Origin of the sequence: Halorientalis sp. LT38 (assembly GCF_037031225.1) — an archaeon.
Taxonomy (GTDB): domain Archaea; phylum Halobacteriota; class Halobacteria; order Halobacteriales; family Haloarculaceae; genus Halorientalis; species Halorientalis halophila.
The window spans coordinates 1671332-1726780 of record NZ_JAYEZN010000001.1 but is presented as its reverse complement, the minus strand read 5'-3'; the positions used below and the strand labels follow the sequence as shown (position 1 = coordinate 1726780).

Below are 55449 nucleotides of genomic sequence, written 5' to 3'. Positions count from 1 at the left end.
GGTTACCACCAGCCGTCGTCTTCGTCTTCCTCCTCGTCCGCCGCGTCCGCGTCGTCGTCGAACCGGTCGACGATCTGCGGGACGCAGCCGCGGTCCGGCCGGAAGTAATCGCAGTGGTTGACGACCGCGTCGCTGACGTCCACGTCGGCGTAGGTCTCGGGCGGCGAGCCGTCCGAGAACCAGCCGCCACAGTCCGATCCGCTACAGCCGACGGCTTCGGTCATCTCGAGCAGTTTGTATGCCGAACACACGATGTCGTCGTTTTCCGAGTGGAAGTTGTAGACGGCGTCGGCCGAGTCGGCGATGCCGTCGCCCCACTCGCCGTCCTCGCAGACGGTGTCGGGGTCGTTCGCGGCCCCGATCGCCGAGACCGACGCGATCGATCCGTCGAGGCCTTCGAGCATCGCGTAGGACGCCCGCCCGCCCAGCGAGTGGCCGACGACCCTGATAGTCGTGTCCGGGTTGTCGCTCGCGTAGTCGTCGAGGAAGTCCGCCAGGTCCCGGCCGGCGGCCTCGGCGGCGTCCTTTCCACCCCACCAGTTCAGGGTGTTCGACTCCCAGAGCACCGAGACGACCGGCGCGTCGTAGCCGTTGGCCTCCAGGGCGTTCGCCAGCGCCTGGCCCTGGTTCTCGCCGCCGCCGGAGGCGTCCTCCAGCCAGCCGTGGACGTAGAACAGCACCTCGTCCTCGCCCGACGGGATCTCGCCGCTGGTCGCCGGGTCGTCGCCCGTCAGATCGACGATCGGTGCGTCGTCGGGCGCCTGCGGGAGATCGCCGAGGCAGTTCCCCAGGAACTCCTCCTCGGCCTCCTCCGCCGTCGCCGTCCCCGTCGCCGCTGCGATCCCCGTCGCCCCGACCGCCGCGGCCGAGGTCGCTTTCAGTACGGTTCGTCGGTTCAGTCCCGCTATTCGCTCCTCGTCGTGGGTGGTCTCGTCTGTCATCGCTTCCCCCTCCGTGGCACTGTATAACACGTCACCAACTGTGAGCGTTCTCGTCCGCATCTGGACGTGTTTAAGTGACCGGATAGTTGCGGCTCCCTTTCAGGGGAGTGCCGAGGCGAAACGCTTACACTCGGGGGACGGTCACGAGGGAGTATGAGCAGTAACGACGGTGGGGGGCTGATGTCGAGTGCGGGCCTGGTCCGCTACTTCGACGCCGAGGACAGCAACGCGATCCGGATCGACCCGAAGACGGTCGTCGCCTTCGGCGCCTTCTTCGGCGTGTTCGTGCAGATCCTGAACCTGATTCTTTAGGACCCCGGCCCGCCAACGGCCGGCCATGCACTTCGATCAGCGCACACAGCGCGCGCTCCGCGAGGCCGGCCTCTCGACCGACGAGATCGACGCCGTCTCGTCGGCCGTCGTCGACGCCACCGCCGACGCCGCCGACGCCCTCGAGGACTTCTTCGACGGACTGGACGTCGTCTACTCCGACATGGACCTGGCCCACAGCACCGGCGACGTCGCCGAGCACGACGTCGAGTACCTGGATCTGTACACCCACGCCGACGACCTGCGGGGCTACCTCCGCTTTTCCGAGTGGGGCGTCTACGTCGAGGACGGCCGCGTCCTCTCCGAGACGACCGTGGAACTGACCCTCGGGCCGACCGTCCACGACCGCGTGCGGTTCGCCACCGACACCGACGCGCTATGAACGTCCGCGTCCGCGGGATCTACAGCACCGCCCTGACCGCCGCCTTCGCCGCCCGCGAGGACCTGTCGGTCGTCCAGGCCTCCGGCGCCATCGCCGACCGCTTCGACGCCGACTTCCCCAGCCGACACGCGGACGGGCGCGTCGAGACCACCGAGGACCGGCAGGGCGTCGGCCTCGTCGGGACCCCCGATCTCGTCGACGCAGTCGAACCGATCCTGGCCGACGCGGGCCGGGACGCGCTGGTCTGGACCGATCCCGCGCCGCGCGACGCGGTGTTCGACGGTCGCGTGACCGAGACGCTCGGCGGCGGCGCGGTGGTGGACCTGGGCCCCGCCGAGGGGTATCTCCCGTACGACAACGTCGACGACCGCGTCGAAGAGGGTGACCGGTTGCGGGTGCAGGTCCGGGAACCCGCCGCGCCGTGGCTCTCCGACCGGGCGGTGCTGGACACCGAACTGCGCGTTCCCGGCGCCCTGGCCGAACTCGTCCGCGGCGGGGCCTCGACCCGCGGCGGCGGTGCGGCGGACGTGGTGGACCTCATCGCCAGCGACCCCCGCGACGGCTGGGGGGTCCGCTGGGGCTACGCCGCCGACGACGCCCCCTTCGACGCGCTGGACGATGCGCTGGCCGCCCGCAACGACCGGGCCGCGGCGCTGGACGACGCGCTCGCCGACGCTCCCGATCCCGGTGAGGGCGCGCCGGAGAAACGCTGGGCCGGGACGCCGACCCGGTGGGTCTGGTTCGGCCGCGAGTCACGGTTCGCCCTGGACGAGCGTCGTCGCGAGGTCGTCCCGACGATGGCCGGCCACCACCGGATCAAGGCCGGCGACGACCGCGCGAGCGCCGCGGTCGACTTCGCTGAGGCCGTCTGTGGCCCCGGGAGCGCCACCGAGGGGGCCGGCGAACGCAGCGATGCCGACTTCCCATTCGAGGTCGTCACCCGCCAGTTCGGCCCCCGGAAGGGCGACCGCGTCGAGATCGGCCACGGCAAGCCCGACGGCCGGTACATCAGTTTAGGACGGGGCGAGGTGGCCGAGTACGACCCCGACGGGACGGTCACGGTCTCCCGGGAGCTCTCGCCCGGCGGCACCCTCGACGCCCTCGGCGAGCCGATCGAGGCCGGCGACGTGGCGGTCACGAAGTTCAAGGAGGGCCGCTGGTGGTACGCGACGGTCTACCGCGACGTCGAGGACCGGCGGAAGGGGACCTACGTCAACGTCTGCACGCCCGTCGAGGTGTTCCCCGACACCGTGCGGTACGTCGACCTCCACGTCGACGTCGTCAAACACGGCGACGGCCGCGTCGAACGGGTCGACGACGACGAACTCGACGCCGCCGAGGCGGAGGGGGACGTCCCCGCGGAACTGGCCGAGAAAGCCCGCAGCGTCGCCGGCGCGGTCGAGAACGCGCTCTAGATCTCAGCGATCCCGGTTCGCGGCTCGCCACGCACCCAGTCCCAGCCCCGCGAGCCCCGCGAACACGCCGAAGCCGGTCCCCGTCTCGCCGGTCGTCGTCCCGGCCGTTCGTCCGGGAGTCGCGTCCGTCTCATCGCTCGCGGTATCGCCCCCATCAGTCGACGTGTCGCCGGGCTCCGTCCTCGGCTGGGCCGCCGAATCGTCTGGGATCGGGAACGTGTAGAGGCGGTCGGTGACGTCCAGACTGGGGGGATGGCTCACACTGGAGGCGACGAAACAGTCCGCCGCCGTGCGCGCGGTCCAGAAACAGGCCTCGTCGGTGTCGCGCCAGGCGGCGATCTCTTCCGGATTCTCGGGATCGGCCACGTCGAAGACCTTCACGCCGCCCTGGTACCAGGAGGTGTACAGCCGGTCGTCGTCGAACTCGAAGTTGTGGGCGGTCGTCCAGACGCCGTTCGTGTAGCTCGCGTTCTCACCCTGGGGGATCGGCGGCGGGTCGATCCGGGCCAGGGGTTTCGGACTCTCGAGGTCGCTGACGTCCCAGAGTTCGATCCCGCCGGGCCCCGGCTGGCCCCAGGCTTCGATCCCGATCCCCAGGAGGTCGCCACTCTCGTCGACGGCGGCGTAGTGGTCGTTGCCCGGTCGACGGCGGCCCTGGCGCCGCGCGGCGGCGTCACCGAACTCCAGGAGGTCCGGAAGCGGTGGACCGGTGACCCGGGCGACCAGGGACGGATCGGCCGGATCGGCCACGTCGACGACCCAGGTGCCGGCGTCCCAGTGGGCGAGGTAGGCCAGGCCGTCCTGGACGTACACGTCGTGGAGGTTCGACAGCGCGAACTGGACGTCGCCCCAGCGCTCGTCGACGTCGGTGAGCGACCAGCCGCCCAGTCGCTCGGGGTTTGCCCCGGCAGTGACCGTCGCGAGCCCGATCCGCTCCCCGTGGTTCTCGGTCAGGTACGCGACCCCGTCCGCGAGGTCGCAGTTGTGGATCGGGTAGCCGGTCTCGTGGACGCCCAGGCGCTGGGGGTCGGCGGGGTCGGCCACGTCGTAGAAGACGACGGCCTCGAGGGCGTTCCGCCGGCCGTTGGCCGGGCCCACCACGGCGAGCAGGTCGCCGTCGACCTTGACGTCCCAGATCTCGACGAGCGGGCCGTTCTCCACGTTCGGGAGGAGGCTGCGGCGCTCGGCCAGCACGGTCGGGTCGGCCGGATCGGAGACGTCGACGGACGCGAAGCCGTCGGTGACGGCCGCGTACGCGGTGGTCCCGTCGTCGCCGACGACGGCCTCGGCGATTCCGGAAACCGGGACCCGGCCGCGGGGCTCGAACGACGACGCTTGCGACGCGCGGGAGCGGCGGGCGAGGGCCGGGATCGCCGCGGTCCCGACCGACGCGGCGAGGAACTGGCGGCGGCGCATACCCGACCGTCGACCTTCCGGCACCTATGGATTGTGGTACCCCGCCAGCTTGAAGCACAGTGGCGTGGTATCACGGAACATGGATTCCGACCGATCGGGGAGCGCCGCCGAACTGGGCGAGGACGAACGGGCGGCGTTGCACCAGGTCGAACTCGGACTGGAGTGGCTCCACCGCGCCCACGGCCACCTGGTCCAGTTCCACCACAACACGGGGCACGCGGTGGACCACCTCGCCGAGGCCGAACCGCTGCTCCGCGAGTGTGGCTACGACGATCTGGCCGACGCGCTGCGGGACACGTACCTCCCCCGCGGCGTGATCGACGAGGACCGGTGGTCCTACGACGTGCTGGAGTCGTTCCAGGAGGGGTTCCTGGACGGGATCGAGGGATTCGAGGCCGAGGCCCGGGAGGCGGTCGCGGGCGGCCAGCGTCACGTGGCCGAGCGGGCCCAGGAGCGGGCCTGGAAGGAACGGTCCCGGCGGGACTAGTCGGCGAGCAGGCGGGCCTCGACGTACGCGTCCAGTTCCGCACGGACGGCGTCGAGGTCAGGCTCCGTCGACGTCGACGACTGGAACATCGCGCCCTGGATGATCGTGAGGATGGTCGCCGCGACCTGTTCGGTGTCGACCTCGCGGAAGACGCCCGCTTCGATCCCCTCCTGGATGATGTCCTCGACGCGGGAGCGGAAGTAGCGGTCGTTCCTGGCGAACTGCTCGCGGAACGCCTCGTCGTGGGCGGAATGGGCCCGGAGCTCGGTCATGGTGCGGTTGAAGTCCTCGCGGCCCTCGCCTATCAGGTCCGAGAACACGTGGTCGAAACCGAGGGCCAGTCGGTCGTCCGCGGCGTCGGCCTCCTCGAGCGGGATCTCGCCCTCCATCCGCTCGAGCATGAACGCCAGGAAGTCGACCAGCAGCGCGTCTTTGCTGTCGTAGTGGTGATACAGCAGGGACTTGCTCTTGTCGAACTCGTCGCCGATACGCTGGATCGTCAGGTCCGCGTACCCGTGTCTCGAGAGCGCGTCGTAGGTGGCCTTCATGATGGCGGCACGCGTGTCGTCGGGATCCGACTCGAACAGGTCCGTCCCCTTCGGCATTGTTGATTGAATATTCAATCACCGACCAATAGGCTTTCGGCTCACCAGTCGCAAGCGACCGTAGCGATGACGAATGGAAAGATACTTGTGCTGAATGAACGTTCAATCGACCAACGTAGCTGACTGAACGTTCAATCAAATATGAGAGGGTCACAACTCGCGGTTCTCGGCTTCGTCGCACTGTGTCTGGTCCCGGCGTCGGTCCTCGGCGGCTTCGTCGTGTCCGGCAATCCCGAGCTGTCGGCATCGCTCGCGGACAACCGGGTCACGCCGGGCGAGAACACCCAGCTCTCGCTGCAGGTCAACAACCGCGGCGAGATCGATCAGGGCTCGTCCTCGGGACTCGAGTCCCAGGTCACCAAGGCCCGCGGCCTCGAGGTCGACCTGCAGTCCGGCGACGCGCCCGTGACGGTGGAGACCGACGGGCGGACCGTCGGGCAACTGCCCGGCGAGCAGTCGACCGAACTGCCCTTCGAGATCACCGTCGCCGACGACGCCGATCCGGGCACCTACACGATGGAGGCCGACGTCGAGTACACCTACTACTCGCAGATCACTCAGACCGACTCCGGCCGGCGGGTGTACAACGAACGCGACGCGAGCAAGACCTTCGACGTGACCCTCCGCGTCGAGGAGGACGCCCGCTTCGAGATCGTCGCCACCGAGTCCGACGTGCAGGTCGGCGACAGCGGGACCGTCGCGGTGACCATGGAGAACACGGGGACGGCGACCGCCCACGACACGAGCGTCACCACGAAGTCCTCGAACGGCGACATCGGATTCGGCCAGTCCCAGTCCGCGACGCGGTACGTCGGCGACTGGGCGCCCGGCGAGCGCCAGACCGTCGAGTACACCGTCACCGCCGGCGCCGACGCCGAACAGCAGCGCTACGCCTTCAGCGCGACGGCGAGCTACGAGGACGACGACGGCGTGCCCGCGGAGTCAGACTCCCTCTCCTTCGGCGTCGTTCCGGAGCCCGAGACGGCGTTTTCGACCAGCGACGTCACCTCGTCGCTGCGCGTCGGCGAGGAGGGGACGTTGCGGGGCACGATCACCAACGACGGCGAGCAGACCGCCCGCGACGTGGTCGTGGCCCTCACCAGCGAGCACGGGAACCTCGACGCGACCGACCGCGAGTACTCCGTCGGCACGCTCGAACCCGGCGCCTCGGACGAGTTCGCGTTCACCCTCGACGTGAGCGACAGCGCCGAGAGCGGCCCCAAGCAGTTCGTCCTCGCCGCCGAGTACCGGGATTCCGACGGCGACTCGCGCACGAGCGACGACCTGCCCGTCCGCCAGGACGTGGCCCCCGGCTCGGACGCCTTCCGCGTCACCGTGGCGAACGGCACCGTTACCAACGGCGGGTCGACGAACCTCGAGGTCCAGGTGACGAACACGGCCAACGAGACGCTGTCGGCCATCTCGGCCAAGATGTTCGCCGACAGCCCGATCGGCGTCTCCGACTCAGAGGCCTACGTCGACGAACTCGAACCGGGCGAGACGGCGACGATGACCTTCAGCGTCGGGGCCAGCGGCGCGCTGCCCAAGCAGTACCCGCTGTCGCTCGACTTCGAGTACGACGACGCGGACGGCGACACGCTGCTGTCCGATCGCTACCGCCTCGCCGTCGACGTCTCGGAGCGCGAGAGCGGCGGGGGCGGCTTCCCGCTGACGCTCGTCGGCGTCGGCGTCGTGGTCGTCGTCGCGGTCGGCGGCTACATGCGCTTCCGCTAACATGGACTACCAGCGCGTCATCGACCGCATCGACGAGACCATCGTCGAACGACCGGGCCGGATCATCCTCCTGTTCCTGCTCGTCACGGCCCTGTTCGGGCTGGGACTGGGGAACATCGGGACCTCGGCCGGGACCTCGCAGTTCACCACCGGCCTGCCCGCCGAGGAGGCGTTCACCCAGGTCAACGAGAAGTTCTCGCCCACCTTCGCGACCGACACGGGCAGCACGTCGCTCATCCAGCGCGAGCGCAACGTCCTCTCGAAGGACTCGCTGCTGGGGATGTTGCGCGCCCAGGAGCGCATCGAAGGCAGGGAGTCGATGCGGGTAAGCTCGACCGGCGGGGCCGCACAAATCGTCGCGAGACAGCTCGATCCGCAGGCGTCGACGCTCGACGCGCAGATCGACGCCGTCGAGGGCGCGACCGAGCGCGAGATCGACCGCGCCGTCCGGCGGGCCGCCGACCGGCCCGGGTTCGTCGGCCTCCTGAGCAACGACTTCAACCGGGGGTCGGCGACCGCGACGGCCACCATCGGCTCGGTGAGCCACGAGGTGCCCGCCGGCCTCTCCTCTGGATCGGGCCAGGGCGGCACGAGCCCGCTGACGCCCATCCAGGAGCAGGCCGCATTCACGGTCGACACCGTCGACGCGAACATCCAGGTGTTCGGCGCGGGGATCCTCGCCGGCGAGTTCGCGAACGTCATCACCGACTCGCTGTTGATCGTCGTGCCGGCGGCGGTGATCTTCATCACCTTCTTCCTGATCATCGCCTACCGCGACCTGATCGACCTCATGCTGGGCGTCGTCGCCCTGCTGATGGCCGTCGTCTGGACGTTCGGGTTCATGGGCCTCGCCGGGATCCCGTTCAGCCAGATGCTGATCGCCGTGCCGCCCCTGTTGCTGGCGGTCGGGATCGACTTCGGCATCCACGCGGTCAACCGCTACCGCGAGGAGCGGGTGCAGGGCTACTCCATCGGGAAGTCGATGCGGATCACGACCGACCAGTTGATCGTCGCCTTCTTCATCGTCACCGGGACGACGGTGATCGGCTTCGGCGCGAACCTGATCAGCGACCTGCCGCCGATCCGTGACTTCGGGCTGGTCGCCGGCATCGGGATCACCTTCACCTTCCTCATCTTCGGGATCTTCCTCCCCGCGGCGAAGGTGTGGATCGACCGCCGGCGCGACCGCTTGCCGATCCCGACCTTCAGCCAGACGCCGCTGGGCTCCGAGGGCTCGGCGCTCAGTGGCGTCCTCCGCGGCGGCGTCGTCGTCGCCGACCGGGCCCCCGCGCTCTTCCTGATCGCGGTCCTCCTCCTGACGGCCGGCGCGGGGTACTACGCCACCGGCGTCAACACCTCCTTCGCCCAGGAGGACTTCCTCCCGCCGGAGGAGAACCCCGACTGGGTGATGGAACTGCCCGAGCCGTTCCGTCCCAACGAGTACACCGTCACGGGGACGACGAACTTCCTCGAGGAGAAGTTCGACTCCACGCAGTCCGACTCGGTGACGATGTACGTCGAGGGGCCGATGGAGAAGCCGACGGCGCTGGACAGTATCCACCGCGCCGGACGGGACCCGCCGGACACCGTCCTCACCGACGGTGACCGCCAGGCGGACTCGACGAGCATCGTGACGGTGATCCAGGACCAGGCCGCACGCGACGAGGAGTTCGGTGCGCTGGTCGCCCGGAACGACCCGGACGGCGACCGCATCCCCGAGCAGAACCTCGGCGAGGTCTACGACGCCTTGCTGTCCTCGCCGGCGCGCGACCAGGCGCTCAACTACATGACCGAGAACCGCCGGAGCGCCCGCGTGGTCTACGCGGTCGAGTCCGGCGCGGAGCAGCGCGCGATCACCGCGGACGCCCGCGAGATGGCCGACGACTACCGGTTCCACGCCGTCGCGACCGGCCAGACGGTCGTCTTCCAGGCGGTCTCGGACGTCATCTTCGAGTCGGCCCTTGAGAGCCTGGTCGTGGCCCTGCTCGGGGCGACCGCCTTCCTGCTCGTGATCTACCACGTCATCGAGGGCCGGGCGTCGCTGGGGATCGCCAACGTCATGCCGATCCTGGTGACCGTCACGCTGGTCGCCGGGTCGATGCGGTTGCTCGGCATCCCGTTCAACGCCATCACGGCGACGATCCTGGCGATCACCATCGGTCTGGGCATCGACTACTCCGTCCACGTCACCCACCGCTTCGCCGACGAGCGCCGGGAACACGACCTCGTGACCGCGCTCGACCGGACGGTCCGGGGGACCGGCGGCGCGCTGCTGGGCAGCATGCTCACCACCGTCTTCGGCATCGGCGTGCTCGCGCTCGCACTCTTCCCAGCCATCGGCCAGTTCGGGACGCTCACCGCCCTGAGCATCGTCTACGCCTTCCTCACGTCGGTGTTCGTCCTGCCGTCGGCGCTGGTGCTCTGGGACCGCTTCGTCGGCTACGGCCCCGGTGCACCGGCGTCCGCGGGCGGCGACGGCCCCGCCCCGGACCTCGGCCCGGGACCGGCGACCGGCACCCCCAACCCGGACACCGCGTCGGCGACCGAGAGCGCGTCGCTGGCCGAACCGCTCCCCGGGGCCGGCGGCGCTACGGCGCCGACGGACGTCGGGGGCGACGCGAGAACCGACGCGCCGCCGGACGGCGATCCGGGCCCGGACCCGTCGGCCGACGCGGACTCGGCGGCCGACGCTGATCCATCGGCCGGTCCGGACGAGTCGGGTCCGTCGGACCCCGACGCGGAGTCGCGTCCCGAGGACTGACCGGTCGGGTCGATTAAGCGCCCGGCGACCGAAGTCGGGGTATGCTCGCACCCGACCTCTCGGGACGGACGGCTCTCGTCACCGGCAGCGCGAAGGGCGTCGGCCGGGAACTGTTGCTGGCCATCGCGACCTGCGGTGCCGACGTGGCGGTCCACTATCGCACCAGCGACGACGCCGCGGCGGCCGTCGCCGAGACCGCCCGCGAGGCGGGCGTCGACGCGACGACGGTCCAGGGCGACGTGACCGATCCCGACGAGGTGGACGCGCTCTTCTCGGCCGCCGAGTCGGAACTGGGCCACGTCGACGTGCTGGTCAACAACGTCGGCGCGTTCGCCCCCGTCCACTGGGAAGAGATGGACTTCGACACCTGGAACACAGTTCTGGAGACGAACCTGAACGGGACCTACCTGTGCTCGAAGCGGGCGCTGCCCGCGATGCGCGAGGCGGGAGCCGGACGGATCGTCAATATCGGCTACGCCAGCGCCGACCGGGCGCTGGTCGCCACGAAGAACTTCCCGTACTTCGTCGCCAAGACGGGCGTGTTGATGTTCACGCGGATGCTCGCGGCCGACACCACCGACGACGGGATCACCGTCAACGCCGTCTCGCCCTACGTCGTCGAGAACTCCGACGAGTTCCCCGACGAGCTCCCGCGGGACCGGCCGGCCGCCTTCGAGGACCTGATCCAGCCCACGCTCTTTTTTCTCGATCCGGACAGTGACTACGTCAGCGGCGCGAACGTCGAGGTCTCGGGCGGCTGGCTCCCCGAACGGGTCTGACCGAAATCGTCGGAACCCTTTTTTCGGCCTGCCGAGACGTGGGCCACTATGACACGTGACGGGACGCCCGCGGCGGACGACGAGACGGTCGGTGAGACGGCCCCTGGAGTCGGGGGTGACGCCCGCGCCGGCGGGACGATGTCGGCCGGGGCGCGTGCGGTGCTGGCGACCTTCCCCTGGTTCGGGGCGTTCGTCGCCGGGGTCGGCGCCTTCGTGGTCGGATACGCCGGCCTCCTGGCCCTGCTCCTGGCGACGCCCCTGGCGTTGCCCGGTCCGCTGTCGGAACTCCCCGTCAGGACCGGCTTCCTCTTCTACAACGCCCACAACGTCGTGGTGACCGGGACGGCGCTCGAACCGAACATCATCACGGGCAACGAGGACTACCTCCGGGTGGCGAGCCAGCCGTTCCTCTACCGGGCGTATCCCGCCGTCGTGATCGCCGCCGCGGGCGGGCTGTTCACCTACTGGTGGGGCCCCGAGCGACGGAGCGCGCTGGCGGCGGTGACGACCGCCGTGGCGATGGCCACGGGTTACGTCCTGATCGCACTGGCCGGGACCGTCGTGGTCTCGCTCGAAGACAAGAGCGTCCTCTACAGCCCCGACATCGCGCAGACGCTCCTGTACTTCCTGGCCTACGGCGGGGTGTTCGGATTCTGCGGCAGCCTCGCGGGACAGGCCGCGGTGGTCGACGGCGAGCCGGCCGAGTCGGACTGATCCTCTGGCTGCGTTCGAGTCCTTCTGGCGTTCGAGCCCTGCTACCGTTCGAGCCCGTTAGCGGCCGATGGCGTCGACGAACCGGCCGAGGCGGCCGCCGTCGCCGCCCTCCTCGTCGGCCGAACTGTCCGTCTCCTGGCCGTCGCCGGATCGCGTCTCCGGTGCGCTCCCGTCCGTTTCGCTCGCTGAGCCGCCGTCGGTGGAAGCGGTGGGCGGACTTTCCGCTTCGCCGGTGGCGCCGTCGGGTTCGGGGTTCGGCTCGAGGGTGTCGGTGATTCGTGGGGTCTGGCCGGGTTCGATGTCGAGGACGGCGGCGGGGTCGGTCGCGACCTCCTGGCCGAGCAGGAGGCGGACGACGAGCGTGCGGTAGGGGGGTAGCGGGTCGACGCCGGGGGCGTCGAGGTCGGGGACCGTGGCGAGGCGGTCGACGCCGACGAGGTCGACGATCTCGTCGTCCGTCATGCCGCGGCAGGTGCGCGAGACGACGAGGCCGGCGACCGACCCGTCGAGTCCGCGGACGAACTCGGCGGTCTTCTTCGCGTCGAGGACCGCCGCACGGTCCGGCGTCGTCATCACGACGGTCTCGTCGGCGGCCTCGATCGGGACGGCGCTCTCCCTGGAGACGCCGCTTGCGGTGTCGAGGACGACGACGTCGTACTCTCCGGTGAGGCGGTCGACGACCTCGGTGATCCCGGACGGGTCGGCCGTCGCGAAGGCGTCGAGGTCGCTGGTGCCGGGGAGCAGGTCGAGCCGTCCGGGGGCGTCCAGTTCCGAGGCCGACTCCGGAACGATCGCGTCCTCGAGGGCCGCGTCGCCCCCGAGCACGTCGTGTACCGTCGGCTCGTGATCGATGCCGGTCACCCCCTGCAGGTTCGACATCGCCAGGTCCGCGTCCACGAGCACGACCTCCCGACCGGTCGCCCGCAGCGTCGCGGCGAGGTTCGCCGCGGTCGTCGTCTTGCCGACACCGCCCTTGCCGCCGGCAACGGCATACACTGTCGCTGGCATTATCACTGAGAACAAACTGGGGCCCAATAAATTGAGACTACCGTTCGAGCCCGACTGCGCGCGAGAAACCTGTGATATCGACCGCCTGTCGAATCTCACCGATGATACTGTCGGCCTGTGCCCCTCTCGTGGCGGTCTTCGGGGCGGGCGAGCGTGCGGGCGGGTGCGCAGGGGCGGCGGGGCGCTCGACGGGTCCGAGTTTTCGGGGGGACTGCTCGCATCTCCAGACCGACAGCGTTTCACTGAACCAGTCCCTGACCGCGTACAATGACGAAAGACCACATCGAGGTCCGCGGGGCCGAGGAACACAACCTCAAGGACGTCGACGTGACCGTCCCTCGCGAGGAGCTGACGGTCGTTACGGGGCTGTCGGGGTCGGGGAAGTCCTCGCTCGCCTTCGAGACCATCTACGCCGAGGGCCAGCGGCGCTACATCGAGTCCCTCTCCGCCTACGCGCGCAACTTCCTGGGCCAGATGGACAAGCCCCAGGTCGAGACCGTCGAGGGCCTCTCGCCCGCCATCTCCATCGACCAGAAAAACGCCGCCAACAACCCCCGCTCGACGGTCGGAACAGTGACGGAACTCCACGACTACCTCCGGCTCCTCTACGCCCGCGTCGGCACCCCGCACTGTCCGGACTGCGGCCGGGAAGTCGGCGAGCAGAGCGCCCAGAACATGGTCTCCCGGATCCTCGACCTCCCCGAGGGCACCCGGGCGAAGATCGCCGCCCCCGTCGTCCGCGACCAGAAGGGCGCCTTCGAGGACCTCTTCGACGAACTCGTGAGCGACGGGTACGCCCGCGTCGAGGTCGACGGCGAGACCTTCGACCTCACGATGAACAGGCCAGAACTGGACGAGAACTACGACCACACCATCGACGTGGTCGTCGACCGGGTGAAGATCAGCGACGACGCCCGCTCGCGGATCACCGACTCCGTCGAGACCGCCCTCGAGGAGGGCGAGGGGATCATCAAGGTGATCCTCCCCGACCCGCCCGAGGACGTCGAGATCGGCGGCGCGACGGCCAGGTCGACGGGCGACCTCGCCGACGCCGACGGCGAGGACGACGCGTCCGCCGCCGACCGTCTCGTCGTCGAGTTCTCCGAGGATCTGGCCTGCACCCACTGCGGCATCGACATCTCCGAGATCGAGACTCGCTCCTTCTCCTTCAACTCCCCCCACGGGGCCTGCCCCGAGTGTGAGGGAATCGGCTCGACAAAGGAGGTCAGCGAGGACCTGGTGGTCCAGGACCCCTCGAAACCACTCAAAGACGTCTTCGAGCCCTGGAGCTACAACCGGACGTACTACTCGCGTCAGCTGGACAACGTCGCCGAGCACTTCGGCGTCTCGCTGACGACCCCCTTCGAGGACCTCGATCCCGAGATCCGGCGGCAGTTCCTCTACGGCACCGACGACGTCGTCCACTTCCAGTGGACCACCAAGAACGGGACTCGCGAGAAAACCGAGCGGTTCGAGGGCGTGATCGAGAACCTCGAACGGCGCTACGTCGAGACCGACAGCGACCGGGCCCGGGATCACATCGAGGACTACATGGCCGTCACGACCTGCCCGGCCTGCGAGGGGACGCGGCTCAAGGCCGAGTCACGGGCCGTCCTCGTCGACGGCGTCTCCATCACCGCGGTCAACCGGATGTCCATCGGCGACGCCCTCGCGCACTTCGAGGGGATGGAAGACCACCTGGACGACCGGGACACCAAGATCGCCGAGGAGATCCTCAAGGAGATCCGCGCCCGCCTCGGCTTCATGTGCGAGGTCGGCCTGGAGTACCTCACCCTCGACCGGGAGGCCTCCACGCTCTCGGGCGGAGAGAGCCAGCGCATCCGGCTGGCCACCCAGATCGGCTCCGGCCTCGTGGGCGTGCTCTACGTCCTCGACGAGCCCTCGATCGGCCTGCACCAGCGGGACAACGACCGCCTGCTGAACACCCTCGAGGAACTGCGGGACCTGGGCAACACCCTGCTGGTCGTCGAACACGACACCGAGACGATGCGCCGGGCCGACCGGGTCATCGACATGGGGCCCGGCCCGGGCAAGCAGGGCGGCGAGGTCGTCGTCAACGGCACCGTCGAGGAGCTCAAGAACACCCCGGAGTCCATCACCGGTGACTACCTCGCGGGCGACCGCTACATCGAGGTCCCCGAGGAGCGCCGCGACCCCGACGGCCACGTCACGATCGAGGGGGCGCGCCAGCACAACCTCTCGGACGTGGACGTCGACCTGCCGCTGGGCGCATTCACGGCCATCACCGGCGTCTCCGGGTCCGGGAAGTCCACCCTGATGCACGACGTGCTCTACAAGGGCCTCGCCCGGCAGATGAACGACAACACGTCCGTGGACCCCGGTGAGCACGACGCCATCGAGGGTCTCGATCAGATCGAGACCGTCCGGCTGATCGATCAGTCGCCCATCGGCCGCACGCCCCGGTCCAACCCGGCGACCTACACCAACGTCTTCGACCACATCCGCGAGCTGTTCGCGGAGACCAACCTCGCTAACCAGCGGGGCTACGAGGTGGGCCGGTTCTCGTTCAACGTCAAGGGCGGCCGCTGCGAGGCCTGCGGCGGGCAGGGGACGGTCAAGATCGACATGAACTTCCTCAGCGACGTGACGGTCCCCTGTGAGGAGTGTGGCGGGGCCCGCTACAACGACGAGACGCTGGACGTCACGTACAAGGACAAGACCATCGCGGACGTGCTGGAGATGAGCGTCGCCGAGGCCTACGACTTCTTCGAGAGCCACCCGCAGATCCGCCGCCGGCTGGAACTGCTGAAAGACGTCGGGCTGGGCTACATGCGGCTGGGCCAGCCCTCGACGACCCTGTCGGGCGGGGAGGCCCAGCGCGTCAAACTGGCCGAGGAACTGGGGAAGAAAGACAGCGGCGAGACGCTCTACCTGCTCGACGAGCCCACCACCGGGCTCCACCCCGAGGACGAACGGAAGCTGATCGACGTGCTCCACCGGCTCACCGACGACGGCAACACCGTCGTCGTGATCGAGCACGAACTCGACCTCGTGAAGAACGCCGACCACGTCGTCGACCTCGGCCCGGAGGGCGGCGAGAACGGCGGCGACGTCGTCGCCACCGGCACCCCCGAACAGGTCGCCCGGACCGACGAGTCACACACGGGGCGGTACCTTCGCGACCTGCTCCCCGCGGTCGATCTGGAGGGGCCGCGCAGCGACCGCGAACTGGCGGCTTCGGAGGTCGAGGCCGACGCCGAGGCGACCGGTACGGGTGATGACTGAACGCCGGTTGACGCGATACCGCTATCCGGTTTGATAACTGGGATGGAACGCTGAAGTGAGTGGCCGGGAACGAGGGAGTATCGAATGGCCAGTTCCCTCTCGCTGGTGCAACTCGTCTACTACGTCGTCCCGGTGGCCACGGCGATCACCACCGTCGTACTCGCCGCCTGGGTGTACCGGTCGGTGTGGTCGAAGACGGGTGCCGACTGGTTCGTGGCGACGCTCCTGTGTGGTGGGGCCTGGAACGCGCTCTTGTTCGTGACGACGGCCGCGGGGTCGCCCGTCGTCCAGCGGCTGAGTCTCTACGGGCGGGCGGTCGCCTCCACGTGGTGTATCGCGGCCTTCGTGGTGTTTTGCTCGGTCTATACGGGGCGGAACTTCCACCGCCGGCTCCCGTTCGCGGCCGCGCTCGGCGCCGTCTCCGTCGCCGTGCCGGTGCTCGCGGTGACCGCGCCGTGGCACGGCCTGCTGTACTACGGGTTCGTGATCCGGACGGACCCGTTCACGTACATGCTCGGGGGACCGGGGGTCGGCTACGTCGCCGTGCTGATCGTCCTGCTCCCGTTGAGCCTCTACGGCACGTACGCGCTGGTGCATCACCTGCTGTCGACCGCGGGGCGAGCGAGCGGGCAGCTCGTGCTCTTGCTGGTCGGCGTGCTGTCGATCGCGGCCTTCGAGGCGGCCGGCGGGATCGGCGTCTTCCCGGCCACGGGCCTCTCACACAGCGGGTACGCCGTCGGGATCTTCCTCCTGTGTACCTTCCTGGCGCTCTTCCGGTTCGACCTCCTGGAGGTCCAGCCCGTCGCCCGCAACGCCGTCGTCGAGAACCTCCGGGATCCCGTCCTCGTCGTCGACGATCACGGGCGCGTGGTCGACTTCAACCCGGCCGCGACGCACGTCTGGCCCGACCTCGGCGTCCACGTGCCTGCCACGCTGGAGACCGCCTGTCCGGCGCTGGCCGAGGCCGTCAGCGTTCCGCCGGCCACAACGGATGTGACCGAACAGCTCTCCCTGACGTACGACGGCCAGGATCGTCACTACTCGGTCACCGTCTCGGCCGTCTCGCAGGGCAGCGACGGCCCGGACGGCTGGCACTCGATCCTGTTGCGGGACATCACCGAACTCGAACAGTCACGCTGGCAACTCGAGAGACAGAACGACCGCCTCGACCAGGTCGCCGCCACCATCTCTCACGACCTGCGCAACCCGATCAACGTGATCGATGGCAACGTCGAACTCGCCGACGCCAGGCTCGAACGCCCGGACGTCGACGCGGACCTCCGCGAGACCGTCGGCGAGTACCTGGGGAACGTCGACGGCGCCTCGGGGCGGATGCAGGACATCATCGACGACATCCTCACCATCGCCCGCGAGGGCAAGACCGTCGAGGAGACCGAGCCGGTGTCCCTCGAGGCGGTCGCAGCGGACGCCTGGGAGACCGTCGACACCGCCGACGCGACGCTGACCGTCACCGGCGACCGGACGTTTCGGGCCGACCGGAGCAAACTGCTGACCATCTTCGAGAACCTGTTCCGCAACGCGCTCGACCACGGGCCGGCCGACGTCGCCGTGACGGTGCGTCCGACCGACGGCGGCTTCGCCGTCGCCGACGACGGCCCGGGGATTCCAGCGGACCACCGGGATCACGTCTTCGAGTACGGCTACACGACCGCCGACGGCGGCACCGGGCTGGGGCTCTCGATCGTCCGCACGATGGCCGAGTCCCACGGCTGGACCGTCGACCTCGACGCCGATCACGACGACGGCGCGCGGTTCGTCTTCGCGGGTGTGGACGCCGAGGGGCTCGGCTCTCGCGACGTGACGGGCACACTCACCCAGTGAACACGGCCGTACTCGCCGGTTTCACGCTCGATAACCGGACCGATCCTTGAAATAGCTTCACGCCCGACGTATAGACGATGGCGCAGACCTGGGTCGGGCTGTGGGGCCTCTACGTCGGAGTCCTCGTAGTGACGGTCGCGATCCAGGCCGTGATCGGCTACTGGGTGTACACCCACCAGCGGGACCGCGACGGGGCACGGTGGTTCCTCGCGATGCTCGGGACGGGGATGCTGTTCGGCCTGTCGATACTCCTGTTTCTCCTGCCCATCGGGACGCCGCTGCGACGGGCCGCCTACGCACTCAGCGGGTACGGGGCGCTCCTGACCGTCTGGGCGTTCGTGGTATTCGTCTCGACGTACACCGGCAACCGGCTCCACCGGAACCGGGCCGTGAACGGGATGTTCGCGCTCTTCGCGCTGGCCTATCCGGTCCTCGCGGTGACGAACGGGAGCCACGCGCTCCTCTTCACCTCGTTCACGCCGGTCGCGGAGCCGTTCCCGCACCTCTCGGTCGAGCGCGGGCCGGCGTTCGCGGCGATGATCGTCCTGATCCAGCTGCCGGCCGCCTACGGCATCTACCTGATGGCGACCCACCTGCTGGCGACCCGGCGGCGGTCCGGCGGGCAACTCGCCCTGTTCATCGTCGGCGCGGTCTCGATCATGGGCCTCGACGCGATCAGCCAGTACACGGGGCTGCTGCCGCTCGAGTTCAGCCACGCGTCGTTCGGGTTGCTCCCGTTCTACCTGTTGACGGCCGTCTCACTGTTCCGCTTCGGGCTCCTCGACGTGAAACCGGTGGCGCGAAACACCGTCATCGAGAATCTGCGGGATCCCGTGCTCGTCGTCGACGACCGCGGGCGCGTCGTCGACTTCAACGCGGCCGCCACGCACGTCTGGCCCGCCCTCGGCGAGCGAGTCCCCGCCGACTTCGAGGCCGCCTGTCCCGCCCTGGCCGCGGCCGTCACGGTCCCGCCGACGGGGGACGATCCGACGGAACACCTCTCGCTGACCTACGACGGGCAGGCCCGGCACTACTCGATCACGGTCTCGGCCGTCTCGAAGGGGAGCCACGATCAGACCGGCTGGTACTCGATCCTCCTGCGGGACATCACCGAACTCGAGCGGTCGCGGTGGCAGCTCGAGACACAGAACGAGCGCCTCGATCAGGTGGCCTCGACGATATCCCACGACCTGCGCAACCCGATCAACGTCGCGACGGGTCACCTCGAACTGCTCGAGGCGCGACTCGCGGATCTCGAGGTCGACGACGAGACCCGGGAGCAACTCCTCGAGAGCGTCGAGAGCGTCGAGGACAGCACCGACCGGATGCAGGAAATCATCGACGACATCCTCACCATCGCCCGCGAAGGCAAGACCGTGGAGGCGACCGAAGCCGTCTCGCTGGCCGACACCGCGCGGGCGGCCTGGGAGAACGTCGACACCGGCGCGGCGACCCTCGAGGTGGCGGACGATCGGACGTTCCAGGCCGACCGGACCAAACTGCTCACCGTCTTCGAGAACTGTTTTCGGAACGGTCTCGATCACGGCCCTGCGGACGTGACCGTCACCGTCGAACCGCTCGACGGTGGCTTCGCCGTCACCGACGACGGGCCGGGAATCCCCGACGAACACGCGGCCGACGTCTTCGAGTACGGCTACACGACGAGCGAGGCGGGGACCGGGCTGGGGCTCTCCATCGTCGAGACGATGGCCGAGTCCCACGGCTGGACGGTCTCGCTCGATGACGAGTACGACCAGGGGGCCAGATTCGTCTTCGAGGGCGTGGACGGCGAGCGGTGGCCGCGCGATCCGCCCGCGGCCGAATCGTCCCACTGACCGGTCCCGAACTGGCTGGGGCGCCGTAACGTGTGACCGGTTCCCAACCCCCCGGTTTCGGGTGGACACGACGCACGTCAGCCGTGCGTCAGACGCAGGTCAGACGCCGCCGTCACGTACCTCGGTTGCGGGTGGAGATTCCGCCTCGTCAGAACGTGGGTTCACGCGGACTGGCGAACAGGCGGTGCCGGCGAGGGGAGCGTGACGCACTGCACCGCGCTACTGCGAGATGCGTCACGGCCGCGGTCAGGTCACGCGCCGGGGTGGTCCCGCGATCCGTCTTGAACCCTCGGACGCGACCGAGAAGGTATATGGGCGTCGACGGGGACGAAACTGGTATGCACGACTTCGTGGTGGTGGGGGCCGGCCCGGCCGGATCGCGGTTCGCGCGCCGGGCCGCCGAAGACGGCGCCGACGTCCTCGTCTTCGAGCAAGGGCAGGTGGGGGAACCGCTCGCCTGCTCCGGCCACGTCAGCACGGACGTCTGGGAGTACACCCCCGACGGCGCTCGCGCGGACCTCCTCCAGAACGAGGTCAACGGCGCGCGGTTTCACCTGGGCGGCCCCGACAGCGAGGCTCACCCCTTCTACAAGGACGAGGTCGTCTCGAACGTGATCGACCGGGTGGGGCTCGACCGGACGCTCGCCGACGCGGCGCGGGCGGCCGGCGCGGACCTCCGGGAGGAACACACGGTCGTCGACGTGACCGAGGGCCGCGACGGGGTGGCGGTGACCGCCCGCGGTCCGGACGGGACCGACACCTACGAGGCCCGGATGGTCGCCGGCGCGGACGGCCCGCAGTCCCGCGTGCGGTCGGCACTGGGCCTCCCGGACCCGGACGAACTGCTCCACGGCGTCCTCGGGTTCACGGACGATCCGGACCACGACGACTTCGTCGACGTCCACCTCACCGTCCCCGGCTTCTTCGCCTGGCGCATCCCCCGCGGCGAGGCCGGCGTCGAGTACGGCCTGGCGGTTCCACCGGGCGACGACGTCCGCGCGCGCTTCGAGGCGTTTACCGACGCCTACGGCGTCGAGACCGACCGGCGGTGCTCCGGGCTCATCCCCATCGGGCCACCCAGCCGCGTCACCGGTCGCCGGAGTTTCCTGCTGGGGGACGCGGCCGCCCAGACGAAACCGTTCACCGGGGGCGGTATCCTCTACGGCATGACGGCCGCCGATCACGCCGCGCGGACGATCGATCCCCGGGAGCCGGGGACGCTCGGCGACTACGAGCGCGCCTGGCGCGACGAGTTGCGGACGGAGATCCGCATGGGCAAACTCGTCCGGGCGGGCTACGCCGTGCCCGAACCCATCCAGCGCGCGGGGATGGCGGCGCTCTCGGGTGAGATCGGCGTCCACATGGACCGGCCGACGACGCTGTTCTCGAGCGAGCAGTTGCGCGCGCTGCTCTCCCGGTGATCAGTCGGCGGGGCGTCCGGGTTCGAGCCGTCGGACCACGCCGACCGTCCCGCGGAAGCCGTTGGCCAGTGGCAACAGCGAGAGGACGAGCGTCGCGGTCAGCCACTCGTCGTCGGCGGTCTCGGCCGCGACGGTCACCTCCCGGGTCCGACCCCCGGTTTCCAACAGGTCGCGGATGGCTCGCTGACAGCGGTCGACGTCGCAGTCGGGGAGCAGGAGGGAGACGTGCTCGCCGACGAGCGACGAGCGGTTGTACCCCGACTCCGCACAGAGCGCGGCGTTGACGTAGGTGAGGTTCCCGTCCGCGTCCAGCGTGTATATCGGGACGCCGGCCACGTCGATCACGTCCCGGAAGTCGTCGACGACGGCGCCGTCCTCGGTGCGACCAGCCATTGAGTGACATTGGCACCCAATCGCAAAGAAGGTTCGGCAGCGGCCGGCATCGCGGAAACGGGACCGGTCGTCGATGGAAGGCTCTTCAGTCGTCGTCGGCCGGGTAGGCCGGCAGCCGCGCGGACTGGTCGGACCCCTCGACGAAGGGGAGGTCGGCGACCGTCGCGGCGCGTTCCTCGCCGTCGACCCTGACCGTCAGGTCGCCGGCGACGTCGTAGTCGACCAGCGCGAGCGCGAGCGGTTCCTCGCGCGTCGGGCTCTCGATGCCGCGCGTGACTGCACCGACCGAACTGTCGCCGTCGAAGACCGCCGCGCCGGGGTCGGGGACGGTTTCGACTGTGAGGCCGACCAGGCGACGGCTGGGCTGGCCGCGGTTCTCGACGCGGGAGACGACCTCCTGGCCGACGTAACAGCCCTTCTCGAAGTCGAGCGCGTTGCGGATCCCCAGGACGTTGGGGATCTCGCCCTCGAGTTCCGTGTCGAAAAGCGGGGTGCCGGCCTCCAGAGTCAGTGACTCCCAGGTCCGGTAGCCGAAGGGGGCGGCGTTCATCCCGCGGTTCTCGAGGGTATCGAAGACGTCGCGGGCGGCGTCGGCGGTGCAGACGACGGTGTAGCCCTCCTCGCCGGCGAGGCCGTCGTCCCTGATCACCGTGACGCCGGCGTCGCCCATCGACCCGCGGACGAACGAGAGGCGTTCGTCGGGCGAGGCCGCCTTCGTCAGCACGCTGGCGATCTTCTCGGTCGCCTTGGGGCCGTGGACGCCGAAGGTGGCGAACTCGTCGGTCGCGACGTCGATCTCGACGTCCTGGATGAAGGTCTTCCCGGCCCAGTCCTCGGCGATCGGATCGGCTCGCTGGGGCGGGGTGAAGACGAGCAGGCGCTCGCCGGCGTTGTAGACGTACATGTCGGTCGTTATCTTCCCCTGCGGGTCGAGCAACAGGGCGTAGACGCCCTGTCCGTCCTCGGTCGGGACGCGGTTGGAGACGGCGTTGTCGACGAAGTCGATCCGGTCGTCGCCGGTGACGGTGAGGACGCCGTAGCCGAACTCGCAGACGCCGACGACCCGGCGGACGGCGGCGTGGGTCCGTTCGGGGCGGCCGTAGTGGTCGACGACGCGGCGACCGCCCACCTCGCGGAAGGTCGCGCTGTGGGCCTCGTGGACGGCTTCCAGAACAGTCATTACCGGATCGTGGGCGTTCGGCGGCGTTAAACCCCCGGTTCGTCAGCGGCCGAGCCACTCGCGCAGGCGCTCGAGCAGCGATCCCTCCTCGTCGGGGTCGTACTGGCCGATGGCGTGGGACTCCGGGAGGATGACGGTGCGGTCTTCCTCCTCGGTCGCCTCGATCAGGCCGTCGGCCTTGAGCTCCGCCAGGGCCGATTCGAGTTCGTCGATGTCGGCGTCGACTCGCGACCTGAGCTCGAAGACGGTCATGCCGTCGTGGTGGCGGTCGGCGAGAGCGTCGAGCACCGCGACCTGGGTCTCGTCGCGGTCGCGGTACTCCCGCTTTGCCCTCATAGATGCCCGTTCGGCCGGGTGGGTCTTAAGGCTTCGAGACGCGACGGGTCGGTTTCTGTCCCCGGCGACACGGGTGCGACCGCACCCCGACCCGGCCGCTGGATTCACGGGCAGTGACAGGTGTCAGACACCCAAGCAGTAGGCTTAAGATTGGCCGGTGACCAGTATCGTGTCAATGGCTATCAAGTGTTCGTTGCTCGGGCACAAGTTCGACGGGACGCAGGTGGAGGAGGAACGCGAAGAAGAGGGCAGCGAGGTGGTCATCACCATCAAGGAGGTCGAGATCTGCGACAGGTGCGGGAAGCGACGGGTCGTCTCCGAGAACAAGGAGGTCACGTCGCTGGCGGCGTCGAGCGGCGCCGACGCCGACGCTGCGCCGGAACCCGACGACGCCGCGGGCGAGGAAGTGGCCGACGCGGGCGTCGACGCCGAGACGGCTCCTTCTCCGGGGCCCGACATGACCGCGGCCGAGGACGACGCCGAACTGCTCGAGACCAGCGACGACGCCGACGACGCGCCCGCCGGCGGGGCGGCCGACCCGGACGGGAGTTCCGCGTCCGACCCCGATCCGGACCCGGACATCCCCACCGCGGGCGAGCCGGCGGTCGACGACGACGGCCCGTCCGCGGAGGACGACGACGCCGTCATCCTCGACGACGACGAACCGGAGCGCGACCCCGGCGAGTGGCCCGAGGACGAGGCGGCACCGGACGAGGAGGCCGAGCCGTCGGCCGACGAGGACTCCGAGGACGCCGCGGCCGAGGAGACCGAAGTGCTCACCGGGGACGCCGAGTCCGGGACCGAGGAGTGGCCCGACGAGTACGGCTACGAGGAGGAGTCGGCGAAAGCGCCCGAGGTCGACTGGCCCGAGGAGGACGAGAGCGACGACGAGTGGGAGCCTTCGGAGAATTTGACCCAGCGCATCGACGCCGACGTCGAGCCGGCGGGGGCCGCGACCGTCACCGTCCCGGACGGGGAGTTCCACTGCACCGAGTGCGACTTCACGACGCTCGTCGAGGAGTCCTCGCTGCGTGCGGGCGACTTCTGCCCGTCCTGTCGCCGGGGGACGCTCGAACACCGCGCGGAAGACGCGACGCGAAAAGAGTAAACCGGACCCTGTCCAAACGTCTGCCCATGCGGGAGTACAAGATGCGTCGGGGCGAGCACCTGGAAGAGCGAGTACCGGATATGAAGGCCAAGATCGAGGACTTCTTCGGCGACGTCGACGACACCGAGGAGTACAAGGGCAGCGACCTGTTCGTCGTCACCGATCCGGACAACCCCGTCTTCGAACGCATCGTCGGCGGGACCGTCGAGTACGAGGGCAAGAAGGACAAACTCGCCGTCGACTTCGAGGAGCGCCCCGCCGAGGACGTCATCGCCGAGGGCAACGCCGACGCCGCGGCCGACGCCGTCGACGCCAAGAACGACTTCCTCGAGGAGTGCACCGGGCGCGACGCCAAGAGCCGCCGCGACTCGATGAAACGCTCGGTCGAAGACGACGCCGAGAAGCCCGACAGCGTCTAGATCTCTTTTCGCTCCGCCGAGACGATTCCGTACTGCCACAGCCCGTCGGTGAGCGTCTCGTGCTGGTAGCGCGCCGCTCGGCGGTTCGCCCGCTGGACCTCGCTGCGGACGCCCATCCACCCGGCGAGCCGACCGACCGGCCCGAGCAGCCGGCTCGTCCAGTAGAGCCGCCGGGACGAGGGTAACACCCGTTCGGTCGCGTCCCTGTGTTCGACCTCGGCGAAGCCGGCGTCGGCCAGCGCGTCGCGAAAACTGGCCGGGCTGGCGAGGTTCGGCACCGCCCAGCCGTCCAGCCAGCGGTCCATCGCGGCGCGCTCGGCCGACGTCATCGACGCCGCCGTGCGGAAGCCGTCGGCGACGACCAGCCGCCCGCCCGGCCGCAACACGCGGGCGGCCTCCCGGAGGAACGCGGCCTCGTCCGCGGCGTGACAGACGGCCTCGATCCCCCAGACCACGTCCACCGACTCGTCGGCGACCGGCAGGTCGGTGAAGTCCCCGCGGGCGACGGCGACGCGGTCGGACACGTCGCGCTCGCCGGCCAGTGCGCGGGCCTCGCGCAACTGGAGCGGGACGAGGTCGACGCCCGTCACCGTCGCCCCCCGGTTCTCGGCGAGCCAGACGCTGCTCCCGCCGACGCCGCAGCCGCAGTCGAGGACGTGGTCGTCATCGTCGACGCCGACCAGGTCGGCCAGCACCCGGTTCATGTGCTCGACCGCCTCGGCGTGGGACCGCCCCTCGCCGTCGTGGTACCCGGCGTGTAACCCGTGGCTCTCGTCCAGCGCCCAGAACAACCGATAGTCGAAGTGACTCTCCCTGTAGTACTCCGCGATCCGCGACACCCCCCTGGCACTCGTCCCCATGGCGTTCCTGTCACTCGCGGCCGGACGTAATTAATTTTCGACCGGGAAAATAGGAAATTATTCTGCGCTCGATCGCCCGGTGGCCGTCCGAACCGGTTCGGCCCTGGTCCTACGGCCCCGTGGGGCCAACTGCCGACACTCGCCGACCGCGGTCCGGTCGCCCCAGCATGACGAGTGATTCCGTACGCACGATCCGAACGCCGGCGGTGCGTCGAGCGGTCGTCCTCCTCGTCCACAGTAACCTCTTCGTCGCGGTGGGGGCGACGAGCGTCGCCGTGACGGCCAGCGTGCTCTGTGGGTATCCGCTCGACCCCGTCCCGCTCGCCATCGTCTTCGCGGCGACGCTGTTCGTCTACAGTTCCAACCGGCTGACGGACCTCGCCGAGGACGAGCGCAACGTCCCCGAGCGCGCCGCGTTCACTCGCCGGTACGGACGGCCGCTCGCGGCGGTCGCCCTTTCCTGCTACCTCGCGGTCATCGGGTTCGCCGTCGCCCGCGACCTCCCGAAGGCGCAGTTTCTCCTCTTGCCCGCGGTCGTCGTCGGCCTCTACTCGCTTGGCAGACTGAAACGGCTCCTGCTGGTGAAGAACCTGCTCGTCGGCGTCTCCTGGGGGATCGTCCCCCTCGGCGTCGGCGTCTACTTCGGCGACCTCCGCCCCTCGCTCCTGGCCGTCGCGGGCTACGTGACCGTCATGCTCACGACCGCCGCGGCGGTCTTCGACGTCAAGGACCTCCGGGGCGACCGCGCCGAGGGCATCCGGACGCTTCCCGTTTGCTTCGGTCCGGGAACGACCCGGACCGTCGCGCAGGTCGTCAACCTGACGGCTGGGGTGGCGGTGATCGGGCTCGTCGCCTCGGGCGTCCTCGCCCGGTCGTTTCTCGTCCTGCTCGCGTTCAACGCCTACGTCGGCGCGTACGTGCCGCTGGCGACGCCCGATCGGGGGCCGCTGTTCTACGGGTTCGTGATCGACGGCGAACACGCCGTCCTCGCGGCGCTCGTGCTGGCGCTGGACGCGCTGGGGTGGCTCGGCGGCGGCTGAAAAAACGCGTCGTCCGCGGCGGACCGAACCTCGGTCCGCTCGCCGGCCGGTCAGTCGCTCGACTCGTCGACGACTTCGTACTCCACGTCGCGATCCGTCTGGAAGGCGTCCGACGCGGTGAGGAGGGCGGCGGACTCGACCGTGACGCCCGCCTCGTGGAGCGACGCGACCGCGACCGTCTCCGGCCCGTCGCCCTCGGCCGTGGCGTCCAGCTGGACTTCGCCGGACGGCCCGACGCCGGCGACCGTGAGCGAAATCTCGGCGCCCTCGCCGAAGCGGTCCCGCAGTGCCTCGCTGGCCGCGTCGTCCGCGGCCACCCGATCGCGGACCGTCTCGAACTCGGCCGCCGTCAGCTCGCCGCGCTCGTCGACGAGTTCGAGATCGTCACCGACTTCGGCGGTTCGCGGGATCGTGCGGTTCGCGGGCAGATCGATCCGGAACTCCCCGCCGTCCCCGCCCACTGCTTCCGCGGGGACGTCGATCCGGACGCTGTCCTCGGCGCTCACGAACGTGTAGTTCCCGGCCGGGTCCGAGAGTCGGACCTCCAGGGTCTCGCCCGCGGGGTCGGTCGCGTTCGTGCGCACGTCGTACGTCTCGGATTCGTTCGCCGTCAGTCGGTCGTCGTCCTGGACTGGATCGGTCGAGACGCCGACGACCTCGACGGTCTCGGCACCGAGGTCGACGGTCACTTCGAGCACCGGCCGCGGATCGCCGTGGTCGGCGCGCTCGGCCGGGTGAATCCGGGCGTGGGCGCGGTCGTCTGCGCGTTGCAGGTCGCCGTACACGTCCATCTCGATCCGGCCCTGCTCGTCGAAGAGATCGCGGAACCGATCACCGGCGTCGGCGTCGGCCAGCACGAGCTCGGCGACCGTCGCGCGGTCGTCCGCTCGTTCGCCCGCGAACCAGTCGTCCCGGTCCGCGATCTCGATCTCGTAGCCGTCGACCTGGACGGTCGACGGCGCGTTCGTGTGTTCGTCGGTCGCTTCGTCGGGGCCTGTGCTCGCAACGTTCGCGGCGACGACGCCGGCCGTTCCGACGGCCAGCATCGCCGTTACTGCGAGCGCGAATAGCTTTCGTCGCATTCGTGGTCTCGTCTGGAGGGCGTCGGGGCCAGCCGTTCCCGGGAGCGACCGTCGCTCGTCGGGTCGGCGCCCCGCGGCACCCGATACCGGGTTGTGTGAAAACCCACATAGCCACCCGTTGAAAACGCGTTGTGGAACGCTCTCGAACGGGTTCCGCGCCCGTTCAGCACAGCAGGACGACGTTGCCCATCCCGCGGCGCTTGCGCTCGACCAGGTTCTTCGTCTCCAGGCTGTCGAGTTCGCGGCTGACGGTCGCCTTCGAGAGGTCGGTCCGGTCGACGACGTCGCTCTGCGGGAGGACGCCGTCGGCGTCCAGCAGCGTCTCGTAGATCTCGCGCTCGTTGTTCGCCAGCCGGTCGGCGGTCTCCTCCCACTCCCGCCGTCTGGCTTCGAGGAGTTCGCCGCTCGGTTCGAGGTCGGAACTGCCGTCGGGGACGGGCGTCCGGTCCGGAGGGGTGGTATCGACGTCGTCGAGTCGCGCGTCGGCCGCCGCGTCCGTCGATCGGTCGCCGAGCAGGAGGAAGGTGCCGCTGGCGCCGAGGGCACAGGCCGCGACGGCGACGACGGCCACCTCGGGGTAGCGGAAGTAGCCCCCGAGTTCGGCGACTTCGGTCCCGTTCTCGCCCACCGTCACCACGACCGGCGACGGGTTGATCAGCTGCACGGCGAGGACCACCGTCGAGCCGAGGAAGACGACGGCCGCGAACAGCCGCGTGGCGTGGAGGGCCCGCGAGTCCATATCCGTCCGTCCGGCGACAGTCCCAAAGTACCGTCGATTCGATTCCACGAATCGGCCGCGAAACGGGGCTGAAACGCCGATGAAACGCGTTTCGAACGCGTTTCAACGAAAGGCTGATCCGGTCTTTCACCCAACACGACACCCGTGAACAACAGCATCGGGACGCGGGCGGCCGCACTGGTCGCGCTGGCCGCGATCGGCCTCGGCACAGCCTGGGCCGGGACCGCGCTGGGGCTGGGAGCCCCGCTCGCGACGGGCGACGCGGGCGCCGAGTTCAGCGTGTCGGGGGCGGCGGTCACGCTTTCGACCGGCGACCGATCGACCACGCTGGTCGAGAACACGGCGGCGCTCGAACGGATCGAGATCGCAGAGCGCGACGGTCGGCTCAGCGTCGAGACCGAGGCCCGCGCCGGCGACCCACTGACCGATCGCCAGCGCGACCGCGCTCTCGAAATCGCCCGGGCCAACGAGACGATCCAGGCGCACCTCGCCGAGCTGGACGGCGCTGAATTCGCCGTCGAGCCCATCGTCGGGATCCCGGCCGAGGGGATGGGTCACGTCTCGCTGAACGCGTCCGACGATGCCATGGAGGCGACCGACCGGAGCGATGGAACGACTCGGATCGACTTCGACGAGGACGTGACCATCGAGCGCCACGGGGACGCGGTCACGATCCGTCCCGGCGACCAGCAGGTCGTCGAGGACACCGTCTACGTCGAGATCAGGACCGGCGACGGCGAAGTGGCCTACAGGGCGCAGGTGAACCTGCCGGAAGAACGGGTCCTGCTCGTCGCGGACGAGCGCGCCGAGGACTGAATCCGGTCCGGCAGCCGACCGGAACTCGAATCTACTCGTCTTCGTCGTCCACGACTTCGATCCCGCGGTTGTTGACCGCGGCCGGGTCCAGCCCGACCTCTTCGAGGAACTGGCGGTACTCCCGTTCGCACTGCTCGCCGTCTTTCTGCTTGTCGGAGGCGTGCGAACAGAGGTCCCCGAGGTCGGCGGGCACCTCGTCGGTGTAGACGATCCAGTGGTTCACGAGGTCCGAGAGCCGGCGGATCGGGCTGGTGAAGTGGCCGTAGATCTCGAAGTTCAGGGCGTGGTGGCCGCCGAAGGGGTCGCTCATGTACTTCGCGCGCGGCATCACCTTCATCACGGCGCGCTGGATCTGGTTGAGCTGGCGGTCGGGCGCCTCCTCGAGGGTCTCGTTGACGGCCTTGCGGGGGTCCTCGTAGCTGGCGGAGACGGAGACGCCGTCCAGATCCTGGATCTCCTGCAGGGCCTCGTTCCACTGGTCGGGCGTGGGCTGGGGGTGGACTCTGTACATCGCTTCGAGGCCCCGGTCCCACTGGAGGGTGTGGGTGACGGCCTTGTTGGCCTTGAGCATGCACTCCTCGATGATGGTGTGGGCCCGGTCCCGGCGGGGGTTGAGGACGAGGGAGCCGTCCTCCTTGCGCTGTTCGTGGAGGCGGTCGGCCAGTTCCCACACCTGTTCACACTTGGCGGCCAGATCCACGTCGGGGTCCTCGAGCAGGTCGTCGGCGCTCTCGGGGTCGTCCAGCAGGCGCTCGGCCTGGGCGTAGGTCAGCCGGGCGTCGCTGCGGATGACGGACTTGTAGATCTCGATGGTCTCGTAGGAGAGCGTCTCCGGGTCGAGGTGCATCTCGACGGTGTGGGCGAGGCGGTCCTCGTGGGGGACCAGCGAGCAGACGGTCTCGGCCAGCACGGGCGGGAGCATGTGGACGGTGTAGGCGGGCAGGTAGACGGTGTTGGCCCGCTTGAGCGCCTCCGACCACATCTCGGTCTCGGGGTTGACGTAGTGGGTGACGTCGGCGATGTGGACCCAGAGGACGACCTCGTCGTCGCGCTGTTCGATCGAGATGGCGTCGTCGAAGTCCTGGGCGTCGACGGGGTCGGTGGTCCAGGTCGGCATCTCCCGGAGGTCGCGGCGCTCGTCGAGCACGTCGTCGACTTCGCTCTGGACGTCGTCGGTCAGTTCGGCGGCTTCCTGGCGAACTTCGGGCGGGAAGTCGTCGCGGATGTCGAACTTCTCGAACAGGTCGTCGCGCTTGTTGGCGAGGTGGCGGGACAGTTCCTCGTCGATCTCGACGGGGCCCTGGCCTTCCGCGGTCCCGGCCTCTGCCTGGTCGCTCATGCAGGCCGGTAGGTGGACCCCGTAGTTAGGCGTGTCGACGGGCTACGACTCCGGGGAGTCCTCGCGCTCGGCCAGTCGGTCACAGAGCGCCGCGACGAAGGCGTCGCGGTCGCGGTGCCCGGCCCGGCTCTCGACGAGCAGCGCTTCGAGGCCCGCGCGAGGCTGATGACAGAGGTCGCGATAACAGCGTTTACAGAGGAACTCGAATTCCTTGTCCTCCCGGTTCCACCGGTCGCCGTGTTTGTCGTACTCCCTGGCGTCACTCCGGGCGACAGAGTCGCCACAGGCGATGCAGGTGACCTGCGCGCCGTCCCGGTTTCGCCGGGAACCCCACATGGACGGGCCTTCGGCTGGCGAATACTTAGCTGTTGTCGCACGCGGGACCGACCCGCAACCGGTCGGTCACCGCAGCTCGGCGAGCGACACCGCGTGGTTCCGGTCGACGGTGAGCCAGGCCGTGTAGAGGCTGTCCTCCTCGGCGGTCGAGAAGACGGTCACCTCCGTCGGCTCGTCCCAGTCGTCGTACATGCACTCCAGTTCGAACTCGGGGAGCTGATCGAACTGGCCCGATTCTGCCTCCGCCGGTCTGTCGACGACGCTCATATCTGACTCACCTCGGCGACGCGCCGTCTATCGGCCGGCCCGAAGCGCCACTGGCCGCCTCTCCGCCCCTCCGGAACCCACGATAGCGGACACGTCATCCAGTTTCAGATAGTTCGATTACAAATAAAAGGCTTTGTGACCAGCTATCACACCTGATAACCGACGGGGGAGAGCGGGCGATTTATGCAGCGAGCCGGCGAGCATCAGGGTATGCAGGTGAAATCACGGCACCATCTCCGCGCCGACGCCGTCGACGACCTGGAGTCGACGCTTTCGGCGCAACTGGGCGTCTCGCTCGACGCCGACACCTACGAGAAGGTCGAACTCGACGGGACCAGCTACGACCTCGTGCTGGTCGACGACGACCCGGCGGTCGTCTACGTCGAGACCGACGACGGCGGCCAGGAGCCGTTCCTCACCGTCCGGGGGGCGAACGACTACCCGCCCGAACGCAACGTCGTCACCGTCGACAGCGGCGCCATCTCCTTCGTCAGCGACGGCGCGGACGTGATGCGGCCGGGCATCGTCGAGGCCGATTCCAGCATCGAGCCGGGCGACCTGGTCGTCATCGCCGAGGAGACCCACGGGAAGATCCTGGCCATCGGCCGCGCGCGCACCGACGGCGACGACATGGTCGGCGCGGAGGGCAAGGTCGTCGACAGCGTCCACCACGTGGGGGACGACCTGTACGAATTTTCCGTCTGACGTGCGTCGGCCTTGGGCGCCCGAATCCCGGCGTCTGACGCCCCAGCCCCCGGAAATGCAAACTCGCGTAGGTATGTCTGACGAAAAACCTATACTTTCAGCGGACCTTCGCGGGGGTATGGGCTTCATGAACAAACTCCTGGGCGAGTCCGGCTCGACGCGACGTACCGACGACTACGTCGAACTCGACGGCGTCCAGGCCCCGGAGGCACAGGCCGACACGCAGATGCACATCGCGAAGATCAGCGAGAAACAGGACGTCATCGACATCAAGGACGCCGTCTACGCCGGTGACATCGTCGTCGCGGACATCACGCGCCACACCACGCAGGACCGCACGATGGAGCAGATCAGCGACGAACTCCAGCAGGTCGCCCGCGGCGTCGGCGGCGACATCGTCCAGAAGGACGAAGACCAGATCATCATCACGCCACGGGGCGTCAAGATCAGTCGCGAGAAACTCGGCCGCTGAGCCGGCGTCTCACTCTTTTCACTCTTTGCGTTCGGTCCCGTCAGCGTCGCCCAGGATCAGCCGCTCGTACTCCTCGGTGGGCGTCCAGGCGAAGGCGAGGATGCCCCCGGCGCTCGCGACCACCATGCCGATCAGGTAGCCGCCGAAGGCGACGACGAAGGAGACCGAGGCGAGCACGAGGCCGACGACGCCGAGTACGCGGGCGTATTCGGGCCGGACCAGCGCGGCCACGCCGGCGAAGGCGATGGCCGCGCCGACGATCGTCCCCAGACTCGCGGTGGGGTAGGCGTCGAACGGCTGCGTGCTGAACACGACCGCGAGCGACGGCCAGGCGATCAGCAGGCCGCCGACGACGAGCAGGAGGCCGCCGGCGAACGGACGGGCGCGCCGCCACTCGGCGAAGGTGATCGTCTCCACGTGTTCGGGCTCTGGGTCGTCCGTCGGCAAAACGCCGTCGGTGCCGGCGGTGACGTCCGACCCGTCGGTCGTCATAGGCAGTTTCCGGGCTCGTTCTGGGACTCCGTCGGTCCGCCGTCGGCCGGGATCGGCTCGTGGACGCCGTCGTCGCCATTGATCTCGGCGCCGATCTTCAGCTTGAAGTCCGTCAGCACCGTCTCGGAGCTCCCGAGCTGGTGGGCCAGGAGCGACACGTCGCGGCCGTCAGTCAGCCGCGGGTTCGTGTCCAGCCCCAGGCGGATGTCGTTGATCGTCCCGAAGCCCGAGTCGTTGTGGGGCGTACAGGTCCAGTACCGGATGTGGTCAGCCGGGATCCCGGGCGTGCCGGGGAACTCGATGAGGTCGAGGCGGGCCGTGAGATCCTCCGAGCGGAACTCGGAGACGTAGACGTCGATGGCCCGGTTGCCGTCGGTCCGGCTCGACGCGACCGCCTGCGAGGCCGTCAGCTCGAAGTAGAGGTTCCGGCCGCCCCGAAGCTCCGTGTAGAAGTTCTCGTAGATGAGGAACTGGTCGATCTCGACGTCGGCGACGCTCGTGCTGTCGAGTTGCTGGCGGGCCGCCCGGTCGATGTTCCCCTGGTTCTTGCTGTCGACCGTGATGTCGAGACAGTCCTCGCCGCCGATGGCGAAGCCGGGGTCGGTGTCGCAGTCGGTCTGGTAGCTGTAGGTCCCGGCGTCCAGGCCGGCCTGGTGGACGACGAACCCGCCCTGGGTCTCCATCTGGGCGGGGAAGGTGTCGCCCGAGACCGCCGGCGCGGCGGTGAAGGCGAGCACCAGCACGAGTCCGCAGGCGAGCCCGGCCCGCCCGACGCGGAAGAGCGGCCCGCGCTCGACGCGGACGGTCGGCTCGCCGTGCCAGGCGAGACAGAGCACCGCGCCGACGCCGCCCATCAGGAAGCCCGTGAAGGCCAGTTTCGGGTACGCGAAGGGCAGCCCCGAGAGCAGGAGGCCCGTGAAGGTGAAGCCGACCAGTCCGAGGCCGACGCCACCCGCGAGGCGGGCCTTCTCGGGCCGCCCGAGCACGAACAGCCCCAGCACGACGCTCGCGAGCGGGGCGACGCCGCCGGCGAAGCCGAACACGGTCAGGCGGCCGGTCGGGACCAGCCACAGCAGGGTGAGCGCCCGCCAGGCGAGCACGGCGCTCCCGATGGCGAGCAGGCCCGCGCCGAGCGTCGGGCGCCCGGTCGCCCAGCGGTCGAACCGGGCCCGGAGGTGGCCGGGGCCGTCCGCCGGCCGCTCACTCGCTGTCGCGTCTGTCCTCGGGCCGTCGGTGGTGTCCTCACGCGCCATATTCGAACTCACCGTCGTTGTCGAAGTCGTATCGCACCCGCAGGGACAGATCCGAGAGCTGGAGTTGATCGGCCGACAGCGTGGAGGTGGTAATGGTCGCTCCCTGTAGCTCGAAGGCCGGCCGGCCGTCGCTCGGCCTGATCGCGCCGGCGTCGCTGCCCTCGATCGCCAGCGGGTCGTCGGTGTTCGGTGCCGAGTTCGGGTTCGGACCGGCGTAGGCGTAGAACTGGTCGAAGACCTTGTCGGCCTTCCGTTCGTCGAGGACGAACCCGCGCCAGGTCGCCGTCTGGGCGGTGATCCTGTCGGTCTTGAACGCGACGCCCCGGGCGGTCGCCTCCTCGCTCCGGATCTGTATCTGTAACCGTCCCGTCAGTCCCGGCACGTCGCTGACGTTGAGATTCTTCTGCAGGTTCAACTCGCGGATGTAGCTGCGCTCGACCTCGAACAGCACCGATGGCGTGACGATCTTCGTCTGTGCCGGGACGACCGTCGCCTCGGAGGCCGTCATGTAGTCCGCGGAGACGTTGAACCCCCCGGTACTGCTCAGCGGCACGGAGACGCCCACCCCAGTCGTCAGTAGCAACAGCCCGACGAACGCCCACAACGTGAGCAACACGCCAACGCCGCTGGCTAGTCGCTTGGTGTCGTACATTGTTCAACCGTCCGGACCGTCACGAGCCCCCCGACCGTCCCCTGGTCGTCGTCAGCCGTCGAGTCGTCGCGCCGACCGGTACGCTACGCGCACTGGCCGCGTGGTGCCGTTCCCCCCTGGCGGTCAGCAGCGCGACGGCCGGCCGCGCGGCCGGTGCTGACTCGGTTCGGTCTCTTGGTCATCCAATATCTACCGAGTCTTATCAATGTTCCGGCCGTACAGATATGCTTCGCTGCGTCTTACTTGCCGGTCGTCGGCCCGAACTCCGCCGCCGCCGCGACGACCCGAGAACGTGGGGCTTACACGCACAGGACCGCTCTCGTCGGTATGACCCTGGCTATACGAGCCCGGAACCTCGTGAAGGAGTACGACGACGTCCGGGCGCTAGACGGCCTCGACCTCTCGGTGGAGTCCGGGGAGTTCTTCGGCCTCCTCGGCCCGAACGGTGCCGGAAAGACGACGTTCATCAACATCCTCGTCGGCCTCGCGAACCGGACCGACGGCGAGGCGGCGGTGTTCGGCCACGACGTCGACGCCGAGTACCGCCTGGCCCGCGACGCCATCGGCCTGGCGCCCCAGGAGTACAACGTGGACCGGTTCTTCCCCATCCGGGAAGTCCTCGAACACAAGGCCGGCTACCACGGCATTCCCACCGAGGAGGCCGGCCGCAGAGCCGACGACGCGCTCAAGACGGTCGGCATCTACGACAAGCGCGACACGCGCTTCGACTGGCTCTCCGGCGGGATGAAGCGCCGCTTCATGCTCGCACGCGCGCTCGTCTCCGATCCCGATCTGCTCATCCTCGACGAACCCACGGCGGGGGTCGACGTCCAGTTGCGCCGTGACCTCTGGGAGGTCATCAACCGCATGAACGACGCGGGGACGACCATCCTACTGACGACCCACTACATCGAGGAGGCCGAACGCCTCTGCGATCGGGTGGCGATCATGGACCAGGGCCGGAAAGTCGAAGAGGCCACGCCCGGCGAACTCATGGACCGGGGGACCGACCGCATCCGGATCGGCCTCCGCTCGACGCCGGCGACGGTCCCCGACCTCGGCGTGCCGGACGTCCGCGACGCCCGGATCGAGGACGGGCAACTGGTCGTCACGGCCGCCCGCGGGAGCGCGGTGGTCCCGGAGGTGCTCCGGCGGCTGGAGGCCGACGGGTACGCCGTCACCGAGGTCGACATCGAGCGCGCGTCGCTCGAAGAGGTGTTCGTCGACGTGACCCGGACGGATAGCGCGGTGGAAGCATGAGCGGCGGCCTCGAACCCGACGGCGGGCACGCGGGCAACGGGACCGCGAGCAACGGGACCGGGGGCGACGCCGACGCCGGCGGCACGCTTCTCGAACGCCTCCTTCCCACCGGATTTCGGACGCTGTTCCACCGCGAGGTGCTGCGCTTCATCCGCCGGCCGCGGAACACGTTCCTCCCGCCGGCGATCACGAACGTGCTCTACTTCTCGGTGTTCGGCGTCATCCTCGGCGGCCGGATCGACTCCTTTGCCCTCGGCGGTCGCGAGATCGAGTACATCGCCTTCATCCTCCCCGGCCTGATCGTCCTGGGGGCCATCTCGAACGCCTTCGAGAACGCTTCGTTCTCCATCTTCCACGGCCGGTGGAACGAGTACATCCACGAAGTCCTGACGTCGCCGCTGTCCTACCGGTCGATGGTCGGGGCCTACATCCTCTCCTCGGCGCTCCGGGGGCTGGTGGTCGGGGTCATCATCGGCCTGATCGGCCTGCTGTTCACGAGCGTGCCGATCGCCCGGCCGCTCTACCTCGTGGCCTTCATGCTCGTGATCTGCCTCCTGTTCGCCGGCTTCGGCGTCGTCGGCGGTCTCTGGGCGCGGGACTTCGATTACCTCACGGTCCTCAACCAGTTCATCCTCCGCCCGCTGGTCTTCTTCGGCGGCGTCTTCTACTCGCTGGACGCGCTGGAGGGCTTCGCCTACACCGTCTCGCTGCTCAACCCGATGGTGTACATGGTCAACGGCGTCCGCTACGGCTTCTTCGGGGCCGCCGAACTCCCGCCGGATCTCTCGCTTGCGGTCCTCTCCGGGCTGACGGTGGCCGTGCTCGCGCTGGACGTCGAGCTGTTCCGGCGTGGCTACGGCCTGGTCGACTGAGGGGCTGAACCGTTTTGGGTCGCCGGCCCCAATCGTCGATCGTGTCCGAACTCGATCCCGACACCCTGCTGCCGAGCGAACGGATGCGCGACCAGGCCAAGGCGGGCGAGGTCACCCAGATCCACCGCGGCCACCGGTACGCCGACGAGGGCGACACCCTTGTCGTCGACGACGCCACGTTCGAGGTCGTCGCCGTCGAGGACCGCACCCTCGGCGACCTGACCGACGAGGACGCCCGGGCCGAAGGCGCCCGCGACCTGGAACAGTACCGCGAGATGCTCGACCGCGTCCACGACCACTTCGAGTGGGACGACGACAGCGAGGTCGTCTTGCACCGGTTCGAGAAGCGATAGCGCTCCGGCGACCGTCGCGGCGGTACTCAGCGCTCCGTGACGAGGAACTCCTGGCCCGGCTCCATCCGGAGGGTCATCTCCGCGGAGACGGGCGGCTCGCCGTCGGCGTCGTTCTCGCCGAGCCAGTGGAGGTCGTACTGCCGGCCGATGGTCGCGAGCGCCAGCTGAGCCTCCAGGAGCGCGAACTGCCGGCCGATGCAGATCCGCGGGCCGCCGCCGAAGGGCGCGTAGGCGAAGTCGTGCAACTCGGACTGGAGGTCGCCGTCCCACCGCGAGGGGCGGAACTCTTTCGGGTCGTCGAAGAAGCGCGAGTCGCGGTGGATGTGCCGGATCGCGACCAGGAGCTGTTCGTTCGCCGGGATGCGGTAGCCGTCGAAGACCACGTCGGTCGTCGGCTCGCGGGGCAGCGAGTGTACCGGCGGATAGAGCCGCAGCGTCTCGGTGACGAGCCGTTCGGTCACCTCGAGGTCGTCGACGTCCGCGAGCGTCGGCGGCCCGTCCAGTTCGTCGACCTCCGCGTGGAATCGCTCGCGGAGTTCGGGGTTGTTCGCGAGCGCCCAGCAGGCGAAGGTCAGCGTCGTCGTCGAGGTGTCGTGCCCGGCGAAGAGAAAGGTCACCATCTGGTCGCGCAGGCGCTCGTCCGTGAGCATCGCCGAGTCCGCCATCCCGGACTCGCGCAACCCCACGAGCAGCGAGAGCAGGTCCTCGGCCTCGCTCGGATCCGTCGGCGCCCCCTCGGCCGCCTCGTCGAGCAACCGGTCGGCCTCCGTCCGGATTCGCTCCTTGGCCGCCCGGAACCGGCGTCGGGCCGGCGTCGGTACCCACTCCGGGAGGAAGTAGGAGGTCGGCTTGAACCAGCCGTGGAGGTGTTCGGCGCTCTCCCGTAGCTCCCGGTCGCCATCGAGGGCGAGTTCCCGGCCCAGCACCGTCGCGAACAGGACGTCGAGCGCCAGGTCGGTGAACTCCGCCTGGAGTTCGAGCCGATCGCCGTCGTTCCAGCGGTCGATCCGGCGGCGGACCTGCTCGACCATCCCGTCGGCGTAGCCCAGCACGCTGTCCCTGGTGAACAGCGGCTGGAGGACGTCCCGCTGCTGGGCCCACTCCTCGCCCTCCACCGTTAGCAGCCCCTCGCCGAAGGCGATCCGGAAGTCCGCGGACTTGCGGAACTTCTCGCGGTCGGTGAGCAGCACTCGTTTGGCGTGCTCGGGGTGGCCCACGCCGTAGATGTCGCCCTGTCCGAACTGGTGCAGTCGCACGACGTCCCGCGTCGCGAGCGCCCGCTCGGCGAACGCCAGCGGATCGCGCATCTGGTGGACGATATGCAACGTGGGCGGCCCGCAGTTGGGCGGGTAGGGCGCGATCGGGGCCTCCGTCGCATCCTCCGCCGTCGTCGCGTCCCCCTCGGCCGATTGCGCTTCCTGGGGACTGTCCGTAGCCATGCCGTCAATAGTGAGCGCGCACGGAATTAAGTCCGGTGCCTCTCTCGTGTGGGCGTCGATCGGCTAGCCGCACTCGCTCCACCCGCACCGATGGCAGAACGGGCACCCGCCCTCTGGTGTGAGGTCGGGATTCCCGCATTCGGGGCAGCACTCGGGCATCTCAGTCGCTCACCTCTCCGTCGATCTGAGGTTGTGTCTCTGGCATACCTGTTCGGAGGGCTTGGAGGTATTTGGGTCGAACCGGGGTGTTTCCGGAACTTCCGGAAACGGTCGTGCGTTACCTGTGGTATCGAGGCCGCCTCACTCGCATTGGTATTTTGACGTTCTAGAGGCGATGTATGACGGGAAACGACAGACTGTACCCAGTTTAGTGGAGCTGACAATGAACAGTCCCCGCTACCCTTACAATCGGATGGCAGCGTTGGCTAGAGCAGATTACGTTGCGAGGGTCGGTCCTTCGGTTAGCTTCAAGATGTACGCTATCACGGAGAAGGTTGAGCGGGCGCTAGAGCATCATGACCTCTATGACCATGACATTGGAGAGAAATCCCATATGTGTGCTGACGGCGAACTGTCACCTGTGGCTTTAGACATTCAGACAGATAATAGGTCAAACAATCTATACGAAATTCCCCAAAGACATATTCACAAACACCAGTCTATCGGGACGTCCAAATCCACGAGATTCATTTCCTCCTGCATTTGGTCGATGTTCTACCTCTAGCTTTCCGTTTTCTTTCAGTATCTTGAAAGCCTCTCGGTAATGACTTACCTTGAACACATTTTCGTCAAAGGTATCCTCTAATAAGTCCTGGAATATTATGTCCGTGCCTTTGTACTTTGAGTATAATTCTTGAGCAAAATCTTCTATCCGCTCTTCAAAGTTATCCGTTTCTGCAAACTCGGCAAAAGAGAGTTGCTCATCTTCGTAACCAGAATGGTCTGGACCTAGGTATGCAAATTTATCATCTGCGCCAGCATTGAACATTGTTTCTTTCATAACTTTGAGGCCTTCCCAGTGATTCGTTACATGGATTAAATAGTAGCAAACCTGTTTCTTCGTCTCTTCAACCATCTCAAACGGCATTGTGAAGGCCGCACCAGCACGCTCCTGTAGTTCTCTTTGATAAATAGACGAGAATTGTTCTGCACGCTCGTCTTTGGACATATCTGGTGGAACTTCAGTTTGCCAATCATCAATTCCTAATGTGTCTGAGATCGCCTTCTGATGATCTTGATCTACCATCCACTGCGCCATCTTTCCAGCCATAAATGTGATCAAGAGTTCAAGACTGCAATCGCGCAATCTATATAGGTCGGATATTAGCTCAAATGGAATGTTGCTATATCCGAAAGGATCTATGAACACAAGCCCCGGAGGTGGCGAGGTATCCTGAAATTCATTAATGAAATCATTTGCCCACCCCTCAAACTCTCCATTGATGCAAACCGGATCAATGCGGTCATCAAGTTCTTTTGCTCGACTGCCAACTGACTCCTCCAACTTAGCAAAATTCTCAGAATCTTTTTCTATGAAAACACATCGAATAGTCTCAACCCGTTTGCTCACTCTCTCTGATTCTGATAGGATTTTGTTCGCCATCTCCATCGCAATAATCGGTGATCCATCAGATCCGTCAGGATAAACACCAGGTCCAGCGAACCCGTCGACATATAATATATCTGAATTCACTGTGCTGATTTTTTTCAGCCAAGGATTCAGATAGAGACGAAGTATCCGATGTTTCATCTTTGTTTGGCCTTTTTTCCCTTTTTGGCCCTTTTTTCCAAATTTACGTTCGTCACTATCTTCGTACATGGGAATGAATTCAGGGAAGCGCCGTTGTAGACGAGGTAGCTACCAAGTGCTCCCGTAATAACATAAGTCCTCGGGAGCCACTGTGGGAATTTCCATCAATTTAGCTTGATATCTGTTCTGGATATGGAGGTGCCGGTCCTTTTGGTGTGTCTCGTTTAGCAAAGTCTTCTGGTGATTGACGATCGCGCCAAGATTGTAACCACGTCGCTTCCTCCTCTGAGACATATTTGATGAGTTCCTTGTCGGGCCACAAGTGAATAGGTAGGTCTAAATTCCTCCCAATTTCTTGGACCCATCGAAGATGTTTAACAGCGTATTCGACCCATTGATCCCGGTTTCGGAGATTGTCTAATTCCTCTGCTAATTCCGTTTGTCCAGCCTCTCGGGCTGCTTCAACAGTCATCTCAAAGTTCGCACCACGAGGATTAATTGGTTCATGAAATACTACTGCTGGATCACACTCAGAGACTCTAAGAAGCTGGTATCTGATGTCTTCCTTATTTTGGGTGGGATAGGTCGGACTCATACTAACGAATGTCTGGACCCCCCGATCATTGAATTTCTTTAAACCTTGCAACCTATGTTTGGGAGCGGGTGCCCGTGGCTCAATCGCTTGTACTTGTTCAGCATCCATACACGGGATGGAGGATCCGATTGTAACGTGATTTCCACCATCAACAAAAACATCAGCGTCTTGGAGTGCAAGAATAGGATTTCTTGTGAGAACGCGAGTATACCTTTCATGGTTAGTTAGCGCGTCAACGACATTACGCGTAATATTGCCAGCCCTGCCATCCATGTAGCAATCTGTTGAGAATGAAACGCCAACTACACCACGGCCACGGGGAGTTTTATTCCAGCTTCTTTTTCTATCTAGATGATTATCTAATCTCTCACCCAGGCCGTCACGGTAGAGCACATAATTCCCCCATTCTTTCTGCCCATTTTTTATGTCAACCTCTTCCTCAAGCATATCTGGCCGCGTTCGGATGTTCGGCGTTGAGGGTACGTAGCAAAATTTACACCCGTGACGACAGCCGGTGGCGACGTTAACCACATAATCACAGAGATGCTTACTGTTTAGACCCGATTCGCTCAAGATCGCCTTTGTGGGGTCCTCGCTGGTTCGCACCTCGTCGTGATTATGGGTCATTGTTCATCTCACCTCGATTATCTAGTTCGAAATACAAATTTGTTGTCCCGAGATTTTGGCGCAAACGTCTCATCGAGTCCATCATAACCAAGGATTCAGTGCAGAGTTTAATAAGTCGTGCCGGGTCGTTTCCGGATTTCCAGAAGGAGTAACACACAGTGGTTCTCCGTGTTTTACTTTCAGTCCGGTAGGCTCGCTTCTTTGGGGTTGGATTTTAAATATCGAGGTAAGTGGCCCACCATGAAACTCACCTGGGACACCGGAGATAGCTGGTTCGAGCGAACCTATGCCCTCGAAAACCAGAGGGGCCATGTCCTCGAATCCTTCGACGAAAGTCCGTCGCTTGACGAATTACGCGAAGCAGAGCGGAGGCATGGGGAGCGTATCGACCTTTGGCAGGCCGGTCTCCTCTGTTCTGAATGTAGTGATGAAATCAACGGTCGCTTTGCTTCCGATCCAGACAGCGATCTCCTCTGTTGGGATTGTGCAATGGACGCCACCGGCGATTCAGAAAACGGCGTCCGGGTAAACACCGACCCAACGAAGGCGGTAATGAGTGAATCCCAACTGCACAAGAAGAGCCTCTGCGATCACGTAATCAACGTCGCCACCGGCTGCCGTCACGGCTGTAAGTTCTGCTACGTTCCGACCACGCCCGCCGTCGAACACCGGGAGGATATGCTGAACGAGCAGGCCGACGTAGATGATGCCCAACGAGATTGGGGAAGCTACCTTCTCTACCGCGACGATCTCCCCGAACGCCTCCACCGGATACTCGAAGATCGAAACCCCGAGGAACGAAAGCAGACCGATCGCGGTCGTGGCGTCGTGATGCTGTCGAGCGGAACGGATTGCTATCAGGATCGGCGTGCCGCACAGATAACTCGGGGGTGTGTTTACGAACTGATTGAACACGAAATTCCAGTCCGAATCCTAACCCGTAGTCCGGCAGTAGTTCGAGATCTCGATCTATTCAAACAAGCAGGGAATCTGGTGACAGTCGGTTCGTCGATTCCCTCGCTGGACGCAGAACTAGTTTCGGCAATGGAACCGAACGCACCACCGCCGATGAAGCGATGGAATGCGCTCGATCAACTCCAACGGGCTGGCGTTTCTGTCTTCGTCTCCATGTCTCCTACGTACCCCGGGATGGGAAAGTACGAGATCGACAACCTACTAGGTCACTTCTCCGCACTCGGGGCAGCGGTTGTTTTCCATGAACCGATCAACCCGCGTGGGGCAAATTTCGAGATGTGTCTAGAAGCCGCTGAAGAAGTGGGAAGGGATGATGTGGTAACAAAGCTTCGGGAATTCGAGGAGGACCGGACCGCTTGGGTGGAGTACGCTGTTGAGCAAATCAATACCGTCCAACAGCAGGCTAACCGGTACGGGAATATCGAGGTTCACTCGTGGCCTGATGACCAGCTCGTCGATGCTACTTCCGGTGAGCTATCGCGGCGGCTTCGGGCAATGCAAAAGGCGGTATCACCAGAAAATTTCGATGATAACGAGAGGGCTCCTGACGAATCTCAACAGCAACTCATGAGCGACGCACAGGAATTGAAAAAACTACTGTGATTTGCTAAATTGAGCAAGCATCCGCGCGAGCGAAGCGAGCGCGGTTCACCGAGTCCGAACGGAGTGAGGACTCGGCCTTTTTTCGCCCACGTTTTTCGAGGAGTGGTCGCGCGAAGCGCGACCCGACGAAGAAAAAGGTGGAGTGGACTCGCTGGGATTTGAACCCAGGGCCTCTTCCTTGCGAAGGAAGCGATCTACCGCTGATCTACGAGCCCGCAGTCGGTGATTGCGTATCGACGCCGTTATAGCTTCCGTTCGGACCCCGAAAGCGCGAGTGCCTCGCGCGTGAGACGGGGGGAATCCCCACGAGGCCGGTGCGTACCGGCGCTCGCTCAGTCCTCGAGGACGATCTCGATGGACACGTCGTTGGGCACCTGAATCCGCATCAGCTGCCGCAGCGCGCGTTCGTCGGCGTCGATGTCGATCAGCCGCTTGTGGACGCGCATCTCCCAGTGTTCCCACGTGGCCGTCCCCTCTCCGTCGGGGGACTTCCGCGAGGGCACTTCCAGCGTCTTCGTCGGCAGCGGCACCGGGCCGCTCAACTTCACGCCGGTCTTGTCCGCGATCTCGCGGACGTCGTCGCAGATGTCGTCCAGGTCCTCGGGACTCGTGCCTGCGAGCCTAACGCGTGCCTGCTGCATGCGTTAGTTCGGTTCCTCGACGGTCAGGACCTTGCCGGCCGCGATGGTCTGACCCATGTCGCGGATGGCGAAGGAACCGAGTTCCTCGATCTCCGAGGACGGCTCGATGCTGAGTGGCTTCTGCGGTCGCACCGTGACGACCGCGGCGTCGCCGGACTGGATGAAGTCCGGGTTCTCCTCGGCGGTCTCGCCGGTCGAGGGGTCGATCTTCTTGTCGATGGACTCGATGGTACAGGCGACCTGTGCGGTGTGGGCGTGGAAGACCGGGGTGTAGCCCGCGGTGATCACGCTCGGGTGCTGCATGACCACGATCTGGGCCGTGAACGTCTCGGCGACGCTCGGCGGGTCTGAGGCGGGGCCACAGACGTCACCGCGGCGGATGTCGTCCTTGCCGACGCCGCGGACGTTGAAGCCGACGTTGTCGCCGGGGCCGGCCTGGGGCACCTCTTCGTGGTGCATCTCGATGGTCTTGACCTCGCCGCTCACGTCGGAGGGCTGGAACGACACGTTGTCGCCCGTGTTGAGCATCCCCGTCTCGACGCGGCCGACCGGGACGGTCCCGATGCCGGAGATCGTGTAGACGTCCTGGATCGGAAGCCGGAGGTCGGCGTCCGTCGGCGGCTGGGGCTCGGGCAGGTCGTTGAGTGCCTCGAGCAGGTTCGGGCCGTCGTACCACGGTGTGTTCTCGGAGTCCTCGGCGACGTTGTCGCCCTCGAACGCGGAGATCGGGATGAACTTCGCGTCGTCGACGTTGAACTGGACCTGCTTGAGCAGGTCGGTGACCTCCTCGACGGCCTCTCGGTACCGACTCTCCTCGTAGTCGACGAGGTCCATCTTGTTGACGCCGATGATGAGCTCGTCGATGCCCAGGGTGCGGGCCAGGAAGACGTGCTCACGCGTCTGCGGCTGGACGCCGTCGTCCGCCGCCACGACGAGCACGGCGTTGTCGGCCTGGCTCGCGCCCGTGATCATGTTCTTCACGAAGTCACGGTGGCCGGGACAGTCGACGATGGTGAACTCGTACTCGTCGGTACTGAACTCCTGGTGGGCGATGTCGATGGTGACACCTCGCTCTCGCTCCTCCGCGAGGTTGTCCATGACGTAGGCGAACTCGAAGCCGCCCTTGCCCTTCTCTTCTGCTTCTTCCTTGTGCTGTTCGATGACGTGCTCGGGTACGCTCCCCGTCTCGTAGAGGAGGCGTCCGACCAGCGTACTCTTCCCGTGGTCAACGTGGCCGATGATGGCCAGGTTCTGGTGACGTTCTTCGCTCATTTTTTATCTCACGCGCAGAGGCGCTATATCGGACTCTTTTGGTGGTGGCAGTTAAAACGATTTCGATAGGTGGCGGTCGCCGTCCCGCCGCCGTCTTGCGATTTGGCAGACCGTCACACGACTTGCGCCAGTCCGGTTCCGAATTGGGGCCCTCACAGCTCGGGCAGTCGACCCACGTCAGAGAGCACGGCGGTCGCCGTCTCGGGGCCGCCCGCCCCGCGGCCGCTCAGATTCAGCCGGCCGGCGTGATCGGTCTCCAGCTGGACGATGTTCGTCGTCCCGCCGACCGCGAGGTCGCCGTGCTCGGGCACGAGTCGCGGGCCGACCCGGACCTTCTCGCCGCTGACCTCGCCGATGAGCCGCACGGTCCGGCCGTCTTCGTTGGCGAGCTCCAGCGCGCTCCCCGGGACGTCCGTGATTCCCTCGACCTCGGCGTCGGCCAGTTCGTAGGTCCGCTCGCCCTGTGCGAGGACGTTCGCGAGGATGACGCACTTCAGCGCCGCGTCGGTCCCCTCGACGTCGAAGGAGGGGTCCGCCTCCGCGACGCCCATGTCCTGGGCCTCCGCGAGGACGTGCTCGTAGTCCAGCCCCTCGGCGGCCATCCGCGTCAGGACGAAGTTGGCCGTCCCGTTCAACACGCCACGCGCGGCGACGATGTTGTCCGGGCCCACGTCCTCGACGGTCGAGAGCACGGGGATCGCGCCGCCGACGGCCGCCTCGAAGCGAACCGAGCCGGCGCTCTCGCGTTCGAGGTCGCGGATCTCGGCGTAGCGTTCGGCGACGGGACCCTTGTTGGCGAGCACGACGTGGCGGTCCCGCTCCAGGGCCGTCCGGACGTGCCCGAAGCCGGGCTGGGCGTCGCCGAGGGTCGTCGGCGTCGCCTCCACCAGCGCGTCGTACTCCCCGTCGAGGGCGTCCTCGGGCGAGTCATCCCCCACGGTGCCTTCCTCGCGCTTTCGTTCCAGGGCGGCGGCCACGTCGATCCCGTCGGCGTCGACGGCCGCACTCGACGAGTCGGCGACGGCGGTGACGGTGTGGCCGTACCCCGCGGCGAGGTCGGCGACAGACCGACCCACGTCGCCGGCGCCGACGATGGCCAGTCTCACGCCTCACCACCTCCCGTGAGCGGTTCGATGACGCGGAGGTCCTTTCGCTCGGCGACCGACCGGACCGAGTCGAGGACGGTCTCGGACTCGCCGCTCTGGGTCTTCAACCGAAGCCGTGCGCTCGCGCCGTTCTCGGTCCCCTCGGGCGCCGACAGCGACACGTCGGTGATGGAGGTGTCCGTCCCGTCCTGGATCGCCGACAGGGTATCGGAGAGGTCCGTCTGGACGAGGTCGCCGACGACGATGACGGTCAGTTCCTCGCTGTAGCGCTCCGCGCCGGCCTGGATGACGTTGACCCCGGCGTCCCGGAGCCCCTCGACGACCGCGTCGAAGCGCTCGGGCGTCGCCTCCAGGTCGACCTCGACCGGGATGTGGCCCCGGGGCGTCAGGTTCCCGCGCTCGTGGAAGATCGAGAGGAGGTTGCCCCCGTTGTTCGCGATCGGGTCGAGCGCGCGCAACAGCTCGCCCGGTTCGTCCACGAGCTCCAGCCGGACGGTGTAGGCGTGGACCTCCTCGCTGTGGTCGTTCATACGCCTCGCACCCCCCGCGACTCGCAATCCGGCGGATACCGCCACCGCCGGTCGTCGCTCCCGTTGCTGGTCATGCCTGCATCTCACGTACCGACCGTTATAAGAATGCCACCTTTTCGTACTTCCCTGCCGGGTGTTTCGGCGCGGCCCGCGCGGGGACGCTCACGGCAGGATCTTCTCGTAGACCTCGTCGATCCGCTCGTTCGTCCGTTCGGCCTGCTCCGGGTTCGCCCCCCACGGATTCCGCGAGAAGTAGTACATGCTCGCGAGGATGACGCCGATGGTGACCGGGAGGTTCGGGTCGGCGATGACGAAACTCAACAGGAAGTGCGAGACGCCGGCGATCAACCCCCCGATGAGGACGTCCAGAATCTGGTGGAGTAGCGACATACCCTCAGCTAGGCGGCGCGCTGGGGTAAAGTTGATCAAACACTGCGGTCGCGGGACGGTGCGGTAGAGAGGCCAGCATCCGCCGAGCGAAGCGAGGCGGTTCACGGGGCCGAGCGTAGCGAGGTCCCGCTTTTTCGCCCACGTTTTTCGAGGAGCGGTCGCGGCGTCGCCGCGACCCGACGAAGAAAAAGGTGGCTAGAAGTAATCGATCGCTTCGGGCAGTTCGGTCTTCATGCCCTTGCGCTCGCGGATCTCGGTGATCTGGTCGGGCTGGAGGTTGTCGGCCATGACCTGGAAGCCGGCGTTCTCGGTGTTCCAGGAGGCACGGCCCTCGGTGGCGCTCCGAATGTCGCTGGAGAAGCCGATCATCTCCTCGACGGGCGCGACGCCCTCGACGACCATCAGGTCGCCTTCCTGGTACATGTCGTCGACGCGGCCACGGCGGCCCTGGATCTCGCCGGACGCGGCGCCCATGTGGTCGTTGGGCACGTCGATCCGGACCTCCTGGATCGGCTCCAGCAGGCGGATCTTGGCGTCGACAAGGGCGTTGTGGACGGCCTCGCGGACGGCGGGGATGACCTGTGCCGGACCGCGGTGGATGGCGTCCTCGTGGAGGCGGGCGTCGTGGAGGCGGATGAGGGCGCCCTCGACGGGTTCGGCCGCGAGGGGGCCGTCGTCCAGCGCTTCCTCGAGGCCCTCGACGACGAGTTCCATCGTCTCGTTGAGGTGCTGGATCCCCTTCGTGTCGTCGATGAGGATGTTGGTGCCGTGCATGGTCTCGACTTCCTGGGCGGTGTCCTTGTCGAGACCGGCCTCCATCAGCGCCTCACGCCGTTCGAGTTCCGGCATGTCCATCGACGCCTCGCCCATCTTGATCGTCTCGACGACGTCCTGCGGGAGCGGCTCGATACTGATGTAGAAGCGGTTGTGGCGGTTCGGCGAGATGCCCTCGACTTCGCGGGAGGGTTCCTGCGGGGCCTCGCGGAAGACGACGATCGGTTCGCCGGTGTTGACGGGGATCCCCTGGTTGCGCTCGATGCGCTGGGTGATCACTTCGAGGTGGAGCTCGCCCTGCCCGGAGATGAGGTGCTCGCCGGTGTCCTCGTTGATCTCGATCTGGATCGTCGGGTCCTCCTTCGAGACCTGCTGGAGCGTCTCGATGAGCTTCGGCAGGTCGTCCATCCGCTGGGCCTCGACGGACTTCGTGATGACCGGCTCCGAGATGTGCTCGATGGACTCGAAGGGTGTCATCTCCACGGAGGAGACCGTGGAGCCGGCGATGGCGTCCTTCAGACCGGTGACCGCCGCGATGTTGCCGGCCGGGACGCGGTCGACTTCCTCGCGCTCGCCGCCCATGTAGATGCCGACGCTCTGGATGCGGTTCTTGCCCGCGGTGCCGGAGACGTAGAGTTCCTGTCCCTTCTCGATCGTCCCGGAGAAGACGCGGCCGGCGGCGATCTCGCCGGCGTGGGGGTCGACGCCGATGTCGGTGACCATCAGGACGACTTCGCCGTCCTCGTCGACCAGCCGCATCGTGTCGGCCAGTTCCGAGTCGGCGTCGCCACGCCAGACGCGCGGGATGCGCATCGGCTGGGCGTCGATGGGGTTGGGGAAGTGCTCACAGACCATGTCGAGCACGACGTCGGCCAGGGGGGTCCGCTCGTGGAGCTCCTGGCGCTCGTCGGCCTGCTCGAGGTCGATGATGTCGCCGAAGTCCATCCCCGTGCGCTGCATCGAGGGCATGGAGACGCCCCACTTGTAGAGCGCGGAGCCGAAGCCGACGGTCCCCTCCTCGACGGAGACGGTCCAGTCGTCGATGTCGTCCATCTCCTCGGTCATCCCGCGGATGAGGTCGTTCACGTCGCGGATGACCGCGGTGAGTCGCTCCTGCATCTCCTGGGGGCCCTCCTCGAGCTCGGAGATGAGGCGATCGACCTTGTTGATGAACAGGGCGGGCTTGACGCCCTCGCGGAGCGCCTGTCGGAGGACCGTCTCCGTCTGGGGCATGGCGCCCTCGACGGCGTCCACAACGACGAGCGCGCCGTCGACGGCGCGCATCGCACGGGTCACGTCGCCCCCGAAGTCGACGTGGCCGGGCGTGTCGATGAGGTTGATGAGGTGGTTGGTGTCCTCGTACTCGTGGGTCATCGAGACGTTCGCCGCGTCGATGGTGATCCCGCGTTCCTGCTCGTCCTCTTCGGTGTCCATCGCGAGCTGCTCGCCGGCGGTCTCGTCCGAGATCATGCCGGCCCCCGCGAGGAGGTTGTCCGTCAGTGTCGTCTTGCCGTGATCGACGTGGGCGGCGATGGCGATGTTCCGGATGTTCTCCGGCTCGTCCATCAGCCGTTCGCACTCCTGTACGATCTTCTTGCGTCGGCCCATTATACTCAGGTCTATCGGAAGCAGGGTCAAAAGTGAAGTGGTTTGCCCCGGCCCCGGCCGAACCCGCAAACCGCCCGCGCAGCGCCCGCTGCCCCCGTTTTCGACTCCCCGTCCCCGACGGATCCGACCGGCCCGAAAGCCGCACGCAGTCCTCACACCCCCGCAACAGTGATACGGGTTGGTCTCGTAATGTGCGAAGACATGGACGTTCGCGTGCAGGGTGCCGGTCCGACGGAGCCGTTTTTGAGCGCGCGTGACCTCTTCGAGACCGAGTACGACCTCGACCGCCCCGTCTCGGTCTACCTCCGGGAGGACCCCGACGAGCGGACCTACACGAGCCACGACGCCGACGGCCACGACCTCTCGATCTCCCGGCAGGCCGCCAGTAGCGCGATGGCCCGGGAACTGGCCCTCCACGAGTTCTCCCACATGCACCGCAACGAGCAGGGCCACCCCTCACACACCCAGTCGACCGAGGAGGCCCTCTATCTGGCCCTCTCCGGCCGGAGCGTCGAGCGCCGGAAGCTCACCCACTGCTACCAGATCGCCAATCACATGAAGGACATCTACGCCGACGACCTCACCCTCTCGGTCGCCCCGGCGGACAAACTGGTCGCCTTCCTGGAATCGAGTCTGGCCGCCGCGCTGGCCGACCGCCCGGCGGCCCTCCCCGCCGGCACCAGACTGACGGCCGCCGCGGATCCGGAGATCACGGCGGTCAACGCCGCCTTCGCCCTGGCGCTCGTCGAACGCCACGGCCTCGTCGGCACGGACCACCGGCTCTACGACCTGGCCCACGCGGCCGCCGAGGACGCCCCCGAGATCCGCTTCGACCGGTTCAAGGAGCGCTTCCGGTCGCTCGCCGACGACCCCGGCGAGAGCGAGTACCGGAAGATCCTCGTCGACGTCACCCGCGAGTACGCCATCGGCGGCCAACAGGCGGCCGACTGACGCTACTGGCCGTCTCGCCCTTCCCCCTCAGCGCCGCGCTCTGAATCGCCCGTCCAGGCGAACGCCAGGACGCCGCCCAGCCCGCCGAGCACCGAACCGATCACCAGCCCGCCCAGCGCGCCGAACAGCGACACCGTCGCCAGCACGATCCCGAGTCCGCCCAGCACCGACGACAGCGACGGCACCGTGAGGACGAGCAGTCCACAGACCACGAGCGACGCGCCGAACAGCAGCGCCGACCCGGTAAAGGAGCCCATGGTGAAGAGGAGAAACCGCTCGAAGACGACCGGCAGGACCAGCGTCGCCAGCCCGGAGAGCACGAGCAAGGTCCCGCCCCAGAACGGCCGTCGGCGTCGCCAGTCGGTGAACGCGGCCCGCCGATCGCCGACGGTCGCGCTCCGCTCGCCCGGGCCACCGGTCGGCTCGGTGTCCGCCTCGTCCATGCCGCTTCCTGTCGGTGACACGGTGAAAACGATTCCCCCTAGAGCTCGAACCGGTCGTCCAGATCGCCCGACTCGATCTCGTCGTCACTCTCGTCCGGGTCGTCGGCGTCCTCGCGGCCCGTAATGGCCTCGATCAGGTCCCCACCGCCGGCGGACTCCGTCTCGGCGTCCGTCCGGTCGCTCGTTTCGTCCGAGGCGTCCTCGTCGTCGGACGCCCAGATGAACTCGGAGGTTCGGCCCCAGATGAATCCCGAGGTCCCGCCCCAGATGAAGTCCGTCGTCCCGCCCCAGACGAACTCCGAGGCCTCGGCCAGGGTCTTGACGTCGACGTCGGCCTCCGCCGGCGGGTCCCAGGCGTAACAGAGCACGCCACCCGCCGTCGCGATGATCATGCCGACGAAGAGGCCGCCCAGCGCCCCGACCAGCGACAGGGTGGCGAAGGCGATCCCGAACACGCCGAAGATCGACGCGAACTCGGGTTTCGCCACGGCCGCGAGCCCGCAGAAGGCCACAAGCGACGCGAAGAACAGTCCGATGACGGTGAAGGCGCCGCCGATGAACAGCAACTCCGCGGCGAACTGGATCGGCACCCAGCCGATGAGCAGCGACCCGAGCACCAGGAGGGCGCCCCCCAGTAACGGCCGCGGTCGCTGCCAGCGATCGAACTCCCCTCGCGGATCCGCGATCCACCCACGAATCGACGATCCCGCACCCGACGACGATTCCATTCGCGCGAAAATCCTGCCCCCATCTGCTTTTGTCTTTCGACGGTTACGAACGCGGAACGGCGAGCGGCGACCGTGCGGTCACCCGCACAGGAGGTCCCACCAGTCACACGACGTCGTGACCGTCACGGTGTCGGTCGCGGTGGCGCCGTCGTCGTCGGTCACCGTCAGCGTCGCGGTGAACTCGCCCTCGGAGTCGTAGCTGTGACTGACCTGCTGGCCGGTGGCCGTCGAGCCGTCGCCGAAGTCCCACTCGTAGGACGCGATCGAGCCGTCGGGGTCGCTCGAGTCCGACGCGTCGAACGAGAACGATTCACCGGGTTCGGCCTCCGTGGGACTGACCGACGCGACCGCCGTCGGCGCGTCGTTGTCGTCGACGGTGATCGTCACGCTCTGGGAGTCCGTCGCGCCGTCGTCGTCGGTCACCGTCAGCGTCGCCGTGTACTCGCCGGGCGAGCTGTAGGCGTGTGAGGTGTAGGATCCGGTGGCGGTCGCCCCGTCGCCGAACTCCCACTCGTAGGACTCGATGGTCCCGTCGGGGTCGCTCGAATTCGATCCCTGGAAGGCCACCGACTCGCCCACCTCGACGACGGTCGACCCGACCGAGGCGTCGGCCGTCGGCGGATCGTTGTCGGTGACGGTGACCGTCACCGTATCCGTCGCGGTCTGCCCACTGTCGTCGGTGACGGTCAGCGTGGCCGTGAACTCACCGCCGGACGCGTAGGTGTGGGTGACCTGCTGGCCGGTCGCCGTCGAGCCGTCGCCGAAGTCCCACTCGTAGGATTCGATCGAGCCGTTCTCGGCGACCGAGTTCGACCCGTCGAAGGTGACGGGATCACCGGTCATCGTCTCCTGCGGACTCGCCGACGCCGCGGCGATCAGCGAGTCCTCGCCCTGGACGGTGATGCTGACCGACCCCGACGCAGTCGCGCCGTCGTCGTCGGTCACCGTCAGCGTCGCATCGTAGGTGCCGTCCTCGGCGTAGCTGTGACTGACCTGCTGGCCCGTCGCGGTCGAGCCGTCGTCGAAGTCCCACTCGTAGGACTCGATGGTCCCGTCGGGATCGCTCGATCCCGATCCGTCGAAGGTGATCGACTGGTCGGGCTCGACCGTCGTCGCGGACGCGGACGGGCTCGCTATCGGGGCTTCGTTCCCCTCGACGAAGACGGTCACCGAGTCGATCGACTCCGCGCCGCTGTCGTCGGTCACCGTCAGCCGCGCCGTGTAGGCGCCCGGCTCGTCGTAGGTGTGGCTCACCACGGCACCCGTCGCGCTCGCCCCGTCGCCGAAGCTCCACTCGTAGGACGTGATCGAGCCGTCGGGATCGCTCGACGCCGACCCGTTGAACGTGACCGAGTCGCCGACGCTGACCGTCTCCTCGCTGCTCGTCGCGTCGGCCGTGGGCTCGGCGTTACCGCCGGTGTCGCCGTCACCTGCGCTCGCGTCGCGACACGGCCCCCACTCGAAGTTCCCGTCGCTGTCCGGGTCGTAACAGGTGACGAACTGCAGATCGGAGATCGAGATCCGGTCCGCGAGCAGGTAATGCGCCCGGATCTGGACGCCGTTCCGGTCGGCCCCCTGGAGCGTGACCGGGCCGTTGGACTGGATCCGCCAGCGCCCGCGCGCGTCCGTGGCGTTCGTGTCGTTCGTGACGAAATCGTTGAACGTCGCCTGCTCGGCCTGCAGCGCCGAGGACTTCACCATCACGTTCCCCCCGTCCGTCTGGCCCGGGGAGGCGAACCGGACCCTGACCGTCCCCGGCATCGGGAATCCAGAAACCCGGTCGAGGTCCATGTCCTTCGTCAGCGTGAACTGCTGGAGTTCCGCGTTCGTGAGCTGTACGACCGTCTGCGGGAAGTTCTGCTCCGTGTCCGTATCGTCGACGCCGGGGACCAGGATCATCTCCTCGGCCGTGACCTCCGAGGCCGTGACGTTGAACCCCCCGACCCCTGCCAGCGGCAAGGCGAAAGCCACGCCAGTCGACATTACCAGCAGTCCGATCAGCGCCCACGTCGCGATGGCGGTTCCAGCCCCCCGCGCAATGCGTTTCCGGTTGTACATAATTATCGGCGATCGATCGTTGGTCGTCGTCCCACGGGCTCCCCCCAAGCCCCAGCCAGCCCGACCGCGTTGCTGGAAACATTACCAGTTTCCATGCTGAACCTTACCCCGGATATGGACGGCCTATTATTATAGCCCCGTGACGGTTCGAGCGACGCCCGGCGGTTCTGCTTCCGGATACCAGGCCGTTCGGCCTCTCTATCCCCCGTTACTGGTCGCCCTGCCAGCTGAACTGGACGTCTTCGTTCGCTGTGGCCTCCGCGCCGCTCGATCCGCGAGCGGTGTCGGGTTCCGGGTTGGGGTTCTGCCAGGCGACGCAGAGGTTGCCCCCGACGATACCGATGATCATCCCGACGAACATCCCGCCGAGCGCCCCGATCAGCGAGAGGATCGAGAGCGCGATCCCGATGACGCCGAAGATGGTCGACAGCTCCGGTCTGGCCATGACGAACGCGCCGGTCAGGAAGACCATCGCGGCGAAGACCAGCCCGATGACGGTGAACGAGCCACCGATGATCGCCAGTTCGGTCGCGAACTGGATCGGTACCCACCCGATGACGATGCCGCCGATCATCAACAGGAGCGCGCCCGTGAACGGGCGGCCCTGCTTCCACTCGCCGAATCGACCGCGGCGGTCGTCGACTCGTCGGCGGATCGGCCCCGGAATCGTGCCCCAGAGTTTTGCTCGAACAGACATTGTTTGATTGTGTTCGCGGTGTCGCACTAAAAGCGTATCCTCGTCGACTGCGTATCGAAAAAATGGGTCGGTCGGTTAGCTAGCGGTCGTTAGCTGGCCCACTCGTAGTCGCCGTCGTTGTCGGCGTCGTACTGCACCTCGAGTGCCATGCCGGGCATCGAGATGCTGTCGGTGGCCAGGTAGGTCGCGCGGATGAACGCGCCTTCCATGACCATCCCGGGACCGCCGTCGCCGCCAGTGTAGTTCTTGCGGAGCTCACCGGCCGTTGCGCCGCCAACGCCTTCGATCGGCGTGGTGGGCTCTTCGTCGGTCGTCAGTTCCATCCAGCTCGAGATGTCCTCGGGGCCGTCGACGGTGTTCTCGTCGATGACCATGCCCGAGAACGTCGCGTGGTCGGCCGCCAGCTGCGGCGTCTTCATCATGAGCGTCTCGGACGTAACGTTACCGCTGGCCGAGATCACGATGCGCGCCTTCCCTGGCATGAGACCGCCACTTGCGTTCTGCAGGTCGAAGACCTTCATCAGGTTCATGCCCTGGATGGTCGTGCTATCGAGTTCGACGATACCAACGGGATACTGGTCGGTCGGTCCGACCGGCTGGCCCTGATCGGACACGCCCGTGGAGTTCTCCGCGTCGGACGAGCCGGGGTAGAGGATCATGCCCTCACCCTCGATGTGATCCGCCGTAATCGTGAATCCGCCGATACCTGCGACCGGCATCGCGAACGCCGTGCCTGTGCTCAGGAAGAGCAGGCCGACGATCGCGACCACCCCGAGCGATGCACCGGTACTCTTTGCGAGTATGCTTTTGTCGTACATGTTTTCTCACTCTCGTTCGTGCGCCGTGCACGCGTGGCGTGCGACGTGTCGTCGTATCTCCCCCCATTGCCGGACACGTTGCGGGTGCCAGGCCCCAACACCACGGGAATTGCGCCGTCCACCGTTCTCCCCACGAGAACGCGAACGACGGTTGCGGGAGAGTTCCAATCGACTCATCCGCAGTGTACCACGTCATTGAAAGACACATACTGACTCACCCCTCAGTGTTACCCCGGACATAGACGGTCATTTATATTCACTCCATAGTGTTAGCATATTTTGCGTTCAGGAATTGTGTGTGAAACCACGAGACCCTGGCCGGTTCGCCACCGAATGCAGCGAGTTCCGGGCGACGTACTATCGGCTCTCGTCCGAGTCGTGTGCCTCCGAATGCCGGTCGCTGATCGGTGAGCGAAGAAAGAATGTGAATTTCGGAACGGATCGAACCGAGCCTCGATGGCCGGTTAGTTACCGAGCTGGTCGACGGATTCCTCGTGGAACACGATGTAGATGTCGAGTTTGATCTCGTTCTC

Annotated in this window: 54 protein-coding genes and 1 tRNA gene (1 of these 55 running past the window's edge); 23 read left to right on the top strand and 32 right to left on the bottom strand. The window is 67.1% G+C overall.

Features of this window, described 5'->3' with window-relative positions; all coding sequences use genetic code 11:
* Positions 1-2 precede the first annotated feature (2 nt).
* Positions 3-941 carry an esterase/lipase family protein gene (locus tag U5918_RS08810; RefSeq protein WP_336000975.1) on the bottom strand — a complete coding sequence of 313 codons (939 nt, stop codon included), beginning with the start codon at positions 939-941 and terminating at the stop codon, positions 3-5.
* A gap of 153 nt (positions 942-1094) precedes the next feature.
* On the opposite strand from U5918_RS08810, the gene U5918_RS08805 reads away from it, so the two are divergent.
* Genes U5918_RS08805 through U5918_RS08795 form a run of 3 tightly spaced genes read left to right on the top strand, consistent with a single transcriptional unit; the run spans position 1095 to position 3068 of the window.
* Entirely contained in the window at positions 1095-1253 is a 159-nt protein-coding gene (locus tag U5918_RS08805) for a preprotein translocase subunit Sec61beta (protein ID WP_336000974.1), read from the top strand.
* Positions 1254-1278: 25 nt separating this feature from the next.
* Positions 1279-1653, top strand: a complete 375-nt coding sequence (locus U5918_RS08800) for a DUF7532 family protein (protein WP_336000973.1) — start codon at positions 1279-1281, stop codon at positions 1651-1653.
* On the top strand, positions 1650-3068 hold the full coding sequence (locus U5918_RS08795; RefSeq protein WP_336000972.1) for a ribonuclease FAU-1 family protein: 1419 nt from the start codon (positions 1650-1652) through the stop codon (positions 3066-3068). The genes U5918_RS08800 and U5918_RS08795 overlap by 4 nt, the downstream gene beginning before the upstream one ends.
* 3 nt (positions 3069-3071) lie before the next feature.
* On the opposite strand, the gene U5918_RS08790 is transcribed toward U5918_RS08795, so the two are convergent.
* On the bottom strand, positions 3072-4484 hold the full coding sequence (locus tag U5918_RS08790) for an LVIVD repeat-containing protein (RefSeq protein WP_336000971.1): 1413 nt from the start codon (positions 4482-4484) through the stop codon (positions 3072-3074).
* Positions 4485-4563: 79 nt separating this feature from the next.
* On the opposite strand from U5918_RS08790, the gene U5918_RS08785 reads away from it, so the two are divergent.
* Positions 4564-4971: a hypothetical protein gene (locus U5918_RS08785; RefSeq protein WP_336000970.1), complete on the top strand. Its 408-nt coding sequence runs from the start codon at positions 4564-4566 to the stop codon at positions 4969-4971.
* Here U5918_RS08785 and U5918_RS08780 read toward each other — a convergent pair.
* Positions 4968-5576: a TetR/AcrR family transcriptional regulator gene (locus U5918_RS08780; RefSeq protein ID WP_336000969.1), complete on the bottom strand. Its 609-nt coding sequence runs from the start codon at positions 5574-5576 to the stop codon at positions 4968-4970. The genes U5918_RS08785 and U5918_RS08780 overlap by 4 nt on opposite strands.
* Before the next feature lie 141 nt (positions 5577-5717).
* Here U5918_RS08780 and U5918_RS08775 point away from each other — a divergent pair, with 141 nt between their 5' ends.
* The 4 genes from U5918_RS08775 to U5918_RS08760 are packed head-to-tail and all read left to right on the top strand — an operon-like array spanning position 5718 to position 11564.
* Entirely contained in the window at positions 5718-7310 is a 1593-nt protein-coding gene (locus U5918_RS08775; protein ID WP_336000968.1) for a COG1361 S-layer family protein, read from the top strand.
* Between the two features lies 1 nt (position 7311).
* Complete coding sequence (locus U5918_RS08770; RefSeq protein WP_336000967.1) at positions 7312-10071, top strand: efflux RND transporter permease subunit; 2760 nt, start codon at positions 7312-7314, stop codon at positions 10069-10071.
* A gap of 41 nt (positions 10072-10112) precedes the next feature.
* The gene (locus tag U5918_RS08765) at positions 10113-10850 is read left to right on the top strand and encodes an SDR family NAD(P)-dependent oxidoreductase (protein ID WP_336000966.1); all 738 of its coding nucleotides are present in this window, start codon (positions 10113-10115) and stop codon (positions 10848-10850) included.
* Between the two features lie 48 nt (positions 10851-10898).
* Positions 10899-11564, top strand: a complete 666-nt coding sequence (locus tag U5918_RS08760) for a DUF7978 family protein (protein ID WP_336000965.1) — start codon at positions 10899-10901, stop codon at positions 11562-11564.
* A gap of 57 nt (positions 11565-11621) precedes the next feature.
* On the opposite strand, the gene U5918_RS08755 is transcribed toward U5918_RS08760, so the two are convergent.
* Positions 11622-12572 carry a MinD/ParA family ATP-binding protein gene (locus tag U5918_RS08755; RefSeq protein ID WP_336000964.1) on the bottom strand — a complete coding sequence of 317 codons (951 nt, stop codon included), beginning with the start codon at positions 12570-12572 and terminating at the stop codon, positions 11622-11624.
* Between the two features lie 267 nt (positions 12573-12839).
* Here U5918_RS08755 and uvrA point away from each other — a divergent pair, with 267 nt between their 5' ends.
* From uvrA to U5918_RS08735, 4 genes are all read left to right on the top strand, one after another.
* Entirely contained in the window at positions 12840-15839 is a 3000-nt protein-coding gene (gene uvrA, locus U5918_RS08750) for an excinuclease ABC subunit UvrA (protein ID WP_336000963.1), read from the top strand.
* Between the two features lie 84 nt (positions 15840-15923).
* Positions 15924-17681, top strand: coding sequence for a sensor histidine kinase (locus U5918_RS08745; protein WP_336000962.1), 1758 nt, complete (start codon positions 15924-15926; stop codon positions 17679-17681).
* 77 nt (positions 17682-17758) lie between these two features.
* Complete coding sequence (locus U5918_RS08740) at positions 17759-19516, top strand: histidine kinase N-terminal 7TM domain-containing protein (RefSeq protein ID WP_336000961.1); 1758 nt, start codon at positions 17759-17761, stop codon at positions 19514-19516.
* A gap of 338 nt (positions 19517-19854) precedes the next feature.
* Positions 19855-20937: a geranylgeranyl reductase family protein gene (locus U5918_RS08735; RefSeq protein WP_336000960.1), complete on the top strand. Its 1083-nt coding sequence runs from the start codon at positions 19855-19857 to the stop codon at positions 20935-20937.
* Here U5918_RS08735 and U5918_RS08730 read toward each other — a convergent pair whose 3' ends face one another.
* The 3 genes from U5918_RS08730 to U5918_RS08720 form a co-directional block, all read right to left on the bottom strand.
* On the bottom strand, positions 20938-21330 hold the full coding sequence (locus tag U5918_RS08730) for a PAS domain S-box protein (RefSeq protein ID WP_336000959.1): 393 nt from the start codon (positions 21328-21330) through the stop codon (positions 20938-20940).
* Between the two features lie 85 nt (positions 21331-21415).
* A complete protein-coding gene (gene ygfZ / locus U5918_RS08725) occupies positions 21416-22510 on the bottom strand; it encodes a CAF17-like 4Fe-4S cluster assembly/insertion protein YgfZ (protein ID WP_336000958.1) in 1095 nt (364 codons plus the stop codon).
* Between the two features lie 42 nt (positions 22511-22552).
* Entirely contained in the window at positions 22553-22846 is a 294-nt protein-coding gene (locus tag U5918_RS08720) for a DUF6432 family protein (protein WP_336000957.1), read from the bottom strand.
* A gap of 175 nt (positions 22847-23021) precedes the next feature.
* On the opposite strand from U5918_RS08720, the gene U5918_RS08715 reads away from it, so the two are divergent.
* Positions 23022-23954, top strand: a complete 933-nt coding sequence (locus tag U5918_RS08715; protein WP_336000956.1) for a DUF7093 family protein — start codon at positions 23022-23024, stop codon at positions 23952-23954.
* Positions 23955-23980: 26 nt separating this feature from the next.
* A complete protein-coding gene (locus tag U5918_RS08710; RefSeq protein ID WP_336000955.1) occupies positions 23981-24373 on the top strand; it encodes a DUF5611 family protein in 393 nt (130 codons plus the stop codon).
* On the opposite strand, the gene U5918_RS08705 is transcribed toward U5918_RS08710, so the two are convergent.
* The gene (locus U5918_RS08705) at positions 24370-25233 is read right to left on the bottom strand and encodes an SAM-dependent methyltransferase (RefSeq protein WP_336000954.1); all 864 of its coding nucleotides are present in this window, start codon (positions 25231-25233) and stop codon (positions 24370-24372) included. The two genes, U5918_RS08710 and U5918_RS08705, sit on opposite strands and share 4 nt — an antisense overlap.
* A gap of 167 nt (positions 25234-25400) precedes the next feature.
* Between U5918_RS08705 and U5918_RS08700 the strand changes: the two genes are divergently transcribed.
* Complete coding sequence (locus U5918_RS08700) at positions 25401-26273, top strand: UbiA family prenyltransferase (RefSeq protein ID WP_336000953.1); 873 nt, start codon at positions 25401-25403, stop codon at positions 26271-26273.
* Positions 26274-26323: 50 nt separating this feature from the next.
* Here U5918_RS08700 and U5918_RS08695 read toward each other — a convergent pair whose 3' ends face one another.
* Complete coding sequence (locus U5918_RS08695) at positions 26324-27355, bottom strand: hypothetical protein (protein WP_336000952.1); 1032 nt, start codon at positions 27353-27355, stop codon at positions 26324-26326.
* A 163-nt stretch (positions 27356-27518) separates the two neighbouring features.
* On the bottom strand, positions 27519-28094 hold the full coding sequence (locus U5918_RS08690; protein WP_336000951.1) for a helix-turn-helix transcriptional regulator: 576 nt from the start codon (positions 28092-28094) through the stop codon (positions 27519-27521).
* 144 nt (positions 28095-28238) lie between these two features.
* Here U5918_RS08690 and U5918_RS08685 point away from each other — a divergent pair, with 144 nt between their 5' ends.
* Entirely contained in the window at positions 28239-28910 is a 672-nt protein-coding gene (locus U5918_RS08685) for a hypothetical protein (protein WP_336000950.1), read from the top strand.
* Positions 28911-28941: 31 nt separating this feature from the next.
* Here U5918_RS08685 and U5918_RS08680 read toward each other — a convergent pair whose 3' ends face one another.
* The 3 genes from U5918_RS08680 to U5918_RS08670 form a co-directional block, all read right to left on the bottom strand.
* Positions 28942-30249 carry a ribonuclease R family protein gene (locus U5918_RS08680; RefSeq protein ID WP_336000949.1) on the bottom strand — a complete coding sequence of 436 codons (1308 nt, stop codon included), beginning with the start codon at positions 30247-30249 and terminating at the stop codon, positions 28942-28944.
* Between the two features lie 42 nt (positions 30250-30291).
* A complete protein-coding gene (locus tag U5918_RS08675; protein ID WP_336000948.1) occupies positions 30292-30585 on the bottom strand; it encodes a DUF7562 family protein in 294 nt (97 codons plus the stop codon).
* A 66-nt stretch (positions 30586-30651) separates the two neighbouring features.
* Complete coding sequence (locus U5918_RS08670) at positions 30652-30852, bottom strand: DUF7511 domain-containing protein (protein ID WP_336000947.1); 201 nt, start codon at positions 30850-30852, stop codon at positions 30652-30654.
* A gap of 210 nt (positions 30853-31062) precedes the next feature.
* Between U5918_RS08670 and U5918_RS08665 the strand changes: the two genes are divergently transcribed.
* Together U5918_RS08665 and U5918_RS08660 are read left to right on the top strand one after the other, a co-directional pair.
* A complete protein-coding gene (locus tag U5918_RS08665) occupies positions 31063-31557 on the top strand; it encodes an RNA-binding protein (RefSeq protein ID WP_336000946.1) in 495 nt (164 codons plus the stop codon).
* Between the two features lie 118 nt (positions 31558-31675).
* Entirely contained in the window at positions 31676-32029 is a 354-nt protein-coding gene (locus tag U5918_RS08660; RefSeq protein ID WP_336000945.1) for a cell division protein SepF, read from the top strand.
* Positions 32030-32047: 18 nt separating this feature from the next.
* Here U5918_RS08660 and U5918_RS08655 read toward each other — a convergent pair whose 3' ends face one another.
* Genes U5918_RS08655 through U5918_RS08645 form a run of 3 tightly spaced genes read right to left on the bottom strand, consistent with a single transcriptional unit; the run spans position 32048 to position 34426 of the window.
* A complete protein-coding gene (locus tag U5918_RS08655; protein WP_336000944.1) occupies positions 32048-32521 on the bottom strand; it encodes a DUF6114 domain-containing protein in 474 nt (157 codons plus the stop codon).
* Positions 32518-33774, bottom strand: a complete 1257-nt coding sequence (locus U5918_RS08650) for a hypothetical protein (RefSeq protein WP_336000942.1) — start codon at positions 33772-33774, stop codon at positions 32518-32520. Before U5918_RS08650 ends, U5918_RS08655 begins: the two co-directional genes overlap by 4 nt.
* A complete protein-coding gene (locus U5918_RS08645; RefSeq protein ID WP_336000940.1) occupies positions 33764-34426 on the bottom strand; it encodes a hypothetical protein in 663 nt (220 codons plus the stop codon). The genes U5918_RS08650 and U5918_RS08645 overlap by 11 nt, the downstream gene beginning before the upstream one ends.
* Before the next feature lie 327 nt (positions 34427-34753).
* Between U5918_RS08645 and U5918_RS08640 the strand changes: the two genes are divergently transcribed.
* Genes U5918_RS08640 through U5918_RS08630 form a run of 3 tightly spaced genes read left to right on the top strand, consistent with a single transcriptional unit; the run spans position 34754 to position 36911 of the window.
* Positions 34754-35686 carry an ABC transporter ATP-binding protein gene (locus U5918_RS08640; RefSeq protein ID WP_336000938.1) on the top strand — a complete coding sequence of 311 codons (933 nt, stop codon included), beginning with the start codon at positions 34754-34756 and terminating at the stop codon, positions 35684-35686.
* Positions 35683-36558 carry an ABC transporter permease gene (locus U5918_RS08635; protein ID WP_336000936.1) on the top strand — a complete coding sequence of 292 codons (876 nt, stop codon included), beginning with the start codon at positions 35683-35685 and terminating at the stop codon, positions 36556-36558. The genes U5918_RS08640 and U5918_RS08635 overlap by 4 nt, the downstream gene beginning before the upstream one ends.
* Positions 36559-36599: 41 nt before the next feature.
* Positions 36600-36911 carry an ASCH domain-containing protein gene (locus U5918_RS08630; RefSeq protein ID WP_336000934.1) on the top strand — a complete coding sequence of 104 codons (312 nt, stop codon included), beginning with the start codon at positions 36600-36602 and terminating at the stop codon, positions 36909-36911.
* A 26-nt stretch (positions 36912-36937) separates the two neighbouring features.
* On the opposite strand, the gene U5918_RS08625 is transcribed toward U5918_RS08630, so the two are convergent.
* The 3 genes from U5918_RS08625 to U5918_RS08615 all read right to left on the bottom strand — a co-directional run bounded on the left by U5918_RS08625 (position 36938) and on the right by U5918_RS08615 (position 41322).
* A complete protein-coding gene (locus U5918_RS08625; protein ID WP_336000932.1) occupies positions 36938-38350 on the bottom strand; it encodes a cytochrome P450 in 1413 nt (470 codons plus the stop codon).
* A 619-nt stretch (positions 38351-38969) separates the two neighbouring features.
* Complete coding sequence (gene tcmP / locus U5918_RS08620) at positions 38970-40169, bottom strand: three-Cys-motif partner protein TcmP (protein WP_336000930.1); 1200 nt, start codon at positions 40167-40169, stop codon at positions 38970-38972.
* 100 nt (positions 40170-40269) lie between these two features.
* Entirely contained in the window at positions 40270-41322 is a 1053-nt protein-coding gene (locus U5918_RS08615) for an SPL family radical SAM protein (RefSeq protein WP_336000928.1), read from the bottom strand.
* A gap of 240 nt (positions 41323-41562) precedes the next feature.
* Here U5918_RS08615 and U5918_RS08610 point away from each other — a divergent pair, with 240 nt between their 5' ends.
* Entirely contained in the window at positions 41563-42900 is a 1338-nt protein-coding gene (locus U5918_RS08610) for an SPL family radical SAM protein (RefSeq protein WP_336000927.1), read from the top strand.
* A gap of 143 nt (positions 42901-43043) precedes the next feature.
* Here the strand turns inward: U5918_RS08610 and U5918_RS08605 are convergent.
* The 7 genes from U5918_RS08605 to U5918_RS08575 all read right to left on the bottom strand — a co-directional run bounded on the left by U5918_RS08605 (position 43044) and on the right by U5918_RS08575 (position 49221).
* Positions 43044-43115 (bottom strand) — tRNA-Ala (locus tag U5918_RS08605).
* A gap of 117 nt (positions 43116-43232) precedes the next feature.
* The gene (gene rpsJ / locus U5918_RS08600; RefSeq protein WP_077205861.1) at positions 43233-43541 is read right to left on the bottom strand and encodes a 30S ribosomal protein S10; all 309 of its coding nucleotides are present in this window, start codon (positions 43539-43541) and stop codon (positions 43233-43235) included.
* A gap of 3 nt (positions 43542-43544) precedes the next feature.
* Positions 43545-44813, bottom strand: a complete 1269-nt coding sequence (gene tuf, locus U5918_RS08595; RefSeq protein ID WP_336000926.1) for a translation elongation factor EF-1 subunit alpha — start codon at positions 44811-44813, stop codon at positions 43545-43547.
* Between the two features lie 152 nt (positions 44814-44965).
* A complete protein-coding gene (locus U5918_RS08590; RefSeq protein ID WP_336000924.1) occupies positions 44966-45919 on the bottom strand; it encodes a homoserine dehydrogenase in 954 nt (317 codons plus the stop codon).
* Positions 45916-46449: an amino acid-binding protein gene (locus U5918_RS08585; protein WP_336000922.1), complete on the bottom strand. Its 534-nt coding sequence runs from the start codon at positions 46447-46449 to the stop codon at positions 45916-45918. The genes U5918_RS08590 and U5918_RS08585 overlap by 4 nt, the downstream gene beginning before the upstream one ends.
* A 162-nt stretch (positions 46450-46611) precedes the next feature.
* Entirely contained in the window at positions 46612-46839 is a 228-nt protein-coding gene (locus U5918_RS08580) for a hypothetical protein (protein ID WP_336000920.1), read from the bottom strand.
* Between the two features lie 195 nt (positions 46840-47034).
* On the bottom strand, positions 47035-49221 hold the full coding sequence (locus U5918_RS08575; RefSeq protein WP_336000918.1) for an elongation factor EF-2: 2187 nt from the start codon (positions 49219-49221) through the stop codon (positions 47035-47037).
* A gap of 201 nt (positions 49222-49422) precedes the next feature.
* Here U5918_RS08575 and U5918_RS08570 point away from each other — a divergent pair, with 201 nt between their 5' ends.
* On the top strand, positions 49423-50172 hold the full coding sequence (locus tag U5918_RS08570) for a DUF5781 family protein (protein ID WP_336000916.1): 750 nt from the start codon (positions 49423-49425) through the stop codon (positions 50170-50172).
* Between the two features lie 2 nt (positions 50173-50174).
* Here U5918_RS08570 and U5918_RS08565 read toward each other — a convergent pair whose 3' ends face one another.
* The 6 genes from U5918_RS08565 to U5918_RS08540 all read right to left on the bottom strand — a co-directional run.
* Entirely contained in the window at positions 50175-50615 is a 441-nt protein-coding gene (locus U5918_RS08565; protein ID WP_336000915.1) for a DUF6114 domain-containing protein, read from the bottom strand.
* Between the two features lie 38 nt (positions 50616-50653).
* Entirely contained in the window at positions 50654-51343 is a 690-nt protein-coding gene (locus tag U5918_RS08560; RefSeq protein WP_336000914.1) for a DUF6114 domain-containing protein, read from the bottom strand.
* Positions 51344-51421: 78 nt separating this feature from the next.
* Entirely contained in the window at positions 51422-53326 is a 1905-nt protein-coding gene (locus tag U5918_RS08555) for a PKD domain-containing protein (protein ID WP_336000912.1), read from the bottom strand.
* Positions 53327-53609: 283 nt separating this feature from the next.
* Complete coding sequence (locus tag U5918_RS08550) at positions 53610-54098, bottom strand: DUF6114 domain-containing protein (RefSeq protein WP_336000911.1); 489 nt, start codon at positions 54096-54098, stop codon at positions 53610-53612.
* Positions 54099-54187: 89 nt separating this feature from the next.
* The gene (locus U5918_RS08545) at positions 54188-54916 is read right to left on the bottom strand and encodes a hypothetical protein (protein WP_336000909.1); all 729 of its coding nucleotides are present in this window, start codon (positions 54914-54916) and stop codon (positions 54188-54190) included.
* Between the two features lie 464 nt (positions 54917-55380).
* Positions 55381-55449, bottom strand: partial view of a CARDB domain-containing protein gene (locus U5918_RS08540; protein WP_336000908.1) — the end only. Its footprint extends 2031 nt past the window's final position; 69 of the gene's 2100 nt are visible here — the last part of the coding sequence; the start codon falls outside the window, past its right edge — the gene reads right to left on this strand; its stop codon occupies positions 55381-55383.

Bases quoted from the DNA above. Each gene is read 5' to 3' on its own strand.
- U5918_RS08655 (WP_336000944.1), bottom strand. From the start codon at position 32,521: ATGACGACCGACGGGTCGGACGTCACCGCCGGCACCGACGGCGTTTTG.
- U5918_RS08580 (WP_336000920.1), bottom strand. From the start codon at position 46,839: ATGTCGCTACTCCACCAGATTCTGGACGTCCTCATCGGGGGGTTGATC.
- U5918_RS08640 (WP_336000938.1), top strand. From the start codon at position 34,754: ATGACCCTGGCTATACGAGCCCGGAACCTCGTGAAGGAGTACGACGAC.
- U5918_RS08735 (WP_336000960.1), top strand. From the start codon at position 19,855: ATGCACGACTTCGTGGTGGTGGGGGCCGGCCCGGCCGGATCGCGGTTC.
- U5918_RS08565 (WP_336000915.1), bottom strand. From the start codon at position 50,615: ATGGACGAGGCGGACACCGAGCCGACCGGTGGCCCGGGCGAGCGGAGC.
- U5918_RS08680 (WP_336000949.1), bottom strand. From the start codon at position 30,249: ATGAGCGACCAGGCAGAGGCCGGGACCGCGGAAGGCCAGGGCCCCGTC.
- U5918_RS08785 (WP_336000970.1), top strand. From the start codon at position 4,564: ATGGATTCCGACCGATCGGGGAGCGCCGCCGAACTGGGCGAGGACGAA.
- U5918_RS08585 (WP_336000922.1), bottom strand. From the start codon at position 46,449: ATGAACGACCACAGCGAGGAGGTCCACGCCTACACCGTCCGGCTGGAG.
- U5918_RS08555 (WP_336000912.1), bottom strand. From the start codon at position 53,326: ATGTCGACTGGCGTGGCTTTCGCCTTGCCGCTGGCAGGGGTCGGGGGG.
- U5918_RS08715 (WP_336000956.1), top strand. From the start codon at position 23,022: ATGGCTATCAAGTGTTCGTTGCTCGGGCACAAGTTCGACGGGACGCAG.
- U5918_RS08625 (WP_336000932.1), bottom strand. From the start codon at position 38,350: ATGGCTACGGACAGTCCCCAGGAAGCGCAATCGGCCGAGGGGGACGCG.
- U5918_RS08635 (WP_336000936.1), top strand. From the start codon at position 35,683: ATGAGCGGCGGCCTCGAACCCGACGGCGGGCACGCGGGCAACGGGACC.
- U5918_RS08760 (WP_336000965.1), top strand. From the start codon at position 10,899: ATGACACGTGACGGGACGCCCGCGGCGGACGACGAGACGGTCGGTGAG.
- U5918_RS08665 (WP_336000946.1), top strand. From the start codon at position 31,063: ATGCAGGTGAAATCACGGCACCATCTCCGCGCCGACGCCGTCGACGAC.
- U5918_RS08705 (WP_336000954.1), bottom strand. From the start codon at position 25,233: ATGGGGACGAGTGCCAGGGGGGTGTCGCGGATCGCGGAGTACTACAGG.
- U5918_RS08810 (WP_336000975.1), bottom strand. From the start codon at position 941: ATGACAGACGAGACCACCCACGACGAGGAGCGAATAGCGGGACTGAAC.
- U5918_RS08670 (WP_336000947.1), bottom strand. From the start codon at position 30,852: ATGAGCGTCGTCGACAGACCGGCGGAGGCAGAATCGGGCCAGTTCGAT.
- tcmP (WP_336000930.1), bottom strand. From the start codon at position 40,169: ATGTACGAAGATAGTGACGAACGTAAATTTGGAAAAAAGGGCCAAAAA.
- tuf (WP_336000926.1), bottom strand. From the start codon at position 44,813: ATGAGCGAAGAACGTCACCAGAACCTGGCCATCATCGGCCACGTTGAC.
- U5918_RS08775 (WP_336000968.1), top strand. From the start codon at position 5,718: ATGAGAGGGTCACAACTCGCGGTTCTCGGCTTCGTCGCACTGTGTCTG.
- U5918_RS08560 (WP_336000914.1), bottom strand. From the start codon at position 51,343: ATGGAATCGTCGTCGGGTGCGGGATCGTCGATTCGTGGGTGGATCGCG.
- rpsJ (WP_077205861.1), bottom strand. From the start codon at position 43,541: ATGCAGCAGGCACGCGTTAGGCTCGCAGGCACGAGTCCCGAGGACCTG.
- uvrA (WP_336000963.1), top strand. From the start codon at position 12,840: ATGACGAAAGACCACATCGAGGTCCGCGGGGCCGAGGAACACAACCTC.
- U5918_RS08805 (WP_336000974.1), top strand. From the start codon at position 1,095: ATGAGCAGTAACGACGGTGGGGGGCTGATGTCGAGTGCGGGCCTGGTC.
- U5918_RS08575 (WP_336000918.1), bottom strand. From the start codon at position 49,221: ATGGGCCGACGCAAGAAGATCGTACAGGAGTGCGAACGGCTGATGGAC.
- U5918_RS08690 (WP_336000951.1), bottom strand. From the start codon at position 28,094: ATGGACTCGCGGGCCCTCCACGCCACGCGGCTGTTCGCGGCCGTCGTC.
- U5918_RS08765 (WP_336000966.1), top strand. From the start codon at position 10,113: ATGCTCGCACCCGACCTCTCGGGACGGACGGCTCTCGTCACCGGCAGC.
- U5918_RS08740 (WP_336000961.1), top strand. From the start codon at position 17,759: ATGGCGCAGACCTGGGTCGGGCTGTGGGGCCTCTACGTCGGAGTCCTC.
- U5918_RS08790 (WP_336000971.1), bottom strand. From the start codon at position 4,484: ATGCGCCGCCGCCAGTTCCTCGCCGCGTCGGTCGGGACCGCGGCGATC.
- ygfZ (WP_336000958.1), bottom strand. From the start codon at position 22,510: ATGACTGTTCTGGAAGCCGTCCACGAGGCCCACAGCGCGACCTTCCGC.
- U5918_RS08695 (WP_336000952.1), bottom strand. From the start codon at position 27,355: ATGCGACGAAAGCTATTCGCGCTCGCAGTAACGGCGATGCTGGCCGTC.
- U5918_RS08720 (WP_336000957.1), bottom strand. From the start codon at position 22,846: ATGAGGGCAAAGCGGGAGTACCGCGACCGCGACGAGACCCAGGTCGCG.
- U5918_RS08650 (WP_336000942.1), bottom strand. From the start codon at position 33,774: ATGGCGCGTGAGGACACCACCGACGGCCCGAGGACAGACGCGACAGCG.
- U5918_RS08755 (WP_336000964.1), bottom strand. From the start codon at position 12,572: ATGCCAGCGACAGTGTATGCCGTTGCCGGCGGCAAGGGCGGTGTCGGC.
- U5918_RS08660 (WP_336000945.1), top strand. From the start codon at position 31,676: ATGGGCTTCATGAACAAACTCCTGGGCGAGTCCGGCTCGACGCGACGT.
- U5918_RS08645 (WP_336000940.1), bottom strand. From the start codon at position 34,426: ATGTACGACACCAAGCGACTAGCCAGCGGCGTTGGCGTGTTGCTCACG.
- U5918_RS08675 (WP_336000948.1), bottom strand. From the start codon at position 30,585: ATGTGGGGTTCCCGGCGAAACCGGGACGGCGCGCAGGTCACCTGCATC.
- U5918_RS08745 (WP_336000962.1), top strand. From the start codon at position 15,924: ATGGCCAGTTCCCTCTCGCTGGTGCAACTCGTCTACTACGTCGTCCCG.
- U5918_RS08730 (WP_336000959.1), bottom strand. From the start codon at position 21,330: ATGGCTGGTCGCACCGAGGACGGCGCCGTCGTCGACGACTTCCGGGAC.
- U5918_RS08570 (WP_336000916.1), top strand. From the start codon at position 49,423: ATGGACGTTCGCGTGCAGGGTGCCGGTCCGACGGAGCCGTTTTTGAGC.
- U5918_RS08780 (WP_336000969.1), bottom strand. From the start codon at position 5,576: ATGCCGAAGGGGACGGACCTGTTCGAGTCGGATCCCGACGACACGCGT.
- U5918_RS08700 (WP_336000953.1), top strand. From the start codon at position 25,401: ATGACGAGTGATTCCGTACGCACGATCCGAACGCCGGCGGTGCGTCGA.
- U5918_RS08800 (WP_336000973.1), top strand. From the start codon at position 1,279: ATGCACTTCGATCAGCGCACACAGCGCGCGCTCCGCGAGGCCGGCCTC.
- U5918_RS08795 (WP_336000972.1), top strand. From the start codon at position 1,650: ATGAACGTCCGCGTCCGCGGGATCTACAGCACCGCCCTGACCGCCGCC.
- U5918_RS08550 (WP_336000911.1), bottom strand. From the start codon at position 54,098: ATGTCTGTTCGAGCAAAACTCTGGGGCACGATTCCGGGGCCGATCCGC.
- U5918_RS08770 (WP_336000967.1), top strand. From the start codon at position 7,312: ATGGACTACCAGCGCGTCATCGACCGCATCGACGAGACCATCGTCGAA.
- U5918_RS08545 (WP_336000909.1), bottom strand. From the start codon at position 54,916: ATGTACGACAAAAGCATACTCGCAAAGAGTACCGGTGCATCGCTCGGG.
- U5918_RS08710 (WP_336000955.1), top strand. From the start codon at position 23,981: ATGCGGGAGTACAAGATGCGTCGGGGCGAGCACCTGGAAGAGCGAGTA.
- U5918_RS08610 (WP_336000927.1), top strand. From the start codon at position 41,563: ATGAAACTCACCTGGGACACCGGAGATAGCTGGTTCGAGCGAACCTAT.
- U5918_RS08615 (WP_336000928.1), bottom strand. From the start codon at position 41,322: ATGACCCATAATCACGACGAGGTGCGAACCAGCGAGGACCCCACAAAG.